The 57,671-nt window shown below is 38.4% G+C and carries 55 protein-coding genes and 1 tRNA gene (2 of these 56 cut by a window edge); 23 read left to right on the top strand and 33 right to left on the bottom strand.

Features of this window, described 5'->3' with window-relative positions; genetic code table 11:
• Positions 1 to 53: the start of an SDR family oxidoreductase gene (locus tag EV200_RS02895; RefSeq protein WP_132529298.1), read on the bottom strand. The gene continues 685 nt to the left of window position 1, outside the view; only the first 53 of its 738 coding nucleotides appear in the window; its start codon is at positions 51 to 53; its stop codon lies beyond the left edge, outside the window.
• Between the two features lie 77 nt (positions 54 to 130).
• Positions 131 to 700 (bottom strand): Crp/Fnr family transcriptional regulator, encoded by a 570-nt coding sequence (locus EV200_RS02890; RefSeq protein WP_132529297.1) that lies wholly within the window; start codon positions 698 to 700, stop codon positions 131 to 133.
• Between the two features lie 173 nt (positions 701 to 873).
• Here EV200_RS02890 and EV200_RS02885 point away from each other — a divergent pair, with 173 nt between their 5' ends.
• Both EV200_RS02885 and EV200_RS02880 read left to right on the top strand, forming a co-directional pair.
• The gene (locus EV200_RS02885; RefSeq protein WP_132529296.1) at positions 874 to 1,476 is read left to right on the top strand and encodes a Crp/Fnr family transcriptional regulator; all 603 of its coding nucleotides are present in this window, start codon (positions 874 to 876) and stop codon (positions 1,474 to 1,476) included.
• A 90-nt stretch (positions 1,477 to 1,566) separates the two neighbouring features.
• Entirely contained in the window at positions 1,567 to 2,373 is an 807-nt protein-coding gene (locus tag EV200_RS02880; RefSeq protein ID WP_132529295.1) for a sterol desaturase family protein, read from the top strand.
• 378 nt (positions 2,374 to 2,751) lie between these two features.
• Here EV200_RS02880 and EV200_RS02875 read toward each other — a convergent pair whose 3' ends face one another.
• From EV200_RS02875 to EV200_RS02865, 3 genes are all read right to left on the bottom strand, one after another.
• Positions 2,752 to 6,288, bottom strand: coding sequence for a chemotaxis protein CheB (locus tag EV200_RS02875; RefSeq protein ID WP_132529294.1), 3,537 nt, complete (start codon positions 6,286 to 6,288; stop codon positions 2,752 to 2,754).
• A gap of 457 nt (positions 6,289 to 6,745) precedes the next feature.
• Positions 6,746 to 7,180, bottom strand: a complete 435-nt coding sequence (locus EV200_RS02870) for a VOC family protein (protein ID WP_132529293.1) — start codon at positions 7,178 to 7,180, stop codon at positions 6,746 to 6,748.
• A 249-nt stretch (positions 7,181 to 7,429) separates the two neighbouring features.
• Complete coding sequence (locus EV200_RS02865) at positions 7,430 to 9,871, bottom strand: glycoside hydrolase family 31 protein (RefSeq protein WP_132529292.1); 2,442 nt, start codon at positions 9,869 to 9,871, stop codon at positions 7,430 to 7,432.
• Between the two features lie 307 nt (positions 9,872 to 10,178).
• Here EV200_RS02865 and EV200_RS02860 point away from each other — a divergent pair, with 307 nt between their 5' ends.
• From EV200_RS02860 to EV200_RS02845, 4 genes are all read left to right on the top strand, one after another.
• Positions 10,179 to 10,979 (top strand): alpha/beta fold hydrolase, encoded by an 801-nt coding sequence (locus tag EV200_RS02860; RefSeq protein ID WP_132529291.1) that lies wholly within the window; start codon positions 10,179 to 10,181, stop codon positions 10,977 to 10,979.
• Positions 10,969 to 12,090: a sensor histidine kinase gene (locus EV200_RS02855; RefSeq protein ID WP_132529290.1), complete on the top strand. Its 1,122-nt coding sequence runs from the start codon at positions 10,969 to 10,971 to the stop codon at positions 12,088 to 12,090. The genes EV200_RS02860 and EV200_RS02855 overlap by 11 nt, the downstream gene beginning before the upstream one ends.
• Positions 12,091 to 12,164: 74 nt before the next feature.
• Complete coding sequence (locus EV200_RS02850) at positions 12,165 to 12,896, top strand: hypothetical protein (RefSeq protein ID WP_132529289.1); 732 nt, start codon at positions 12,165 to 12,167, stop codon at positions 12,894 to 12,896.
• Positions 12,897 to 12,967: 71 nt separating this feature from the next.
• Positions 12,968 to 13,531 carry a YdcF family protein gene (locus EV200_RS02845; RefSeq protein ID WP_132529288.1) on the top strand — a complete coding sequence of 188 codons (564 nt, stop codon included), beginning with the start codon at positions 12,968 to 12,970 and terminating at the stop codon, positions 13,529 to 13,531.
• 176 nt (positions 13,532 to 13,707) lie between these two features.
• On the opposite strand, the gene EV200_RS02840 is transcribed toward EV200_RS02845, so the two are convergent.
• The 7 genes from EV200_RS02840 to EV200_RS02810 form a co-directional block, all read right to left on the bottom strand.
• On the bottom strand, positions 13,708 to 14,919 hold the full coding sequence (locus tag EV200_RS02840; protein ID WP_132529287.1) for a DUF3570 domain-containing protein: 1,212 nt from the start codon (positions 14,917 to 14,919) through the stop codon (positions 13,708 to 13,710).
• A gap of 14 nt (positions 14,920 to 14,933) precedes the next feature.
• Positions 14,934 to 15,164, bottom strand: a complete 231-nt coding sequence (locus EV200_RS02835) for a DUF4266 domain-containing protein (protein WP_132529286.1) — start codon at positions 15,162 to 15,164, stop codon at positions 14,934 to 14,936.
• 1 nt (position 15,165) lies between these two features.
• On the bottom strand, positions 15,166 to 16,098 hold the full coding sequence (locus tag EV200_RS02830) for an FAD:protein FMN transferase (protein ID WP_132529285.1): 933 nt from the start codon (positions 16,096 to 16,098) through the stop codon (positions 15,166 to 15,168).
• Position 16,099: 1 nt separating this feature from the next.
• Positions 16,100 to 16,534, bottom strand: coding sequence for a thioredoxin family protein (locus tag EV200_RS02825; protein WP_132529284.1), 435 nt, complete (start codon positions 16,532 to 16,534; stop codon positions 16,100 to 16,102).
• A 148-nt stretch (positions 16,535 to 16,682) separates the two neighbouring features.
• Positions 16,683 to 17,375, bottom strand: a complete 693-nt coding sequence (locus EV200_RS02820; protein WP_132529283.1) for a VIT1/CCC1 transporter family protein — start codon at positions 17,373 to 17,375, stop codon at positions 16,683 to 16,685.
• 10 nt (positions 17,376 to 17,385) lie between these two features.
• Positions 17,386 to 18,633, bottom strand: a complete 1,248-nt coding sequence (locus EV200_RS02815; RefSeq protein WP_208864492.1) for a sensor histidine kinase — start codon at positions 18,631 to 18,633, stop codon at positions 17,386 to 17,388.
• Entirely contained in the window at positions 18,630 to 19,307 is a 678-nt protein-coding gene (locus EV200_RS02810) for a response regulator transcription factor (protein WP_132529282.1), read from the bottom strand. Before EV200_RS02810 ends, EV200_RS02815 begins: the two co-directional genes overlap by 4 nt.
• 172 nt (positions 19,308 to 19,479) lie before the next feature.
• On the opposite strand from EV200_RS02810, the gene EV200_RS02805 reads away from it, so the two are divergent.
• The 10 genes from EV200_RS02805 (at position 19,480) to EV200_RS02760 (ending at position 31,705) form a co-directional block, all read left to right on the top strand.
• On the top strand, positions 19,480 to 19,860 hold the full coding sequence (locus EV200_RS02805) for a hypothetical protein (protein ID WP_132529281.1): 381 nt from the start codon (positions 19,480 to 19,482) through the stop codon (positions 19,858 to 19,860).
• Between the two features lie 78 nt (positions 19,861 to 19,938).
• Complete coding sequence (locus EV200_RS02800) at positions 19,939 to 24,300, top strand: CusA/CzcA family heavy metal efflux RND transporter (protein ID WP_132529280.1); 4,362 nt, start codon at positions 19,939 to 19,941, stop codon at positions 24,298 to 24,300.
• Between the two features lie 3 nt (positions 24,301 to 24,303).
• Entirely contained in the window at positions 24,304 to 25,449 is a 1,146-nt protein-coding gene (locus tag EV200_RS02795; RefSeq protein WP_132529279.1) for an efflux RND transporter periplasmic adaptor subunit, read from the top strand.
• Between the two features lie 516 nt (positions 25,450 to 25,965).
• Positions 25,966 to 26,607: a Crp/Fnr family transcriptional regulator gene (locus EV200_RS02790; RefSeq protein WP_132529278.1), complete on the top strand. Its 642-nt coding sequence runs from the start codon at positions 25,966 to 25,968 to the stop codon at positions 26,605 to 26,607.
• Positions 26,608 to 26,762: 155 nt separating this feature from the next.
• A complete protein-coding gene (locus tag EV200_RS02785; RefSeq protein ID WP_132529277.1) occupies positions 26,763 to 27,560 on the top strand; it encodes a sulfite exporter TauE/SafE family protein in 798 nt (265 codons plus the stop codon).
• An 83-nt stretch (positions 27,561 to 27,643) separates the two neighbouring features.
• Entirely contained in the window at positions 27,644 to 29,062 is a 1,419-nt protein-coding gene (locus EV200_RS02780; RefSeq protein ID WP_132529276.1) for an MBL fold metallo-hydrolase, read from the top strand.
• Positions 29,063 to 29,177: 115 nt separating this feature from the next.
• A complete protein-coding gene (locus EV200_RS02775) occupies positions 29,178 to 29,735 on the top strand; it encodes a YeeE/YedE family protein (protein WP_132529275.1) in 558 nt (185 codons plus the stop codon).
• A 10-nt stretch (positions 29,736 to 29,745) separates the two neighbouring features.
• On the top strand, positions 29,746 to 30,159 hold the full coding sequence (locus tag EV200_RS02770) for a DUF6691 family protein (protein WP_132529274.1): 414 nt from the start codon (positions 29,746 to 29,748) through the stop codon (positions 30,157 to 30,159).
• Between the two features lie 190 nt (positions 30,160 to 30,349).
• Positions 30,350 to 31,168 carry a helix-turn-helix domain-containing protein gene (locus EV200_RS02765; protein ID WP_132529273.1) on the top strand — a complete coding sequence of 273 codons (819 nt, stop codon included), beginning with the start codon at positions 30,350 to 30,352 and terminating at the stop codon, positions 31,166 to 31,168.
• A gap of 63 nt (positions 31,169 to 31,231) precedes the next feature.
• The gene (locus EV200_RS02760; protein WP_132529272.1) at positions 31,232 to 31,705 is read left to right on the top strand and encodes a DUF6265 family protein; all 474 of its coding nucleotides are present in this window, start codon (positions 31,232 to 31,234) and stop codon (positions 31,703 to 31,705) included.
• 95 nt (positions 31,706 to 31,800) lie between these two features.
• On the opposite strand, the gene EV200_RS02755 is transcribed toward EV200_RS02760, so the two are convergent.
• The 6 genes from EV200_RS02755 to EV200_RS02730 form a co-directional block, all read right to left on the bottom strand.
• Entirely contained in the window at positions 31,801 to 32,415 is a 615-nt protein-coding gene (locus EV200_RS02755; RefSeq protein ID WP_132529271.1) for a DUF2306 domain-containing protein, read from the bottom strand.
• A gap of 123 nt (positions 32,416 to 32,538) precedes the next feature.
• Positions 32,539 to 33,672, bottom strand: coding sequence for a helix-turn-helix domain-containing protein (locus EV200_RS02750; protein ID WP_132529270.1), 1,134 nt, complete (start codon positions 33,670 to 33,672; stop codon positions 32,539 to 32,541).
• Positions 33,673 to 34,411: 739 nt separating this feature from the next.
• On the bottom strand, positions 34,412 to 34,867 hold the full coding sequence (locus EV200_RS02745; RefSeq protein WP_132529269.1) for a hypothetical protein: 456 nt from the start codon (positions 34,865 to 34,867) through the stop codon (positions 34,412 to 34,414).
• Positions 34,868 to 35,289: 422 nt separating this feature from the next.
• Positions 35,290 to 36,036, bottom strand: coding sequence for an SDR family NAD(P)-dependent oxidoreductase (locus tag EV200_RS02740; protein ID WP_132529268.1), 747 nt, complete (start codon positions 36,034 to 36,036; stop codon positions 35,290 to 35,292).
• A gap of 18 nt (positions 36,037 to 36,054) precedes the next feature.
• Positions 36,055 to 36,807, bottom strand: coding sequence for an SDR family NAD(P)-dependent oxidoreductase (locus EV200_RS02735; RefSeq protein ID WP_132529267.1), 753 nt, complete (start codon positions 36,805 to 36,807; stop codon positions 36,055 to 36,057).
• Between the two features lie 14 nt (positions 36,808 to 36,821).
• Positions 36,822 to 37,574, bottom strand: coding sequence for an SDR family NAD(P)-dependent oxidoreductase (locus EV200_RS02730; protein ID WP_132529266.1), 753 nt, complete (start codon positions 37,572 to 37,574; stop codon positions 36,822 to 36,824).
• Positions 37,575 to 37,707: 133 nt separating this feature from the next.
• Here EV200_RS02730 and EV200_RS02725 point away from each other — a divergent pair, with 133 nt between their 5' ends.
• On the top strand, positions 37,708 to 38,070 hold the full coding sequence (locus EV200_RS02725; protein ID WP_229676698.1) for a winged helix-turn-helix transcriptional regulator: 363 nt from the start codon (positions 37,708 to 37,710) through the stop codon (positions 38,068 to 38,070).
• A 15-nt stretch (positions 38,071 to 38,085) separates the two neighbouring features.
• Here the strand turns inward: EV200_RS02725 and EV200_RS02720 are convergent, their stop codons facing one another.
• Positions 38,086 to 38,274, bottom strand: coding sequence for a hypothetical protein (locus EV200_RS02720; protein WP_132529264.1), 189 nt, complete (start codon positions 38,272 to 38,274; stop codon positions 38,086 to 38,088).
• A gap of 352 nt (positions 38,275 to 38,626) precedes the next feature.
• Between EV200_RS02720 and EV200_RS02715 the strand changes: the two genes are divergently transcribed.
• The 4 genes from EV200_RS02715 (at position 38,627) to EV200_RS02700 (ending at position 42,089) form a co-directional block, all read left to right on the top strand.
• Positions 38,627 to 39,715: an adenylate/guanylate cyclase domain-containing protein gene (locus EV200_RS02715; protein ID WP_132529263.1), complete on the top strand. Its 1,089-nt coding sequence runs from the start codon at positions 38,627 to 38,629 to the stop codon at positions 39,713 to 39,715.
• 323 nt (positions 39,716 to 40,038) lie between these two features.
• On the top strand, positions 40,039 to 40,455 hold the full coding sequence (locus EV200_RS02710; protein ID WP_132529262.1) for a DUF1761 domain-containing protein: 417 nt from the start codon (positions 40,039 to 40,041) through the stop codon (positions 40,453 to 40,455).
• Between the two features lie 22 nt (positions 40,456 to 40,477).
• Positions 40,478 to 41,053, top strand: coding sequence for a YdeI/OmpD-associated family protein (locus EV200_RS02705; RefSeq protein ID WP_132529261.1), 576 nt, complete (start codon positions 40,478 to 40,480; stop codon positions 41,051 to 41,053).
• A 52-nt stretch (positions 41,054 to 41,105) separates the two neighbouring features.
• Positions 41,106 to 42,089, top strand: coding sequence for a helix-turn-helix transcriptional regulator (locus tag EV200_RS02700; RefSeq protein ID WP_132529260.1), 984 nt, complete (start codon positions 41,106 to 41,108; stop codon positions 42,087 to 42,089).
• 239 nt (positions 42,090 to 42,328) lie between these two features.
• Here the strand turns inward: EV200_RS02700 and EV200_RS02695 are convergent, their stop codons facing one another.
• Together EV200_RS02695 and EV200_RS02690 are read right to left on the bottom strand one after the other, a co-directional pair.
• Positions 42,329 to 43,729 carry a pyridoxal phosphate-dependent decarboxylase family protein gene (locus EV200_RS02695; RefSeq protein ID WP_132529259.1) on the bottom strand — a complete coding sequence of 467 codons (1,401 nt, stop codon included), beginning with the start codon at positions 43,727 to 43,729 and terminating at the stop codon, positions 42,329 to 42,331.
• A gap of 47 nt (positions 43,730 to 43,776) precedes the next feature.
• Positions 43,777 to 45,201 carry an MFS transporter gene (locus EV200_RS02690; RefSeq protein ID WP_132529258.1) on the bottom strand — a complete coding sequence of 475 codons (1,425 nt, stop codon included), beginning with the start codon at positions 45,199 to 45,201 and terminating at the stop codon, positions 43,777 to 43,779.
• Positions 45,202 to 45,298: 97 nt separating this feature from the next.
• Here EV200_RS02690 and EV200_RS02685 point away from each other — a divergent pair, with 97 nt between their 5' ends.
• Complete coding sequence (locus tag EV200_RS02685) at positions 45,299 to 45,679, top strand: winged helix-turn-helix transcriptional regulator (RefSeq protein ID WP_132529257.1); 381 nt, start codon at positions 45,299 to 45,301, stop codon at positions 45,677 to 45,679.
• Positions 45,680 to 45,998: 319 nt separating this feature from the next.
• On the opposite strand, the gene EV200_RS02680 is transcribed toward EV200_RS02685, so the two are convergent.
• From EV200_RS02680 to EV200_RS02660, 5 genes are all read right to left on the bottom strand, one after another.
• Entirely contained in the window at positions 45,999 to 46,913 is a 915-nt protein-coding gene (locus EV200_RS02680; protein WP_132529256.1) for a helix-turn-helix domain-containing protein, read from the bottom strand.
• 18 nt (positions 46,914 to 46,931) lie between these two features.
• Positions 46,932 to 47,669, bottom strand: coding sequence for an SDR family oxidoreductase (locus tag EV200_RS02675; protein WP_132529255.1), 738 nt, complete (start codon positions 47,667 to 47,669; stop codon positions 46,932 to 46,934).
• 13 nt (positions 47,670 to 47,682) lie between these two features.
• Complete coding sequence (locus EV200_RS02670) at positions 47,683 to 48,660, bottom strand: aldo/keto reductase (RefSeq protein ID WP_132529254.1); 978 nt, start codon at positions 48,658 to 48,660, stop codon at positions 47,683 to 47,685.
• Positions 48,661 to 48,944: 284 nt separating this feature from the next.
• Positions 48,945 to 49,268, bottom strand: a complete 324-nt coding sequence (locus tag EV200_RS02665) for a TfoX/Sxy family protein (RefSeq protein ID WP_132529253.1) — start codon at positions 49,266 to 49,268, stop codon at positions 48,945 to 48,947.
• A 3-nt stretch (positions 49,269 to 49,271) separates the two neighbouring features.
• Entirely contained in the window at positions 49,272 to 49,637 is a 366-nt protein-coding gene (locus EV200_RS02660; protein ID WP_132529252.1) for a VOC family protein, read from the bottom strand.
• A gap of 503 nt (positions 49,638 to 50,140) precedes the next feature.
• On the opposite strand from EV200_RS02660, the gene EV200_RS02655 reads away from it, so the two are divergent.
• Positions 50,141 to 51,100, top strand: a complete 960-nt coding sequence (locus EV200_RS02655) for a Na/Pi cotransporter family protein (protein ID WP_208864491.1) — start codon at positions 50,141 to 50,143, stop codon at positions 51,098 to 51,100.
• Positions 51,101 to 51,230: 130 nt separating this feature from the next.
• On the opposite strand, the gene EV200_RS02650 is transcribed toward EV200_RS02655, so the two are convergent.
• The 7 genes from EV200_RS02650 to EV200_RS02620 all read right to left on the bottom strand — a co-directional run.
• Positions 51,231 to 51,310 (bottom strand) — tRNA-Leu (locus EV200_RS02650).
• A gap of 79 nt (positions 51,311 to 51,389) precedes the next feature.
• Positions 51,390 to 51,695, bottom strand: a complete 306-nt coding sequence (locus EV200_RS02645) for a DUF3817 domain-containing protein (RefSeq protein ID WP_132529251.1) — start codon at positions 51,693 to 51,695, stop codon at positions 51,390 to 51,392.
• Between the two features lie 806 nt (positions 51,696 to 52,501).
• Positions 52,502 to 53,038 carry a Fe-S protein assembly co-chaperone HscB gene (hscB, locus tag EV200_RS02640; protein WP_132529250.1) on the bottom strand — a complete coding sequence of 179 codons (537 nt, stop codon included), beginning with the start codon at positions 53,036 to 53,038 and terminating at the stop codon, positions 52,502 to 52,504.
• A 76-nt stretch (positions 53,039 to 53,114) separates the two neighbouring features.
• Positions 53,115 to 54,503, bottom strand: coding sequence for an RIP metalloprotease RseP (rseP, locus tag EV200_RS02635; protein WP_132529249.1), 1,389 nt, complete (start codon positions 54,501 to 54,503; stop codon positions 53,115 to 53,117).
• 29 nt (positions 54,504 to 54,532) lie between these two features.
• On the bottom strand, positions 54,533 to 55,693 hold the full coding sequence (locus EV200_RS02630) for a 1-deoxy-D-xylulose-5-phosphate reductoisomerase (RefSeq protein ID WP_132529248.1): 1,161 nt from the start codon (positions 55,691 to 55,693) through the stop codon (positions 54,533 to 54,535).
• Between the two features lie 278 nt (positions 55,694 to 55,971).
• Positions 55,972 to 57,471, bottom strand: a complete 1,500-nt coding sequence (locus tag EV200_RS02625; protein WP_132529247.1) for a GH3 auxin-responsive promoter family protein — start codon at positions 57,469 to 57,471, stop codon at positions 55,972 to 55,974.
• Between the two features lie 48 nt (positions 57,472 to 57,519).
• Positions 57,520 to 57,671: the end of a hypothetical protein gene (locus tag EV200_RS02620; protein ID WP_132529246.1), read on the bottom strand. 676 nt of this gene lie beyond the right edge of the window; only the last 152 of its 828 coding nucleotides appear in the window; the start codon falls outside the window, past its right edge; it ends in the stop codon at positions 57,520 to 57,522.

Genomic DNA, 57,671 nt, shown 5'->3' with positions numbered 1-57,671 from the left:
GCAACTTCCAGGCCAATGCTTCTGTTGGCCCCTGTTATAAGTACTGATTTCATTTTCTATTGGTTTTAATTGATGATGTAAAGTTGCATCATCAGATCGGAGAATCATTTGCCATTTGGCAAAAAGCGTTTTACCGGATATTTTTTCTGATTCTGCTCAACGAAGATTGTGTAACACCCAGATAAGAAGCAATATATGAAAGCGGAATCCGGTTAACTACCGTAGGGTAAATTTCCATAAATTTCAGGTAGCGTGTAGTGGCATCTTCCGTTACCAGCGGACTTCTTCGCTCTACTTTTTGCATCAGAGCCCTCGAAATGATTTTATGCACTATAGTTTCAAAGCCAACAATAGTTTGCAACAGTTCCTGCCAGTCTTTTTTAGAGAATACGATTAAGGTACAATCGGTAACCGCTTGCACATAGGCACTTGAACAAATCTCCAGATCAAAACTTTCGAGGTCTACCACCAGATTATTTTCTTCAATGAAATATTTCGTAATCTCTTCACCTTTATTACTGTAATAGCATACCCTCACAATTCCTTCTACTACGAAACCTACCTGCCTGGCAATTTTTCCGGCTTCTGAAAAGTATGCGTTATTAGGAAGCTGCATTTCAACAGCCTTGCTGGATATAAAATCCATCTGCTGCTGATTGAGATTCCCAAACCTCAGCATAAATTCAAATAATTCTTTCATGCAGGTAAGTTAGGCAAAGTAAGCCATGGAGCATTTGCCATTTGGCAAAAAATTATCATTCAAGAAAGCACATTTGCTAACCGCTCAAAATATTTATGAAGGGCAATAATTTTGCAGGCATGCCTGGTTATTTCTAATTTAGCAATTGCTCATGGGCATTTGTTATTTTTAATATGGGAACATCAATTGATACTTTACAGGAATTATTGTTTGATTTAGCGGGTGTGTTACCAGCCGATACAGCACCATTATTTGCCATGACTACTCCGGTATTGCTGGAAACGAATGAAGCCTACATCCGCGAAGAAGAAAACAGCCGACGACTGGCTTTTATTGAACAAGGCGTCATTCGGGCATATACCATTAAGGAAAATGGTGATGAAGCCACACTTCTCCTCCGTTGGGAAGGCCAGTTTATCGCTTCACATGATACCATTATCAACCGCCAACCTTCCCGGTTTATTTACAGGGCACTGGAACCTGTAAAGTTGTTGCAGATAGATTATGATGTTTTGGAAGAGATTCTGAAAACCCACCCGGAATACGAACCACTCCGTAACTTTTTCCTGATGAAAATGCTGGCAGAATCTTTAAAAATGCTGGAATCTTTTGTTACACAATCGCCTGAAGAGCGTTACCGCGAGCTCCTGGCTGAACGGTTTGACCTGGTAAACCGGGTGCCTGATAAATACATTGCTTCCATGCTTGGTATTACGCCTGTATCTTTGAGCCGAATCCGAAAAAGAATGCATACAAAAGGGAAAACATCAACATAAATTATCCTTTGTTAAGCTGCTAAATTATCTTTTGTTAACGCCGCCAAACTCATCTGCTTTATACTTTTGGAGTATAAAAATGATATAGATATGGAAAAGATAATAGAAGCCACCATTAATATTTTTAGTCTTTCGGCTATCCGATATTTTATACTTGCAGGAATTCCTTTTGCAATGTTTTATCTGCTGATGCCTTCAAAACTTGGCAAATTTAAGATTCAGCAAAAGCTTGCCACTAAAAAAGATTTCGCCCGGGAAGTATGGCATTCCATGCAAAGCACACTGATATTTTCAATCATCGCCGTTGGCTTAGCTTTCACACCTTTGCGTCAATACACCAGAATTTATGATCACATTAATGATTTCCCAATTTGGTACATTGGCGTTGCAATCGTACTGAGTTTGATTATCCACGATACTTATTTTTACTGGATGCACCGTTTATTACACCATAAGAAATTGTTCAAATTTACCCATCTGGTTCACCACAAAAGCACCAATCCTTCACCTTGGACATCATATAGTTTTCATATCCTGGAAGCCATTACTGAAGGCTTGGTGTTGGTGCCCATAGTTATCCTACTGCCAATGCACCCTTTAACCATATTGCTCTTTACCGTAACAGGTTTTATAATCAATGTGTATGGACATCTTGGCTATGAAATTATGCCCAAATCGTTCCGCTATACCTGGGCATTTGAGGTGCTGAATACTTCAGTACACCATAACCTGCACCATAGTAAATTTAAAGGAAACTATGGATTGTATTTCAGAATCTGGGACCGGGTGCTGGGCACTGAACATCCTGATTATGTGAAAGAATATGACCGCTTGCAGGATCAGCGCTTTGGCCATACGTCGCAGAAAGAAGAAGATAAAAAGGCTCAGGCAGCATAAAAAATGGCCCCTATCCGCCTAGCGGCACCTTTCCCCTGGAAGGGAAAGGGCGTGTAACAGGGTCTCTCGAAACTAAACCACATCGTGAAATTAATACTCCCCTCCCTTTTTCAAGGAGCGGTGCCCGTAGGGCGGGGTGGTTAAACTTCGTAAGTTGTAAATTAACTTACGAAGTTTCAAAGGCCAGGAGGGTGGTAGAACTTCGTCAGTTTGATCGGGAACCCCTATCCGCCTAGCGGCACCTTTCCCTTGGAAGAGAAAGGGCGTGTAATAGGGTCTCTCGAAACCAAACCACATCGTGAATTTATACACCCCTTCTTTTTTCAAGGAGCGGTGCCCGTAAGGTGATGGTTAAAAACAATGGTCTCTAAACAGTTATTAATTAGAAAGAGGCAAACTGAAGTAAAATGTAGCGCCCTTGCCTACTTCACTATCTACCCAAACCCTTCCATTATGCCGCTGAACGATTTCTGAAGATAAGTAAAGTCCCAAACCAAAGCCAGAAACCGTCTGGTTATGAACACTTTCTATCCGATAAAAACGATCGAACAGTTTTTTCTGGTCTTTTGGATTTATTCCCGTTCCCTCATCTTTTACGCTGATCTGTGCCGAGCCATTTAATTCCTGGCATGCCACTTTTATCGTTCCTCCTTTAGGAGAATATTTTATAGCATTGCTCAAAAAGTTATTAATCACTTGTCCAATTTTATCCCGATCTGCATTAATGGTTAATTCATGACAATATTCTAGCAAAATAACGTGACTGGTAGTGATCATGGCAATTTCTTCCACCACTTCATTTAATAGCAGATCCATCTTAAAATCCTGCAAGTTTAAATAGATTTTGCCAGCCCCAAAACTTGATGCATTTAAAAAGCCATTAATCAGGACATTCATTTTCTTAATCTGGATCAGCGTCTTATTCAGACTATTGATGTTTTGCTCATCCTTTACATTATTTGCCCTGGCCACTAACATCTGTATATGCGCCTGAATTAAGGTAATAGGAGTTCTAAGTTCGTGGCTCACCATCGCAATAAAATCATTCTTTCTAATCTCATCCTGTTTGTGTGTGGTAATCTCAAATAGCACACCTGTAAAATAATTTGGCTTGTCATCCATATCATATGAAAGATCACCAACTCCCCTTACCCACCTCAGTTTACCATCATGAAGGCCAGTTATGGGATATTCCACATCGTATTTTTTGCCGGTTGAAATGTTTGATTCCACGGCATCTTTTACCAGCGTTTGGTATTCCTGATCAATTTGTTTAACAGCTGCATCATAACTCATCAGTTCCGTAGAATGAAAACCAAATAGCTGCTTTAGCCTCGGTGATGGAACAAATTCTCGGGTTTTAAGGTTAATTGACCATGTTCCCATAGCGGCTGAATCAATTGCAATACCCAGCATTTTATTACTGTTATTCAGTTCCAGCTGTATTTTTTTTAATTCAGTAATATCATTAAAAGTAATAATCGCACCAGTACTTTTATTATCCGACTGCTGGATGTAGGGCATCGTCATGATCTGATACCATTTTCCGTTATTGGTTTCAATTTCTTTGGTAATTACACTTCCATCTTCCAGTACTTTTTTAATATCATCAATAATGGTTTCAAATTTAATATTGGTAGAGATATTGCTAAGTGGCCTTCCAATATCTGTTTCCAACAGGTTGATCTGCTTAACCGTACCTGGTGAAAATTTCATTAAACGCAATTCCTTGTCGATGAATAACTGTCCATTGATATTACTCCTGAAATAATTATTTAATTCATCATTAATTTCCAGCAACTCCCTGTTTTTCAACTGGTAATCTGAATTAATGGTATGAAGTTCTTCATTAACAGATTGCATTTCCTCATTGGTACTTTGCATTTCTTCATTTGCAGAAATTAATTCTTCATTGAATGATTGCAGATTCTCATCCGAAGCTTCGAGCTTTTCTTCAGTTGCTTTAAGCCGATCTTTGAGTTCTTTTAATTCATCTTCTAAATTAACAACGTACTGATCTAAATATATTTTTTCATCAAATACAGTATTTAGCGGTACGGGATTATTGGATTTATCTTCCGTAAAGGTGACCAATAGCAGGTTTTCTTCACCTTTTAAGATAAAAGGGCTTACAGACAAATTTACTTTAATAAACTTTTGGCCAAGATTGGTTTCAATTCCATTTATAGTAATTTTTTCATCTGTTTTCAGCACCTTCCTACTTAAGGTATTAAAGGCAATGGCAAGTGCCTTTGGTAACAACTCAGAAAGATTGGAACTGAAATGTTTATGCAGCAGATACTTAGAAGTATCACCATAAGATTTTATCACCTGATGGTTAGCATTAACGCAAACGGCAAGGTAATCCAGGTTTTCGGCCAGGTTTTCATGCATGGCTTCTGCAAAAGTGTGATTTATGGCAGCTGGTGTATTTTCATGTACAGAGGGGGCGGGTTTAGATTTGGCATCTAAATAATCTGGCATAGAAAAAGCATCGAAGGTAACGGCACGTTTAGTTTCCAGATTTCTGTAAATTTTCCATTTCTTATCAATCACCTCCAGGTTTTTGATGATCGGGATTGGGTTTTCACTAGAACCTAAAAACAAGTGGCCATGCTTTTTAAGGCCAAAAAGCATCATAGAAAATATTCTTTTCTGCAAAACCGGCGACATGTAAATCAACAGGTTCCGACAGGTGATGAGGTGCATATTGCAGTAAGGCGGATTTTTCACCAAATCATGTTGGGCAAAGATCAACATCTTACGTATGATAGGATTTACCTTATAATTTTCGCCTTCTCTCTGGAAATACTTTTCAAGCAGTTCAGCCGGTATATCTTTAGAAATATTCTCAGGATAAATGGCTTTGCCAGCATGAGCGAGTGCTGCAGTATCAATATCAGTCGCAAAGATTTTTACCACCGTATTGGATAGCTTATCTTTCAACTGTTCAGCAATGAGTATGGCTATAGAATAAGCTTCCTCACCTGTAGCACATCCGGCTACCCAGATCTTTAATTCCTCACCAGCATTTAAATTTTCAAGGATGTTTGGAAGCACCTTATTTTTAATCACTTCAAACGCATTCTTATCCCTGAAGAAGGAAGTAACACTAATGAGGAATTCTTTGGTCAGCGCTTCAATCTCTTTCGGGTTAGTTTTCAAAAAACTCAGATACTCACCGAGCGTTTTAAAATTACTATGTAAAGCTTTTCTTTTGGTTCGTCTTAATATGGTTGGTAATTTATAATCTGTAAAATCAAGGGGTGAATTTTGCCTGATCAGCTCTATTATTGCCGCAAGGTTCTTATCATCATCTCCCTGATCATGAGGCAAATTATTTTCGTTTTTCACATAATCTTCTATCGTCTCGGGCATTTCCTTTGGTTCCATTACAAAATCAACTAAACCCGTTGCGATGGCATGAAAGGGCATGCTGCCAAATTCAGAAGTTTCCGGATCACGTGCTATTACCATACCACCCGCCTTTTTAATTGCTTTAACACCTTCCGTACCATCCGAACCCAAACCAGATAGGATAACACCAATGGCCTTCTGACCATAATCTACTGCAAGCGAATCAAAGAAAGTATTAATGGTTAAATGAGGACTTCTAACTTTTTTCTTATCGGTTAAGTATAACTTATTGTGCTGTATAGTCATAAACTTATCACTTGGAATCAGATAGACCTGATTACACTGAACACTCATCCCATCTTCAGCTTGTTCAACAATAAGCTTACTATGTTTTGCCAGCAATTCCACCATCCTGCTTTTGAAATCAGGAGATAAATGCTGTACAATAACGTAAGAAACGCCATCTAACGGGGTATGATCAAAAAAAGAATTAATCTCTTCCATACCACCTGCAGAGGCACCAATGGCTATAATATGGTGTGGTTTGACAATTGACATAGATTTATAAAAAAGGAGTAAAATTCCATTAATAGCATAAGGCTATAAAGGAAAGCAAGAAAAGAAGTAAAGCTTAATACTGGAGATCGCCCCCATCCCTTCCAAACTTTACAGAAAATGTATCTTTTTAAATATAGTCATAATAAACCCGGTAATAGATGTTTATATAAAGGTCGGGTATATTTACAAGGACGATATCTAAAAAAGGGTATAAACCTCCTGTTAATAATACTACAGGCAATTAGGTATTTTTACCCCTATCCGCCTATCGGCACCTTTCCCCTTGAAGAGAAAGACTATGAAAAAAAACATTTCTCGAAACTCACCCATATCGTAAAATTATACTCCTCTCCTTTTTTCAAGTAGGTGCCTGAAAGGCGGGGTGGTTAAAAACTAATTTATCAACTAGCTGGTCCCTCATCATGATATAACATACGAATATTTAACCTCATAACCTTTACAAATTCGGATCAAAATCTACCGTCCATTGAACGCCAAATTTATCGGTAAGCATACCAAAGTAAGTGCCCCAGGAACTATCTTCAATCGGCATATCTATTTTCCCATCGGCTGAAAGCCCTGTAAATAAATGGTCAGCTTCTTCTTTACTTTCAGCACTAATGGCAATGTGAAAATTATCTCCGAAAGTAAATTTTCGACCTTCATGTTCCAGCATCGCGTCAGAACCCAGCAGCATATTATTTTTTCCGAGAGGCAAAGCGATATACATGATTTTATCTAGGTATGGTTCAGGTATTGCATATTCCGCAGCTGGTGCCAAATCTTTATAACGAACCAACTTGATAAATTCTCCACCAAGTACTGATTTATAAAAGTTAAATGCTTCTTCGGTATTTCCTGTGAAATGTAAATAAGGATTAAATAGCGCCATAATTTTATTTTTAGGACATTAGAGATGAGATCAGTCTTATCTTCTTCAGTATCAATTATGGTTAGTTAGGAATGGGCAAAACGACTGCTCATTTCAAATATAAGCACAAATCATCAACTTTCACCCGCTGCTTGTTCTCTTACTTAATAGTTATATCACATACCTGGAAGTAAATAAAATAGCCACAGAAATCAAAAATAGATTCCTGCGGCTATTAATCAGAACGGTCACTAAATCAGCCCGATTGTTCTAAAATTTCACTTCTATTTTTTTGCCCGTATAGGTTACATTTTTCTTTGCACCTGATGGCAATAAAATGGCAAATTTTCTATTTTGAAGCATGCCTTTATAACTACCTTTCCGATTGGCAATTGTTAGTTTTTTGGCGGCATCGTTCCAGTTAAATTCAATTTCCGTGTAGGCACCCTTTTCATAATTATAGTTATCCAGCTCATCCTCATACAATATGAAAGAACCATTTGCACCAGGATATACTTTAACCTCAAGGTTATCCCATTTTTGTTGGGTAGCATATTGTACTTTTGGACCCATTGGTATAATTGCACCGGCCTTAATATAAAGTGGAATTATATCAATAGTTGTCTTTTTGATAAGCTCCTGGCCACCTTTCAACTGTTCATTCGTCCAGAAGTCGTACCATAACGTACCAGCCGGAAGATAGACCTTTGATGATTTTTCAGCAGTAAAATCTATCGCAGCTTTCTGATCACTTTCTTTACCTTCTTTTTTATTCCAACCGCTGTTTTCATTCACCTTCACAATCGTTTCTGGCGTGTATTGGGCTTTAACAACTGGTGCCACCAGGATAGACTGACCAAACATGTATTCATTGTTAATATCCCAAACTTTTTTATCGTCTACAAAATCCATAAAAAGGGCACGCATAAAAGTAGATTGCTTTGCCGTAACTGCCCAAGAAGTAGAATAGATATAGGGCAAAAGTGTGTAACGGAGGTTGATAAATTTATCAATGGCATCATAAATCGGCTCACCCTTTTTTCCAAACTGATAAATTTCTCTTGGCACATCTGTTCCGTGCGAGCGCATCATCGGATTAAACGTACCAAACTGAAGCCACCTCACGTACAGTTCCTGATATAATGGATTTTTGCTGCCCGAGCCATCACCCCAGGCTTTATTATATGCGCCAGCGAAAAAACCACCAATATCAGAGTTCCAGTGTGGTATGCCGGTAAGCGAAAAATTTAATCCGGCAGGGATCTGCTTACGGAAGGTATCCCAGCTAGAACCTGTATCTCCAGACCAGGTATTGGCACCGTAACGTTGCTGCCCCGCAAAGGCAGATCTTGTTAAAATAAACACCCTTTTATCTGATGTAGTTTTACGCTGGTGATCATACACACCGCCCACGGCCATAAGTGGGTAAGCATTACGCACTTTACGAAACGAACCGAGATAGGTTTTGGTATCGTAATCAGCTGGTTTAATCTGCAAGTGATCAGGCTCAGTAGAATCCATCCACCATCCATCTATCCCTTTGGCAAGCAGGCCATTATTGGCATATTTCCAATAAATATCACGGGCCTCAGGATTGTAGGCATCATACACCCTCACGCCAGAAGGATAATCCAAATTCGGAGGCCATTTCTCTGAACCCGATTCTGGCCAGGTTTTAATGTTGTAAAGCATGCCTTTTTTATCCAATTCCTGGTACGGCTTGGTTTGCAGACCAAAGGAAGACCAGATGGAAATAATCAGGTGTGCATTTTGTGCATGTACATCATCAGCCATTTTTTTCCCATCAGGAAAATCTACATTCAGGAAGTCCATAGCATTCCACAGATAGTTATTTCCCCAATATTGCCAATCCTGAATAATGCCATCAAGAGGTACATTCAGTTCGCGATACATTTTCACTACATTTAATAATTCCTGCTGGCTTTTATATCGCTCCTTACTTTGCCAAAAACCATATGTCCATAAAGGGAACATTGGCACCTTCCCGGTAAGTGTCCGCATGTCGGCGATAACACCATCGGCATTGCCGCCATACATAAAATAATAATCTACACCATCCCCTACCTGCGATTTAAAGGACGTTTCATCAGCATCATCCTGAAATTCAGTTGGAGAATAATTATCCCAAAACAGGCCATAACCTTTTACCGATTGAAAAAAGGGCACGGCATCTTCTACATTCCCCTGTTCGAGCTTATATTTCTGATTTCTTTGATTCAGGTCTCCACGTTGATGTTGCCCAAGTCCATAAATTGGCTCTTCTTTGTCTAAAGTAAATGCCTGATAAACATGATAACTATCTGCGCCCGTATCATTGAATGAAGTAAACTTTGTTCCCTTATTTTTTTCTTTGAGTAACCCTTTACCTGAAACTGAAGAAAATTCAACATTTCCGGTTACAAGATCCAACCTGACATTTATTTTTTCTGTTTTTAACAGCACCGTGCTGCCCGTTTGTTGTGTGGTGAAAATGGTTTTAGCTGGAGATAAGGTTACCGAAAGGCTTTCCTTTAAAAACGGTTTTCCTTCAGGGAATTTGATCACCCGAACAATGGATGGTGTATAAAATTGCAACTCTACTTCATTACCATTGGCAATGGCTTTTATTCCCAGCTTAGTTTTTTGAAATGGCTGCGCAAATGTATTCAGAGTGGATACAGCAAGCACAAACATTAAACAGATTCGTTTCATAATGGATTTATATTGGCTACGGGTTTTAAATTTCTGTTAAAAGATCGCAATATTGATGCGATATAACAATTTCAACGAGCTAAATTAGATGAAATAAATTGCCATTGTATGCACTGATGTTGAAACAAATGTCTCATATGTTGAAGGGTGAGTGTTTAAATTGCACTAATGTAGGTTTACATAAATTGGCTTTGGATATTCATCCCAATTAAATTGTTGCTGGTGCAATGCCTGAGTTCTACGTCTTAAATCCAGATATATTATAAGCACAATAATCCATATCTTTGCGCAAACATCCCATTTGTTAATGAGTATCATAAAGAGAAATAACGTAACCATTAGAGGAACAGGCGATCAGGTGATGATGTTTGCCCACGGTTTTGGGTGCGATCAGCACATGTGGCGTTACATCGTTCCTGCTTTTGAAGATGATTATAAGGTAGTTATGTTCGACCATGTGGGTGCTGGAAATTCTGATCTTTCTGCCTACAATTATGAAAAGTATGATCATTTGGATGGCTATGCGGCAGACATCGTAGAGATCGCAACAGCGCTCCAACTTCAGGACATTATTTTTGTAGGACACTCCGTAAGCGCTATTATAGGGCTCATGGCTGCAGAAATTGCACCAAAAATATTTAAGAGCCTTATCCTGGTAGCGCCCTCTCCATGTTACATCAATGACGAGGGTTATACGGGCGGATTTAAAAAAGATGAAATAGATGAGTTACTGGAATCTCTTAACAGTAATCATTTAGGTTGGTCTATGGCGATGGGACCAGTGATTATGGGCAATTCAGACCGGAAGGAATTAGCCGAAGAATTATCTAACAGTTTCTGCAAAACAGATCCAGAGATTGCTAAACATTTTGCCCGCACCACATTTTTAACAGATAAACGACACATATTACCTCACGTTAAATTACCATCGTTGATTCTGCAATGCAGCAACGATGTAATTGCTCCGATTGAGGTAGGTGAATACATGCACCAAAATATGCCCAACAGCACACTGGTGATCATGAATGCCACTGGCCACTGCCCAAATCTAAGTGCCCCGGATGAAACCACGGCAGCCATTAAAGCTTTTTTATTAAATGAACAGTAAAACACCATCATCTATCTCACCTTTAGCTGAAGATTTTGAGGATTTTTTCGACAATTCAATATGTGGCTTTATCATTACGGATGCGGCGAGTAATATCCAACGAATTAACAAAACGGCTGCGGAATGGTTGAATGGTTCGCCAGATGAATTTCGGGACAAGCGTTTTTCAGATCTTCTGGCGGTGGGTGGTAAAATTTACTTTGAAACACATCTTTGGCCGCTACTACGCATGCAAGGTCATTTTGATGAAGTTACGGTAGAGTTAGCTGATACTGGCAACGGAAAAATGCCAATATACCTGAATGGTTTAGAACGAAAAACAGATACCGAACAGCCGGTTTTTATGCGGTTTGTACTGTTTCGCGCAACAGATCGTCGCCTGTATGAGCAAAATCTGCAAAAGGCTAAACAGGTGGCAGAAAACGAACTGTCTGGAGAGAAACAAAATGCAGTGATTCGTGAGCAATTTATAGCCGTACTTGGTCATGATTTACGCAATCCGCTTGGAGCAATCATGAGTGCAGCTCAAATGCTGGCCCGTACAGCATTGGCCAAAAATGAAGAAAGACTGGTAAAAGTTCTTCACACCAGTTCTAAAAGGATGCATGAAATGATTGACAACATTATGGATTTTGCACGTGGACGTCTCGGTAGTGGGATTACCATTAATCCGGAAACTGTAAATCTGGGTGATTTGCTGAAAGAAGTAGCCGAAGAACTGAAACTGGCCTGGCCGGAAAGAATCATTGAATTCGACTTTGACATTGAGGTGGGCGTAAATTGTGATCGTGGAAGGATAGCCCAGCTAACTTCTAACCTACTCGCCAACGCACTTACCCATGGTTCAAAAGATGCACCTGTTTTACTAAAGGCAGTCGCGAATGATTCATATTGGGAAATCTCCATTTCCAACCAGGGAAAACCTATTCCAGAACATTCATTTGCAAATTTGTTTCACCCATTTCATAGACAAAATGCACACTCCAGTCAGAATGGATTGGGGCTAGGCCTTTATATTGCTTCTGAAATTGCGAAAGCCCATCACGGGCAAATTACAGTGCTCTCTAATGAACAAATAACCTCATTTACCTTCAAGGTAATAGTGGATTAAATGATGGGGAACCAATCATTCATTAACGCCATCAGCTTAATTGAACGCACAATTAATCCATTAAACTAACTCAAATGCAAAAAGCGCAACTCAACCTTCTTCGTCCTATGGTATTATTTTTTACAGGGTTCACAAGCATGGTTTTGGCATCTTGCCATACCAAAGAAACTGCTAAAAGCACAGAAGTTGGCCCTGCTCATGTTGAAACGCAACAATCACAGCCTACCAAATTCAGTAATTACCTGGCTCTTATCCCTGATGTAAAGCTGCCTTATCGTTTTGCCTTTGATGGCATTAACATGACGGGTGACACCACAAGACTCGATATAGCAAAATTAGATAATCGAAAAGATGAAGGCAAATATTATGAGCCAGATCCTGATGCCTCTTATGCGCAATTACCGGGAGCCTATCAAGGCGGAATTGCATTCGCATTGTTTAAGTTTAAAGTCAACACTGAATTAACAGCCGTTGCTTATACGTTTCAAAAAACTAATCCCAATATCATTTACTATCCATTTGTAGAATTGCTGATTTTTAACAATCAGGGAAATATAAAAGGAAGGCAGGTGATCGCAAGTGGGATGCTGGATGCAGAACATACTGAACGCACTGTTTTCACCATTTCAACGCCAGATCAAATCAATACGATGCATACAGTAAATGAATATGCTGATAGTACACGCACCGGAGCACCTTTGAACGCGCTTCAAGATAAAGTGCTCTATCATATTCAGTCAGATGGTAAAATTGTTGAAACAAAAAAAGATAATTTGAGCATAATGATGGAAAAGCTGGCAAGGTAAAATAGCTGAAAATTGATAATTTAGATGCTGTACTTTAACCAACCGACTAAATCTCATCGTAACTTTCATTAATGAAGACTAAGAAATTATTTCTGATAACGTCTGCCACAATAATTTTATGGTTGATTATACACCTGGTATTTACTGTTTTCGATGGCCTTCATAGCAGTAAAAACAGTGCTGATGTAGCGGTAATATTAGGCAATAAAGTAAACACTGATGGCACATTGTCCGATCGCTTAAACCAGCGCATGAAATGTGGATTAGAATTATATAAATCTGGAAGAGTTAAAAGTTTTATTGTCAGTGGCGGATTTGGAAAGGAAGGATTTTATGAAGGAGATAAAATGAAAGACTTTTTAGTTAGAAATGGGGTTCCAAATGCCCTTATCTATGTTGATAATTACGGAGATAACACATTAGCTACAGTCAAAAATACCTTAAATTTAAAAGATAAAATTCACTTTAATAGTTTGATTGTAGTTTCTCAATATTATCACATAACCAGGACAAAAATGCTGTTCAGGAAATATGGTTTTACAAATTTGTACAGTGAAAGTCCGAAATATTTTGAATGGCGTGATCTGTATTCACTAATCCGCGAATTTGCAGCCTATTACATGGAACTTCTTTAAATAGATTTAAAGGCCTATCCAATAACTGGCCTATTTGGCAAGCAATGCAAGGTTCAATAAAAATTGAAATTTTCTTTCATGATGTAAAGTAACTTACATAGCCTGAATGAGCCTTTTATAAGTGCACGTTCTAAATTTATAATTCAGCATAATTAACTTCAAAATCAATGTCTATCCTATTTAAATTTTAGATTTAAGGAAATAATATTGGATGTTAGTGCCGTTGAACGACTGTAGTGACCATATCTCAATTCTAACATATTTAATCTTTGCCAGCCAAATACGCCTTTTGGCGGCGCAAACCTGATCCCAGCGCCATAAAAATCACTGCTTAATGTAGATAGATCATAATCGCTCGTAAAATATTGCGCCGTAGGTTGATGCTGTCCATAAGGTGCAAAATACTTTGTCCCCACCTGATTATTGTAGCGGTAAAACGGACTAATAGAAAAGAATGAGTTGATCTTCACCGGAACTTCAAGTTCTGTCGTATGTGCCCTGATTCCCCAGTTATCCATATAATATCGGTAAAACGTTCGGATAACAAAGCGATCACCTAAAAAATAGTTCATCCGCAATCCAATTGGAAGCTTGTATCTTTTATCGGGCAATGTTTCTGAACGGAGTGATCCATCTGTGAAATAATTACGCTGGTATTTTGTGGCCAATAAACCTTTTTGAAAAGATGGCTCAATGATTAGCGCTGCCTGAAATTTTTCATTAATGATCTGTGAAAGCGAAAAAGAGGTACTAAAAGAGTTTCTCGGGGCAGTATCATACTGCTCGCCGCCTTTTCCGTCATTTCCTGTTCGCAGCTCTATAGGCAAAATAACTGTCCACTGATCTAAAAAAGCCTGAAGTTTGAAATCAAACTGGGTATTTTTATCTTTTGATAAACGGGTTAAATTGAAGCCCGCCCCTATCGATTGATAATCAAATTCTGTTGAATATGATCCGGTAAAACCAAAGGAGTTGCCGGTTTGCTCATTGGATTGCGTCCAGTTTAGAGATGGGTAGATACGGGTATCTGCCGATGAAGCAGAAGAAATGGTGCTTGGATCAATTTTATCTGATGAAGCTGAAGTATAATGATCTACACCAAGCTCAAAAAGAAAGGTATTTTTCCGGCCTCTTTTATTAAATTTTGAGAGTTGAAGATCTATGGTATTTGCAAAATCGCTCAGCTTCTCAGTACCAATCCCACCAGTTACGGCAGAATTATTACCATCTTGATGGTAATATGCTGATACCAGGTTTATCTCATCAACTTTTAACTTCCGCGACTGATAATTACTGCTATCTATTTTAGCAGGTGTAGGTTTAGTTTGAGCATAGGTGCCTAGTATACCAAAGTACATAAAAAGCACATGAAGATATATTTTTCTCATTTTCTTTCTTCAACTTAATTACAGCCACAACCGCCACCGCTTTTGCCGCCATTAGCGCCGGAAGCACCCTCTCGGTAAAGCTGAAAACTTTGTTCAAACTTCTGTGCTTTTCGAGCTGACAGAATCATATCTGCATCATTTATTTTATTTTTTTGGTAAGACTTTACGCTGCTGCACGCACTCAGCAACCCCGTAAATAAAACCGCAGTGACCATTGACAAGAAAAATGTTCTGGAAAATTTCATATTATATGATGTTAATATTGTCTGAAGTAAATACCTGATCATCATCGTCGATGATAATGCAAGCCACATGTTTAATCTGATTGATTAGTTCGAGTCCAACCTTAACCCCCATCACAATCACGGGCGTAGCCAATGCATCGGCCAGTTCGGCGCTAGGGCAAATGATACTCACACTTTTTACCCCAGTTACTGGTAAACCTGTTTTGGGATCTATCGTATGTGAATAACGTTTACCATTAATAGTTACATTTTTTTCATAACTACCTGAAGTGGCAATGGCCATATCACTGATTTTAAGGGAAGAAAATGGCCTGTTGGTTTGTTCAGGATCAGCAATACCTACTGTCCATGGCTGTCCGTTAGCTTGAGTACCCCAGGTAATTAAATCTCCTGCCGCATTAACTATTCCACTTTTAATACCTTTTTGCTGCAATACCTGTTTGGCCTTATCTGCAGCATAGCCTTTTCCGATTCCACCGAAACCAATGCGCATACCTTTGTTTTTTAGAAATACAGTAGTATTTGCCTTATCTAAAATCACATTGCGATAATTGATCAATCTTACTGCTTTTAAGGCTGTTTCCTGATCTGGTAATTCAGTCATGTGAGGATCAAAATTCCAAAGGCGTTTATCAATTGAACCATAGGAGATATCAAATGCACCATCCGTAATTTCCGAAATCCGGTTAGCCCTTTCAATCAATCCGATTATTTCATTACTCACTTTTACAGACTGCAAACCTGCAAATTCATTAATCTGATAGGTTTGGCTCGTATTGCTGAAGGTAGTAAGCAAATCTTCTATCCGCTTCACTTCTGCTATAGCCGCATCAATCGCTATATTCCCCTCCTGCTCGCTTTCGGCAATCACGGTAAATTCAAAGCGATTACCCATTAACTTAAGTTGTCGGTGAACAGAGACAGGTGTTGGCATTTTAATGCTTATTTTTTTGTTTTTCAATTTCAGCAACAAAGGCTTCTGGCTGCTCATTTGGGAAACCATCCCAGCTTTTCAACACCTTGCCATTTTCATCTACCAGTACCGTGTATGGGAATTTACCATCCTTGTTGTAGGCTTCGGCCAATGATTCGTTCAGCTTAACTTGTTCTTTTGGAAGCTGATTTTTCTTTTGTCTGGGGAAATCAGCCCTAACCAAGATCAGGTTATCCGCAGCATATTGCTCAAAAGGTGCTGATTCTAAAATCTCTCTGCGCAAACGGATACATGGACCACACCAATCAGAACCTGAAAAATTAATGAGAATTTGTTTATGTTTTGCTTTCGCCTGTTCCTGCGCTTCTTTAAAATTCCCAATCCACAATGCTGGCAGGGTGAAAAATCCAAAAAGGGCAATAAAAAGTAATTTCATATTTTATTGATCAAATTAAAATCGTGAACTTGATTATCAGTTGCGAACTGAAGTATATACCAAAACTAAGTGTAAAGTCTGTAGACATTCTGAAGTCTGTATGTGTATTCGTTAAATGGTTAAATTTTTTCTCTGCATTAAATGAAAACTAAGTGATGAGTCTGGCAATGAGGAATGCTGCTCCGGCGGCAACCAAGCCAATTGCTGTAACTTTTAAAGCACCTTTTATTGGGGGCTGGCCTGTTACTTTACTTTTAAAATAGCCGAATATAAAGAGACAGAAGGTCGTAAGCACAGCTGAAAGGATAAGTCCATTTTGTGGTTTGGAGGTAAAGAAATAAGCCGATAAAGGCAGCATGCCGCCAACGCAATAGGAAAAGCCTATGGTTAGCGCACTATTTCTGGCCCTGTTGATATCAGGTTTTTCCAATCCCAGTTCAAACTTCATCATAAAATCAACCCAGTTTTTTTTATCCTTACTCAACTGTGCTACAATTAAATCCTGTGCGACAGCATCCAATCCGTAACCTGCAAAAATTTCTTTCACTTCATCCTTTTCCTTTTCAGGCACTTTTTCCACTTCTAGATATTCCCTGCTGAGTTCGCTTTCGTAATGCTCCTGTTCCGTTTTACCAGCCAGGTATCCGCCAAGTCCCATAGCAATACAACCTGCAATGATTTCGGCTATGCCTGCCGTAATGATAATGGAATTGCTACTTACAGCAGCGCTCAAACCCGCAGCAAGTGCAAAAGGAACGGTAAGCCCATCACTCATTCCAATTACTATATCAGATATGAATGCTGAGCTTTTGAGGTGTTTTTCTTCATGGAATGAACCCATAGCATATATTTTAAAAAGTTACAGTGAAAATATGCAGATCGCGATGGTAAGCATATTCCAACAGGTAGTTTTGCCGGTTACAAATCTGTTTAAGAATGGCCAAGCCTAAACCTGTCCCTTCAGAAGCATTATCTTTATAAAAACGTTCAAATATGCGCTCAGGATTAAGGGCAGCAGTATGACCGGTATTGGCAAAGGTAATTTTGCCTTCTTCGAGTTTAATCTCAATTTTACCACCTTCATAATTGTGCCTGATCACGTTACTGAACAAATTATTTATGAGTATCTCCAACAATTGTCGGCTTGCAGAAAGCGTAACATCCATCAGCGTTAAATCAACTGTGATCTTTCTTTCACTAATCAACTCCTGAAAATAAATAATTTTGTCTTCCACCATTAATTTCAGGTTTACCTGTTCCTGGTCCTGCAACAAATTGTTATCAATCTTAACCAGTAACAGTAATGATTGGTTAAGTTTAGTTAGCCGGGATGTAGCCTTATACAGTTCAATTAAAGTTTCGCCATCTTCTTTACCTAAAGTATTAGATTGCAACATATTATCCAGCTTTGAATTAATTACCGCAAGTGGGGTCATCATTTCATGAGAAGCATTTTCAGTAAAAAGTTTAATTTCAGTGTAATCAGATTTTACTTTAGCCGAAAGTTCCTGCAATACCTGATCGAGTTGTTTAAATTCTTCAAATGGCATATCTACAGGCTCATAAGGGTGATCCCGGTTAATATTAAATGTGGTAATATTATTTAGAAGCTGTTGAAATGGCGACCAGATTTTCCTTAGTAAAATTCTATTTACCAGTAAAACCAAAGCAAAAAGGAGCATCACTGGAATCAGAATGATCAGGCAAATATTTTTAATTTGCTCCTCCCGTTCAAACTTTGAAGCAATCACCAGTACCTTGTAGGGATGTCCATTAAGTAAAAGCTCAGTTTTAAGGTATCTTGCTGTTTCCTTCCGATGTTTTATCGGATTATAAAATAGTGTATCAGCGTAGGTGGTAGAAGCCTGAATTTTTGCAATTTTATGATATTGGACAACCAAATCTTCAAATTCATGAGGTTCATAGAAATTTCCTTTAACAGAGTATTCTTTAACCTCCATTATTTCTTCAACAAGGTCATGATCAATTTGCCTGTCAAGATAATAAACCAGCATCCGGTAAAAAAGAAATCCGATTAAAAGCAGACCAAAAACGCTTATAAAAATCAGGATCTGATTGTATCTGGTAAACATTTTCATAAGGCAGAGAATTTATAACCAATGCCATATACCGATTGAAAATAATCCTTGCTTCCTGCATCGGTTAATTTTTTCTTGATATTTTTGATATGTGTATAAATGAAATCAAAGCTGTCGGCCATATCCGCATCATCTCCCCAGATATGTTCCACCGCAGCAGATTTAGTGATCACTTTGCCTTTATTGGAAATAAAATAAAGCAACAGATCAAATTCTTTTTTAGTCATGTAAACAACTTTGCTATTAATTAATACCTCTTTGGCATCAAGGTCAATCCGAATTTCATTGAATTCAATGTGCCGTTCTCCGTTTGCACTTTTGCGGCGAACAACAGCAACAATTCTTGCATTAAGTTCAGATAAATGAAAGGGCTTGATCAGGTAATCATCTGCACCGAGACTTAAACCTTCTATTTTATCATCAATGGAATTTCTTGCTGAAATGATAATGACCCCTTCTTTCCTATTCATCTTTTTGAGGTAGCTCAATAGCTGAAGACCTTCCCCATCAGGAAGATTAAGATCCAGCAAAATACAATCGTATTCATAAGTACCCAGCCTTTCGAGCGCCTTAGCATAGGTGGAGGCTATACTGCACAAGTTGCCTTCAGACATCAGGTATTGGGCAATGCTACGCTGCAGCCCTAATTCATCTTCGATAATGAGGATCTTCATGTTAGGCAAATATGGTATAAGATACTGAAGACATTTTGAAGTTTAATGAAAATAGAAAGATTTCAGCTTCCACATGCTGGCATGTGTTATGCCACATCCTCTTAAGATTTAGATTCAGGCTAAATTATGATTTAAGTTTTGTTTAGTCTTCTGTATGTTTATATTTGCCAATGTGAACAAGCTAATCGTAATCTTACTGTTCCCCATCATAATTTTTAACGCTTCCATCTGTGAAGTGATGAAAACACCTCAGCTTGTTTTTCACTACCTGCAACACCATGAGATAGATTCAAAAATCACTTTTCTAACTTTTCTGGAAATGCATTATTTAGGGAATGATCTCAATGATAATGATGAAGACGAGGATATGAAGCTGCCGTTCAAGAAAATTGACGGTCACCATGCAATCTCCATTGCAGTTCCAAGTGAGATCATAGTTTTATTAAATTTTATTTCAACACCTATTTCTGATTCCATACAGTCAGAATATACTTTCTTACATACCAATCCGAGTCCCGGTTCACTTTTCCGACCACCCATGTTAATGGTTTAATACCATATACCCTTATCTCGTCTGTCTGCATTTTCTATGCCTTACAGACTATTTTTCAGATCCTTTTAATTTATTATTATGTTGAATAACATTATCGGCTTTTCCGTAAGGAACAAGCTGATCATTGCCTTATTCGTATGCTCACTTATTGGCTGGGGTACGTATGAGGTAACTAAACTGCCTATTGATGCCCTGCCAGATATCACCGATAACCAGGTTCAGGTTATTACAGTTTCCCCATCACTTGGCGCTCCGGATATTGAGCGATTAATTACCTTCCCAATAGAACAATCCTGCAGCAGTATTTCAGGATTAAAGCAAATCAGAAGCTTTTCAAGATTTGGCTTATCGTTGGTGACGATCGTTTTCAATGAAGAAACAGATGTTTATTGGGCACGACAGCAAATTGCTGAGCGCTTACAGCAAGTACAACAAGAAATACCTCAGGGAATTGGTACACCACAAATGGCTCCCGTATCCACAGGTTTAGGTGAAATTTACCAGTATGTAGTTCGCCCAAAGAAAGGTTACGAAGGGAAATATGATGCGCAGGCATTGAGAACCATTCAGGATTGGATTGTACGCAGACAATTATTGGGTACTCCTGGCGTAGCTGAAGTTTCTAGTTTTGGCGGTCGGTTGAAGCAATATGAAGTAGCAGTAAAGCAAGATCAGCTAAAGGCATTTGGGCTTACCATAGCCGATGTATTTGATGCACTGGAAAAAAACAATGGCAATACCGGTGGTGCTTACATAGAAAAAGGACCTACGGTATTGTATATCCGAAGTGAAGGATTAACCACAAGCTTAGCAGATATTGAGAAGATTGTAGTTAAAACCTTGCCCAACGGGATGCCCGTGCTCATGGGGCAAATCGCTAAAGTCCAGTTTGGGTCAGCCATTAGATATGGTGCTATGACATACAATGCCCAGGGTGAAGTTGCCGGAGCAGTGGTGATGATGTTAAAAGGCGAAAACTCCTCCGTTGTGGTGAAGCGGGTTAAAGATAAGGTAGTTGAAATTCAGAAAATGCTGCCAGAAGGCGTAGTTGTTGAACCCTTTCTAGACAGGACTAAAATGGTGGATAATGCCATTAGTACTGTAGAAACAAATCTGTTAGAAGGTGCACTGATTGTTATTTTTGTACTTGTTTTCTTTCTCGGAAACTTACGTGCTGGTCTCATCGTTTCATCGGTAATTCCCCTCTCCATGCTTTTCGCCATCATTTTAATGAATACCTTTGGTGTAGGCGGTAACCTGATGTCGTTGGGTGCCATTGATTTTGGTTTGATCGTAGATGGTTCAGTTATCGTTGTAGAAGCTATACTTCACCGATTTTCGCATAGCAAACATTTCAGGGCTATTGGCACCATAAACCAAAACCAAATGGATGCTGAAGTCGAAAAATCGACAGGTTCCATGATCAAATCAGCGGTATTTAGTCAAATCATCATTCTTATTGTTTACCTCCCGATTCTTTCTCTCGAAGGTATTGAGGGTAAAATGTTTAAACCAATGGCCTGGACTATAGCCTTTGCCATATTAGGCGCATTCATCCTTTCGGTTACCTATGTGCCTATGATGTCTGCACTTTGCCTCAATAAAACCATCAGCCATAAAAAAAACCTGACAGATAAATTAATGATCTGGATAGAGCGAAGATACCAGCCTGCATTAAGCCGGATACTTGGTTATCCAAAAATGATTTTGATGGTAACGGTATCACTATTTGTCATAGCTGTCTTCACCATGGGCACATTAGGTGGCGAATTTATTCCTCAACTGGAAGAAGGTGACTTTGCCGTAGAAACACGGTTACTAACCGGAAGTAATTTACAAACCACTATCGAAACTACCCAGCAAGCCGCTAAAATTTTACTTGAAAAATTCCCTGAAGTTGAAAAAATCGTAACAAAAATTGGTAGTGCAGAAGTTCCGACAGATCCTATGCCGTTTGAGGCCGGAGATATGATGGTAATTCTGAAACCTAAAAAACAATGGACTTCTGCAAGCTCCTTTCCTGAATTGAGTGCCAAAATGACCAAGGCTGTCGAAGTGATTCCCGGAATTACCGTTGGATTCCAGTTTCCCGTACAAATGCGTTTTAATGAGCTGATGACGGGTGCTAGACAGGATATTGTGTGTAAAATATTTGGAGAAGATCTCGATTCACTGGCCATGTACTCCAAACGTTTAGGAAGCATTATTGGAAATGTAAAAGGAGCCATCAATATATACGAAGAACAGGTTACCGGAATGCCTCAGGTTGTAATTAAATACAACAGAGATGGTATGGCACAATACGGCATTAATGTTGAAGATGTTAACCGCGTAGTAAATACGGCATTTGCTGGCCAGGTTGCCGGGCAGGTGTACGAAGGTGAAAAACGTTTCGACATGGTGGTGAGGTTAGATGAAAGCGCCAGGAAAAACATCAAGGATGTAGAGAATTTAATGATACTGGCCAAATCAGGAAATCAAATCCCGCTCAGTTTAGTTGCCAGTGTGGTAGAAGAAGAAGGGATCAATCAGATACAACGTGAAAATACTCGCAGACGAATTATAGTAGGCTTTAACGTAAAGGATAGAGATGTTCAGTCAATTGTAGAAGAGCTCCAACTTAAAGCGGATAAGGAACTCAAGCTGGCCAAAGGCTACACCATCACCTATGGCGGATCATTTGAAAACATGACAGCTGCAAAATCAAGATTGGCCATTGTGGTTCCTATTGCTTTATTATTAATCTTTTTGCTCCTCTATTTTGCTTTCAACTCAGTGAAGCAAGGGCTATTGATTTATACGGCCATTCCATTATCTGCCATTGGAGGAATATTTGCCCTGTGGATCAGAGACCTTCCTTTTAGTATTTCAGCTGGAGTAGGCTTTATTGCACTGTTTGGCGTAGCAGTACTTAATGGAATATTACTGGTGACAGAATTTAACCGATTGAAAAAAGAAGGATGGACCGATGTTAAACGTATCGTAATCCATGCTACAAAGTCAAAACTGCGGGCGGTGTTAATGACTGCGCTTGTTCCCTCACTTGGATTTATCCCTATGGCAATTAGTACCGGTGCGGGTGGTGCTGTGCAAAAACCATTGGCTACAGTAGTAATTGGTGGCTTACTGGTTTCAACCCTTCTTACCTTATTTGTATTACCTATGCTTTATATTTTATTTGAAAAGGGATTTGGTTATTTTAATAAAACCAGAAAATCAGCAGCCTTAATCGCGATCCTAATCTTGATTAGTTTTTCCGTAAACGCACAGCAGCCAATAAGTTTAAAGGCAGCACTGGATACAGCTGTAGAAAAAAACTTGTCGTTGCAAATTTTAAGAACAGAAAAGCAATACTATCAACAGCTGACCAAAAATAGTTTTGATGTGCCCAAAGCATCTGTGAGTTTTGATTATGGAAAGTTTAATAGCCTGGCCAATGACAATAAGTTCTCCATTTCTCAGGGATTGGATTTTCCAACCGTCTACACCAATCAGCGCAAAGTAAATCAGGGTAACCTCTATGTCAGTGAACAGCGTACCAATCTGCGACAGATTGATCTTCAAACTGAAGTTAAAATAAGCTACTATCAACTGCTATTGCTCAGGGAAAAGAAAAACTTGTTGGTTTGGGCAGATAGCATCTATTCTGCATTTCTAAAAAAATCCACTCAAAGATTTAAATCAGGTGATGTTGATGCCCTGGAATTGCGAACAGCTGAAAATCAGAAACAGCAAATTACCAACCAACTTGAGCTGTTAAAATCAGATTATAAGCAAGAGGTTAACCAATTTAACTTTTTATTAAACAGCAAGAAGATGGAACCGATGGCCGATAGCAGTATTTATCAACTGAAATCGAATCTGTTGAGCCCAACTCCCCGTAATCCTATGCAGAAACTTGCAGAAGCAGAAGTTAACCTTGCCAAACAACAAAGGCTATTGGAGAAAAGTAAACTACTTCCTTCTTTATTATTTGGTTATAACAATTCCAGTATTGTGGGCTGGCAGAGCAATAGCATCGGCACCGAACAATACTTCGACTCCAGTAAACGGTTTTCTTCTATAAACGTTGGTTTAGGAATACCTATTTTCTCTGGTGCCTATAAATCGAAAATTAAAGCCTCAGGTATTGAAGTTCATAGAAAAGAGCAGGAGCTTGATTTAATTTCTAAAACAATTGTGCTCAATTTGGAGAATGCTCAAATGCGCTATCTGGAACTGAGTCGATTAATTGCGTCTTACCAAAAGGTTTCTTTAAGCAATTCGGCAGACATTGTTAAAACTGCTTCAGAAAAACTATATGCCGGAGAAATCGCCTATCTGGATTGGGTTATATTAATTAATCAATCCATACAACTTCGAAGTGAATATTATGAAAAAGTACAGCAGCTAAATCAGGTTGCCTTTGAAATAGAAAGAATTACAGCAACAGAAAAATAAGAGATGATAAGATATAAAACAATTATAGCAGCCGTGCTGGTTTCCACACTAATGGCATGCGGAACTACTGATAAAAAAACAGAAGCCAAAGCAAATACTCAATCCCCCCAAATGCCTGAAGATGAAGTACAGCTCACGGCCGAACAGGTAAAGAATGCAGGTATTCAAACAGGCAACTTCCAATTAAAGGCTATGCACCATATAATCAAGGTGAATGGCCTTGTAGATGTTCCACCTGAAAATGCTTTTTCAGTAAGTGTACCAATGGGCGGTTATATAAAATCCATGAAGATTATACCGGGTATGATGGTTAAAAAAGGCAGTTTGTTAGCTACTGTAGAAGATCAGCAATATATCCAGCTGCAACAGGATTACCTTACCGCAAAAAATAAACTTCGTTTTGCGAGTGCGGATTATCAGCGACAAAAGGGTTTAAACCAAACCAAGGCCAGTAGTGATAAAGTATATCAGCTAGCTGAAAGTGAATATAACAACGAAAAGGTATTGGTTAATGCACTGGCTGAAAAACTTCGCCTAATTGGGATCAATCCTACTGCTTTAAATGAATCTAATATCACCAGAAACATTAGCATAAAAGCGCCCGTATCAGGCGTGGTTATCAAAGTTAATGTCAATGCGGGGAAATATGTGAGCAATACAGATGTGCTTTTTGAAATGATAAGTCAAGGCGGGCTCCATGCTAACCTTACCGTTTTAGAAAAAGACGCTGCCAACCTTAAAGTAGGCCAAAAAATCGTTTGTACATCAAGCACGAATCCGGAGAAAAATTATATTGCAAAAATTCATTTAATCACACCCAGCATTGATAATGACCGCACCACTTCTGTTCATTGCGATTTGGAGAATGCAGATCGTAAGTTATTGCCAGGAGCCTTTCTCAGCGCATCTATATCTGTATCTAATGCCAATATGGAGGCCATTAATGATGATGCGATAGTAAAGTGGAATAGTAAATATTACGTTTTTTCAGATTTAGGCAATCACAAATATAAGATGACCGAGGTAGAACCTGGAGAAAGTGTAGATGGTTTTACTGCTATTAACACTAAAGCCAAGCTTAATAAAGTGATCATTAAGAATGCGTATGCGGTGCTGATGAAAATGAAAAACAGTGGAGAGGAAGATTAGTCTTAGATACGCCATTCCGGAAAAAACTTCCGGAATAACGCATATACGCTGGTCGGGATTTCTAATCCCGACCAATCTTACTAAGGATTTTTAATCCTTTAAATCAAACTTTGCATGTTTTGTAGGTTATAAACGTCAATCTATACCATCATTAAAACTTAGTAAATAAATAATTATGAATTAGAAATCCATAGATATACCAGTCCGGAAAAAACTTCTGGACTATCGCATAAACGCTGGTCGGGATCTCCAATCCCGACCAATCTTCCTAAGGATTTTTAATCCTTAAATTAAACTTTATGCTATTTGTAGGTTTTCAGCGCAAGTCTATACCGTCATTAAAACTTAGTAAATAAATAATCATAGATTAAAAATCCATAGATACACCAGTCCGGAAAAAAATTCCGGACTAACGCATAATCTATACGTTGGTCAAAGAATGTCTATCCATGAATACGAACAGAAATTTTGATAGGGTACTTTAGTATAACTATCTTTAAAATCCAAAAGAGCAAAATGAAAGATACCATCGTAGCGGAATATATTGACAGACTATTCCCACAATTTGAACCTGCACTAAAAACCATCCTTATCGAAAATGCCATGCTCAGAGATTTTCAGGACGGAGATATGTTAATGCAAACCGGGCAGAATATGCGTTCAACGGTGCTTATTGTAGAGGGTATGGTAAAACTATACAGGGAGGGTGATGATGGCCAGGAATTTTTTATGTATTATCTCCAGCCAGGAAATGCATGTGCACTTTCGATGATCTGTGCAACCAAGCAAGAAACCAGTGAGGTCATGGCAAAAGCAATTGAGCAGACCAAAGTACTCATGATCCCGATTGCTTTAATGGATAGCCTGATGCGTGATTACAAAACCTGGTACTACTTTGTAATGGAAACCTACCGCATGCGTTTCGAGGAACTACTTTTCGTCATTGATAATATCGCTTTTAAGGCCATGGATGAGAGACTCGCATTTTACCTGAGAAAGCAGGCTACCGATCTAAACACAAAAGAACTACAACTTACCCACAGCGAGATTGCCGCTGATCTGAATACATCAAGAGAGGTGATCTCCAGGTTGCTTAAAAAGATGGAGCAAGCTGGAGGAATCGTCATGCACCGGAATTATATCGAATATCGATTGTGAAAAATCACAAACTTTCAAATCAGCACACCAGACACCTTTAAATTAAATATTAGGTAAGTATTAAGGGAGATAATTCTTCAAAAAAAAATGAGTGTGACAAAAGTCACCGACATCAGCACATCATAATCCGAATTTTGTTAAAAAAATAACAAAAAATGGAAATCCTTGCTTATGTAGCCTCTGCCCTAATCGGTGTCTCCCTTGGTCTGATCGGTGGTGGTGGATCTATCCTTACCATGCCCGTACTGGTTTACCTTTTTGGCGTTAGCCCTTTGCTGGCTACCTCCTACTCGCTATTTATTGTGGGCTTCACCAGTCTTGCGGGAACAGTAGGCAATTTTAAACGTGGCCTGGTAAACCTCAAAACCGCTCTCTTATTTGGCAGTGCATCTATCTCTACCGTTTTTTTTACCCGAAAGCTTATCATACCACTCATCCCTAAGACTATAATCAGAATTGGAAGTTTTGAACTCACAGAAAACATGTTGATGATGGTACTCTTTGCCGTATTAATGGTGGCAGCCGCAGTAGCTATGATAAGGGGTACAAAGGATGAAGATCCTGCCAGGACAGAAAAACCAAAATTAAACGTTAAAAAACTATTGTTTTATGGCATTTCTATTGGCCTGGCCACTGGATTCTTGGGTGCCGGGGGTGGTTTTCTGCTTATTCCAACACTAGTGATACTGGTAGGCTTGCCCATGAAGGAAGCAGTGGGTACATCACTTTTTATTATTGCCCTAAATTCCCTTATTGGCTTTACCGGCGACCTTGGTCACTTTTTAATCGATTGGCTTTTTCTGGTGAAGATTACTTCGGTAGCCATAGCCGGAATCATAGTCGGAGGAATGATGAGCAAGAGAATAGACGGTGCAAAGCTCAAAAAAGGTTTTGGATGGTTTGTACTCTTAATGGGTTGCTACATCATCTTAAAGGAAGTGGTTCTTAAATAATTACCCCATCAAATAGCTGTGTGACAAAAGTCACCAAACTAAAAAACATAAAGCATTAATTTTGAAATATTAACCTGATCATCATGATTATAGAACAGATTTATACCGGATGTTTGGCACAGGGTGCCTACTATATCGAGAACAATGGAGAGGCCGCTATTATAGATCCGCTTCGTGAGGTAAAGCCCTATTTGGAGCGTGCTAAAAAGAGTGGCGCAAAAATTAAATATGTACTTGAAACACACTTCCATGCAGATTTTGTATCAGGCCATCTTGATCTTGCAAAAGAAAGCGGAGCCAGGATTGTATATGGTCCCAATGCGAAACCCGATTTCGATTTTTACGCGGCAAAGGACGAGGAAATTTTACAGCTTGGAAGCATAAAAATTAAAGTCCTTCATACACCAGGGCACACGATGGAAAGCACCTGTTTTTTGCTTAGCAACGAACAAGGTAAAGAAATAGCGCTTTTCTCGGGCGATACCCTTTTTATAGGCGATGTTGGCCGACCTGATTTGGCACAGAAACTTGTTAAAGACCTCACCAGCGAGATGCTGGCAGGATATCTATTTGATTCTTTGCGAAATAAAATCATGCCCCTGAGCGACGACATTATCATTTATCCCGCTCATGGAGCAGGTAGCGCATGTGGAAAAAATATGAGCAAGGAAACCACAGACCTTTTAGGCAACCAGAAAAAGACCAACTATGCATTGCGGGCTGATATGTCTAAAGATGAATTTATTAAGGAGGTTACCGATGGATTGCTTCCCCCACCCGCTTATTTCCCAGAAAATGTAATGATGAACATTCATGGTTACGACAGTTTTGAGAAGGTGATGGAACGAGGCATGCACGCTTTAAGCCCAGAGGCTTTTGAGCAAATGGCAAATGAAACCGGAGCAGTAATTTTAGATACCAGAGATCCCCAGGTTTTTGTAAAAGGCTTTATTCCAAATGCAATCAATATTGGTATAGATGGAAATTTTGCACCTTGGGTAGGAACACTTATACCCGATATTAAGCGGCCCATTTTACTCATAACAGATGAGGAAAGAAACGAGGAAGTAGTGACCAGATTATCCAGAGTGGGCTTTGATGGCGCAATAGGTTATTTAGCTGGAGGTTTTACTTCCTGGAAAAACGCTGACAAAGAAACGGACGAAATAAAATCCATTTCTGCAGAAAAATTGGCAGAAATGATGCAAACGACAGAAGTAACAATTTTGGATGTTAGAAAAGCAAATGAGTTTTTAAGCGAGCATGTTGAAGAAGCGATCAACCTTCCTTTGGACTATATTAACGAAAACGTTGAAGGGATTGACAAGAATAAAACTTACTTTGTTCATTGTGCCAGTGGTTACCGATCTGTAATTTTCAACTCCATCATGAGAGCAAGAGGATATCATAACCTGATTGATGTGGAAGGTGGTTTTAAAGCCATTAAAGAAAATAGCCACATCCCTACCACTACTTTTGTATGTCCGAGTACCCTAAAATAAATTAGCGCAACACGTTAGGCACAGTTAAAAACTAAACCTGCTTATCTTTAATAAAAAATATTAATTATAAATTCTTACACAAAAGTACCTTCGTTAACATTTCATTAAAAACATTATGATTGATTTCATTAAACAACCATGGCCTTGGTATTTCTCGGGAACAATGATCGTAATGATCATGTTGATATTGCTCTTTTTTGGCAAGTCTTTTGGTTTCTCTGCTAACCTTCGCACCATGTGCAGTATGGCAGGAGCAGGAAAAAAGGTAAAATTCTTCGACTTTGAGTGGAAAGACCAAGTCTGGAACCTAATGTTCTTAGCAGGTTCTATTTTAGGCGGGTTTATCGCAACACATTACCTAAGTGAAACAACTCCAATGAAGCTTTCCGAAGCAACAATAGCTGATTTGAAACAATTGGGTGTAAAATTTGATGGTGGCTTAAATCCAACTGACCTCTTCTCACTTGAGGCCATGAAAGACTTAAAAACGCTCTGCATCCTACTTGCCGGAGGACTCCTTGTAGGCTTTGGCTCCCGTTATGCAGGTGGATGTACATCAGGCCATGCCATATCAGGTCTCTCCAACCTGCAGCTACCTTCACTGGTTGCGGTAATTGGTTTTTTTGTAGGAGGCCTCATCATGACTTTCCTGATCATGCCATTCATCTTTTAAACCCATAACAATGAAATTCATTAAATATATTTTAGCCGGAACACTTTTCGGCATCATCATGACTAAATCTGAAGCTGTTTCTTGGTACAGAATACAAGAAATGTTCCGTTTTCAGTCTTTCCATATGTATGGAATTATCGGCACTGCAGTTATACTTGGCGTAATCGCTGTATCCCTTATTAAAAAATTTAAGGTCAATGATCTATATGGAAATCCGATCGTCTTTCATGATAAAGACAAAGCGTACCGCAAATACCTGATTGGGGGAATTATTTTTGGTTTAGGCTGGGCGCTAACTGGTGCTTGTCCGGGACCTATGTTTGTTAATCTGGGCAGTGGATACGCCGGGATGGCCGTGGTTATTTTGGGCGCACTCTTAGGAACATTTTTATACGGTGTAATAAAAAACAAGCTGCCACATTAAAATAGAACATTTTCAGATGACTAAGTTTTATGTAATGATAGACCACAAGTACTTGAGGTATTTTATATCAATTGGTCAGAAATAAAAATTAACAGATGAAACCTGAAGTTTATAGGTAAAAGTCAATAAAGGATAGCTAATTTTATTTTTAAAAACCAATTATCTATCTTAAGATTTCAAAACGAGTGAAATGGACTTTACCAGAATTCTGCCACATCCTGATTTAGATGAATTTATCGAATGTTACTGGATGATGTACAGTGATGATGAAGTACCAATAATAGAAAAGATTATTCCCGATGGTTTTACTGAAATAATTTTCAATTACAGAGACGTTTATAAATCCAAAATTAGTGGAGACTGGAATTTACAATCTCCAAACTTACTCGCAGGGCAACTCAAAACTTTTTTTTATCTTCAAAATACAGGTACTACCGGTTCTGTAGCCGTTAAATTTAAACCTGCAGCTTTAACCCAGTTATTTGGTTTCCATATGGATCAGTATGTGGATAAAATTGTCGATCTGGATTCCTTCCAAAATTCAGAACTTAAACAATTAAAAGAAAAAATACTGTCATGTGTAAATATTGGTAGCAATATACAGGAGCACCTGATTAAGAAAATTCTAGACGAATATTTAGTTTCACTTATTCAGAATGCTTCATCAAACCCCTTAAAAGGGACACTAGAACTTATATTTAGTTCCAATGGCTTAGTTACTGTAACAGAAATGACAGCAATGGCCAGCATTGGCGAACGACAGTTGGAACGCTTGTTTAAAAAATATATCGGCCTTCCTCCAAAATACTATGCCCGGATTATCCGGTTCAACTATATTTTTGAATTAATTAAATCAAAAAAAAATAGCTGGACAGAAATTGTATATCAATCTGGGTATTACGATCAATCTCATTTTATTCAAAATTTTAAAGCTTTTACAGGCGAAGACCCTTCATCCTACTTTTTTGAGGAAAAGAACATGGCAAACTTCTTTTTAAATAAATTGTAACCAAAGTCGGATTTTTACAATACCATAAAGGAAGACAAACTTATTTTTGATAAAAAAAACAAAATGAGCACTAAAAAACTACTCCTTCTTATTCCCTTGCTTTTATGCATACATACCAGCAATGCACAGGAAAGCAACAAACAGAAATTTAAAAAATTGGAATGGCTAACAGGAAAGTGGATCCGAACTAACTCTGATGCAGGACATTCCGGTTATGAAACCTGGAATAAAATTTCCGATTTGAAACTCAGCGGTAAAGGGGTAACACTTAAAGGAAATGAAGTAATTTTTATAGAGGAACTGGAATTCATTGTAAAAGGAGTTGATATTTTTTATGTGGTGAAATTAACAGGGGATAAAAAGCCCGTATACTTTAAGCTAACCGCAATAGATAATAATGGCTTTACATGTGAAAACCCAGCGCACGATTTTCCAAAAAAGATAACCTATAAACGCAGCGGTAATCATGTTAAAGCAGTGATCTCAGGTAATAGGGAGAGCATTGATTATATTTTTATAAGAGAAGGGTCTAAGTAAGAATATCCTTGTCAGCAGATAGGCTACGAATTTATGATTTCTTAATCTTTGAGGGGGTGCTTTTAAACCTTTACAGCAATCTTCAAAATCTCCTCTTACTTACTTTTTCGGGTTAATTTATTTGTGATTAAATAGGCAACGAGCAGATTTGGGATCCACGACAACCAAGCCACAATAATATAAGCCGTGTTGTAGTTGCCAATGATTAAAATCAAAATAGGCAGCCAGATTCTTAGTGTTACAGCGGCAAAACAAGCCGCATAACTGTAAGTCATCAATACCTGATGTTTAACAATCTGTTGATTCCAAATGGTTAAGTAGGCCATTAAGGTGGTAAAAAACCAGATAATACCCAAGCAGCTAAATCCGAGGGATGACCAGAAACCTCCATCTGCAAATAGTGCAATATAAGAGCCAGAAAAGGAACTGAATAAAGCCGAAACCACATAAATCTTCCCGATGCATCGGTGTATTTTGACATTTCTCAACCGAAGTTTGGTGCTAAATTGAAGCCAACCCACCAATAATGAAACCCCTCCTAAAACAATATGTATATAAAATGCAATATACCAGACGACATGACTTAAAAGCCATTCTGGTTTAGCATTCAGTATGCCAACCTTTCCATTGATTAAGAAATACTTAAGTGGATATAAGCCAATAGTAATAGAGAAAAAGCCAAATAATACCCAAAAGATCTTTTTTTTCATGTCAGCACACCTTGTTAAATGAATGAGCTTTGCAGATACAGCATGCCCAAATATTATTTCAACAAAAATGTAAACTATGAAGATAAAAATGGTTCCACTTTGTAAGGTGGCACCTATTATAGCCTAGATTGTGGCTTGGAGATGGATCTTCTGCTGCTTTAAATAAGCAGTCGGCGACAATCCAGTCTTCTTTTTGAAATTTCTATTAAAGGAAGTTTTAGAATTGAAGCCAACTTCATATGCCAGGGCTAATAGGGTAAATTTTTGATTTTCTGGCTGCATCAAAATGCACTTAAACTCTTCAACTCTAAGTTCATTGATATAATCATAGAAGTTTTTATTCTCTAATGTATTAATGACCTGAGATAAAGCATTTGGATGGATCTTCAATTGTTCTGCAAGCTCATTCAAGCCCAGATCTGGATCTTTAAACAACTTTTCTTGCTGCATTAGTTGCGTAACCTGAAAATGTATTTCTGACGAGAACCTATCCCCTATCACCGATTTTTCATATTTTACCTTGGCAGATCTTAAAGGTATATCTTCACTGGCACCTAATAACCCCATATCCAAATGGTTAGCAGGCAAAGGAATAACCTTGTTGGTAAACATCCCCACTTGTTTAATGCCAAAATAGCCGATAAACAAGATATACAGATCTACCAATGTAAAAGTAAAAATATCATTGCCAAACAGAATAGATAACCAGATCATACACATCCCGATCATCAGATTTCTTAACCAATTCAGATTGATCTCCAGATGAGAAACTAAGTTTGAAATATTTTTGCGATGTTCTCCGATCAGAGCAATCGACATGATGATATAGATGATACCAGAAGGCAAAATTGCAAAATGGATGATTTTTAAAAGGCCTAAATAACCAACACCATTATTTTCATAAATAAATATTTTTTCAGCTACTGATAACCAAAAGAATTTTGACAAAGCAATATAAACTAATGCTGGAGGAAGAAAATGAAAAGAAAAGTATGATTTACGGATCTTCTTTCCAGTTAACAAAGTGGTATACCAAAAGAAAAATGGGCCATGGAGCAGTGGCATGGCGATTTCAAGACCTAAGAAGTACGGAAATTCCAGAAATTTATTTGATGCAAGTAAATAATAACAAAATAGGTGTAAAGAAATCAGAAAGAGCCAAAAAGCCAATACCAGATCTGCACTGGATTTACCTCGTTTGGTAAAAAGCAGCACAGAAAGAAATAAAGAAATGACAATTCCTATAATATGTAGCATGGTTTATACTAAAGTACAGGTTAAATATAAAATAAAACGGTTAGATTTTGAATTAGCATTAACCAGTTCTATCTGAAGCCAAAAACTTGAAATGATCAGGGCTTTAGCATACTTGCAGAAAACCAAGGTTTTTTTATTATCGCATTATAAACTATCCGAATAATTGTATCGTGAAAAAATAAGCAGGCATACTTTAAATAATTAGAAAACTTTGTAGCACTTATTCAGCAAATAATCCAAGATTTAAATTGAAAGTTTTATAAATCGTTTATCGAGTTCAATAAAGATTGGATTAAGGTTTATCTCTCCCATACATTTTATAAAAAATAAGAAGAGTAACAATACATCCTGTTACCATATACAGATAGGATTGAGCTATCGTCGCCACGATTTCATCTTTCGTACTATATGAACTCCATGAAGATACCCTGTCTTTAAACAGATTGAAATTATTTATAAATGCGATTAACAGAAAGACTACTGAAATAATCAATAAGAATAGGGTTTTACTTATTTTCGCTTTATCCAGGATCAGTAAAACAAAAGGAATAATCAGTAAAGAAAACAGGGAGAAGAAGAACGTATCTTTCAAATAAGAGCAGTCCAGGCAACTTGAAGCTGGCTGGTACATAAAAATCCGCATCGAAAAATAAGTAGTTGCAAAAACCAGTAAAAAAAACACAATGCTAAATATCGCGATCCTGATGTAATACATACTAAATGAAGCAGTTAAATTCATCTAATCAACCTCCACGCTTAAAATATTGTTATGGACATCCTGGATTTTAATGCCATTAATTTCAGCAGTAGAGACACGGCAAATAGTAATTCTTTCGTGGTTAGACCCGTCAATTACCGTTTCTTTTAAATTCGAAAAGTTATAGATTTTATAATCTTTTTTCCCATATCTAAATGATAAGGTATCCCTAAGTTTCAAGTTTAATTTAAGTAAAAAACTCACGCTACCGACTCCAGTTTCTCTTCTCTGGGGTATTATTTTTTTATTTTTAAAATAAAAGGAGATGTCATCTACCTTTACATTATCTGAATTAACCTCTAACCAAAATCCTTTTTTTGAGGCTACATATATCCCACAAAGGCCATCGGTCCAGTCCGTGCTGTCTTCTCTACAGGAAATTAGCAGTGATAATGATATCCCAATTACCAGTATAATTTTTATATTTAACTTTATCATATCTACACCTGTAATTACTCAAATATAATGAATTTAGGTTCGAAATGGTTTGGTTTTATAGCCGGGGCACCAATAAAATTAGCGCCCTAAGTCTGTACATGAGGTAAATAATGTATTTAGATATTATTAGTTCCGGATGTAAGTTTATAATTACCCACTGGTTGGTGTTCTTACCTCAGTTGTTCGGAAGATTAATAGTAGTTTATATTATACAGCTATGAGGGGAACTCCCCTCCTAATTTAGGAGGGGGCAGGGGGTGGTTAACCTTTCAATAGCAGTTTTCAATTGACAAATTATAATCTTCCGAACACTTATGGTGTTCTCACCAATCAGCACAATAAACTATCCAGAACATTTAAGAGATAAAGAATAACCTTTCTAAAATGTACCATGAAAAATACATTTCAGAAAGGTTAAGCAATTACAATAAACCACCGGACACAGTAATTCTTTCACCAGTAACCCAGCCAGCATCATCAGAAGCCAGAAAAACTGCAACTTTAGCAATATCTATCGGCAAGCCAATGCGGCCCAAAGGTGTCTGATCAAGAAAATATTTTTCCATAGCACTTCCTGGTCTGCCATCCGCAGTAGAACCTTCTGATTCTGTCATACCCGGAGCAATGGTATTCACCCTTATATTTTTAGGCCCAAGTTCTTTAGCCAGTGTTTTTGCTATACTGTCAACACCTGCCTTAACGGCGCAGTAAATTAATGTACCGGGAATAGGGTTCAAGCTAATGGTAGAACTTAAGTTTATAATGCTTCCACCACCTTCACCAAACATCGCTACCGCTTCTTTCGCACAAAAGATATGCGCCATAAGGCCTGTGGTTATCTGTAACTGGAAAGTCTCTTCACTCACATCCGCTAACATTTCATACTTCCATACACTTGCATTGTTAACTAATATATCCAATCTGCCAAAAGCATTATTCACCTCCTTAAAAAGTCTCTTTATATCCGCAATTTTTGAAATATCTGCCTGCACGGCAATAGCGGTTCCACCATTTCGGGTGATCTCCTCGACAACACTATCTGCTGATTCTTTACTTGATGAATAATTGACCACTACCTTAGCACCTTCTCTTGCGTATTCTTTAGCAATTCCAGCACCGATACCCTTTGATGATCCAGTAATCACTGCTACTTTATCTATAAGTTTCATATTAATATTTAATTTATTTTATAATTGTCCACCAGAAACCTGGATTCTTTCGCCCGTTACCCATGCCGCATCATCAGACGCCAGAAAAACCGCTACTTTGGCAATATCTTCAGGTTGCGCAATACGCCCCAGCGGAGTGATTGAAATATTTTGTTTTTCGAATGCGCTGCCTATGATCCCTTTTTCATGTGAACCTTCTGTTTCGGTCATACCCGGAGCAATCGTGTTGATTCTTATATTTCTAGGCCCCAGTTCTTTTGACAGCACTTTAGTGATGTTATCAATCGCAGCTTTTGTTGCAGAAAACACAAGTGTTCCCGGTAAAGGATTAATACTTGTCGTAGCGCTGATGTTGATGATACTTCCGCCATCTGTCGCCATTAAAGCCGCAGCCTTTTGTGTAGCCAGTATGGTTCCTATCAAATTAGTGTTGATCTGGGCTTGCAAATTTTCTGGAGTGATGGTTTCAAGGACTTCGAATTCCAGTATACCTGTATTATTGACAAGGATATCTAACCTTCCAAATGCATCGATGGTAGTTTCAAAAAGCTGTGTGATATCTGATGGTTCAGCAATATCAGCCTTAACTGCAATTGCTTTTCCACCATGTTCAATTATTTCATCAACTAGCTCACCAGCTTTAAGATGATTTGACAGATAGTTAATCACAACCTTAGCACCCTGATTAGCAAATGCCTTTGCAATTCCTGCGCCAATACCTTGCGACGATCCCGTAATCACCGCCACTTTGTCTTTCAGTAATAAATTCATCTCGCTAATCGATTTTAGATTTGTCCACCGGCTACTTGTATTCTTTCACCTGTCACCCATCCAGCATCATCAGATGCTAAGAAAACAGCAACTTTGGCAATGTCGTCAGGCTGTCCAATCCTACCCAGGGGAACCTGTTTAACCAATTGCGCTTCCCACTCGCCACCCATAAATCCCTGCTCATGAGCGCCTTCTGTTTCAGTGATACCAGGTGATATCGTATTCACCCTTATCTTTTTCGTCCCCAGCTCTTTCGCAAGCACTTTGGTTACATTGTCTACAGCCGCTTTTGTTGCCGCATAAATGAGTGTGCCGGGCATAGGATTGATACTTACAGTAGAACTGATATTGATAATGTTACCACCATCTGTCCCCATTACCTCAGCAGCTTTTTGTGCACAAAGGATAGTGCCGATTAGATTCGTATTGATATTGGCCTGTAAAACCTCAATGGTAAGTGCTTCCAGCATCACCACATCATAAATACCTGCGTTGTTGACCAGGATGTCCACTTTATCAAAGGCCGCTATGGCTTGCTCGAATAGCCTTTCAACATCTGCAGGTTTTGAAACATCCGCCTGCACAGCAATGGCTTTGCCACCAAGCCCAATAATATGATTTACAACTTTTTCAGCGCTGGAGCTGTCTTTAGCATAATTCACCACTACTTTCGCTCCTGCTGATGCATATGCCTTGGCGATACCTGCGCCAATTCCTTTTGATGCCCCGGTTACCACGGCAACTTTGTCTTTTAATTTCAATGTCATGTGATCAAACTTTAGTTAGTCACAAATGTATATTGTATGTATCTTTGTAGAAAGTACCTACTTTTTAGTAGCTTAGCTACTAAAAAGTAGGTAAACTGATTACCAATGCTTTAATATTATTATAATGGCAAAAATGACGAGGAAATGTTCTGATTCACCAACCTGTTCAGTTGATTATGCATTTAGAAGAATCGGTGGGAAATATAAAGGCAGGATTTTATGGTCTTTAAATGAACATAAAATTATACGTTTTGGAGAGTTAGGAAGAATTTTAGCAGATGTAACCACTAAAATGCTAACACAAACGCTCAGAGAATTGGAAAAAGATGATTTAATTATCAGAAAAGTTTATCATCAGGTGCCACCTATGGTAGAATATTCATTGTCAGAAACTGGTTTCGAACTTATTCCATTCATCACTTATTTAAAGGAATGGGGAGATAAGAAAATTGAAAAGGAGAAAAATAAAAATACAGAGACCTCACTCCTGGCCTAGCTGCATATAATAGATTTATGCTGTTTTAATACCGCGTACTGGAATTCCAAAGTTAATAACCAACATTATTTCCAGATTTGGACAAACAAGCCTCGTGATGGGTTCACCGTCAGAAGCAACAAACGTGTGATAAAAGCTATTGATGATCTCTTCCAAAAGAGCTTCTACCAAAAATAACGCTTCGTTTATATCTGTTTGTTCCATTCCTTCTTCGTTTTCTTACAATGCAGGCCTTCGTTGGCAAGCTATGTTTGCCTTATCAAATTTAATGAAACCATGATTAACTACCAATCAATCACTACACACTTAAATGCTATACTGCCTCAATGCATTGGAGGCACTGATGTTTAATTGGAATGCAGACGCTCTAAAATTCAATAATAGCGATACATTACCGATGCCTCTCCTGACAAATTCAGGAAATGGCCAATATCTTAAGGGATATTGGCCAACTGACAAATATTTTCGTAGATTTCAGTAATTTAAACCTGCCAGCTTACCTTTTACTTATAATGAATTAGGAAAGGTCTTTTAGCTGAGTTTAAATAAATTCGCTATGCTGTCACCAAAAACCAAAAGAAATATAGGACGCGTCATTCCTTTCGGAGTATTGTGGTTTATTTTTAGCCTTGTTTATTGCATATTGGAAAAAGGTATTCTGGGCAATCTGAACGCTTATCCAGCTACTGGTGTTCCCTATAACTTTGTAAGAAGTATAATCGCAATCCCTGCTGCTGGAATGTTCATGGGAATACTTACCGGGATTCTGGAGATTGGTTATTTCAGCAAGTGGTTTATCAAAAAGAGCTTCACCAGAAAAATCCTGTCTAAATCATTCATTTATCTCGTCATCGTAATCGTCTTTCTTATTGTCATTACACTAATTAATGCACTTTACACACAGAAAGGATATACGTTTAAAACCCTTTCATCACCAGCATTAGCCTTTTTAACTGACTCCTCAATGATCGGCACGATGCTCTATATGGCCGCAATAATTGTGATGACCCAATTCTATTCAGAATTTAACGATAGTTTGGGTCAAGGCACTTTGCGTAACTTTTTTTTAGGAACATACCATCATCCCGTGCAGGAAGAGAGGATATTTATGTTTCTCGATATGAAGTCATCAACCACGATAGCCGAAAAATTAGGCCATGTCATGTACTTCGAAATGTTAAGAGAATATTTCTTCGACCTCTCCAGCGCCGTTATTGACTATGCTGGCACGATTTATCAGTATGCAGGAGATGAAATGATCATAAGCTGGAAGCTGAAAGATGGGTTAAAAAACAATAATTTCATCGAGTGCTTCTTTGCTATGAAACGAGTTTTAGAGAAGGAAACTAAAAAGTACAACAGCAAATACGGTTGTTTACCAGGCTTTAAAGCAGGATTGCATTACGGTATGGTAACTACCGGCGAAATCGGATCACTTAAAAAAGAAATCATTTTTACGGGCGATGTACTCAATACTTCAGCAAGGATCCAGGGACTTTGTAATCATTTCAATGCTGATCTACTTTTATCTGAAGACTTGGCGAAAATAATTCAGTTTCCCAACAACTACACCATAACCTCAGTTGGAGATAACCTCTTAAAAGGTAGAAGCAAATCAACGGAGCTATTTTCCATTACCCGATGAATTTAATAGACAAATAATCACTATACCTGACTTTAATTTTAAAGGCAATAGATTTGTTATTGAAAATCTGAAACGAATTTTATAACCCCATCAATAAATTCACAAATTCAGCATTTAATTTCCATTAAAAACACTTGAATTTCAAATTATAGATATCATAACAGCCAATTATTTCGAATTCCCTTCCATGTATTAAAAGATTTAGCATGCTATAAAAAATAATAGCCTGAAAAAAATAATATGTTAGGTGTGCCAAACAGTTGTCAGACCCGCTTATTTTCTTTGTGTCAAATCATTCAATCATTAAAATTAAATTACAGATTATGTTCGACGTATTGACAACAATTAACTGGTTCAGTGTTCTGTTAGCTTTCTTAGGCTACGTTATTTTAGGCACAGTATGGTACCTGTTCCTTTTTCCAAAATCATACCGCATTTCCCTTGGAAGGGATCCGCATGTTAATGCCAGTGAGGCACCGATATACATTATTGGTCCAACTATTTGTGCATTGATAGTCACTTTAAGTTGCACAGTGCTGATGTATGCCCTGAATATAAGTTCTTACGGAGAGGCTATCCAGTTTACACTGATCGTTGGTATTGGCTTCCTGTTCACGAATACGGTTAATATCGGAATCAATCCAAATATTCCAAAACCGTTTCTCTACGGGATGATCACAGGGATGTACCATCTTGTGGGAATGGTCATTGTCAATACGATCCTGTTTGCCATGAAATAATTGTAAAAAAAAGAAATTAGAGATGGAGCAGGAAACATTTTATCCTGAAAACAAGAGTCAATGGAGGGCGTGGTTAAAAGAAAACCATGCCCTTAAAAAGTCTATCTGGGTTATTTTTTATAAAAAGAAAACAGGCCGCCCAACTATTAATTGGAGCGAGGCGGTTGATGAAGCACTGTGTTTTGGTTGGATTGACAGTATTGGCAAACCAATTGACGACGAAAAGTTCATGCAGTACTTTTGTCAACGGAAGCCAAACAGTACCTGGTCAAAAATAAACAAGGATAAGGTCAATGTTTTGCTCGAAGCCAATTTAATTACAGATGCAGGGAAATATTGCATCGACATAGCGAAACAAAACGGAAGTTGGACGATCTTGGATGAAGTGGAGGCATTGATTATACCCAAAGACCTGGAATTAGCTTTTGCTGAACAGCCCGAGGCAGCAATTTTCTTTTCTAATTTGAGCCGTACAGTTAAAAAGGGAATCCTCCAATGGCTCGTGCTCGCAAAACGGCCTGCAACAAGAGCCAGTCGTATTAAAGATGTAATCCAATTCTGCCTAGAAAAAAATATACCAAAACAGTTCCGCCCCTGATATTCTTAAATTTAGCCAAATTTACCAACAATACATTCAACTTAACATTTACATGGAGATCAGTAAACGCTTCGACCGCATTTTGCAATTGTTCTTTATCCTGCAATCGAAATCATGGGTCACGATCGACGAATTGGAAGAACGATTTTCAATAAGCAGGCGAACCATTTTCCGCGATCTCAAATCACTGGAAGAAGCTGGTGTGCCTGTTGGATATAAACCTGGCCGAGGTTATTCCTTGATAGAAGGCTATCGTATACCACCTTCGCGCTTTACTCATGAAGAAGTGCTCAGTCTGTTGGTGGCTGAAAAGATCATGCAGCAACATGAAACGCAATATATCAAACTTCATTACGAATCGGCGCTTATCAAAATAAAAAGTTCCTTTCAGGTGCAGCAGAAAAATACCTTGGTCGAGTTTGAAAATAAATTGCACATCAGTCCAAAATCAAGTTCATCGGAATACTTGCCTAACGTAATTAATATCCTTTTAAGCAGTACTGTGAATAGGATCATAGCAGTTGTATCCTACATAAAAGGTAGCGATACATTGCCAAGTTCCAGGTGTGTTGAACCTGTAGGGCTGTTTTATGAAAGCGGTTTCTGGTATGTACTTGCATTTTGCCAACTGAGGAAGGACTATAGGAATTTCAGACTTGACAGGATCAAAAAGGTTTCCCTATCTCAAGAGTCATTCAGCATGGTACATCCACCTTTGGATGAGATCAGGAATATTGATTCTTCAAAGAACAATACTCGCATTGTTATCAAAGTAGACCGCGAATTTGCACATTACCTTTTTTGGGAGCGGCAGAACTTTGGTTACCTATCAGAGGAAAGCAGTGAAAGTGAAGTAACCATGTATTTTGACTGTGCAGAACATCCAACATCTTTTGTACGCTGGTTTATGAAATTCGTTGACCATGGAGAAATCTTAGAACCAGCCCACTTGCAGGATGAAGTTGCTGCAATATTGTTGGCTGGTTTAAGCAAAATGAAAGGTTTCAACGAAGCTCAACCATCAGATAAGCAGTAAAAATGCTATCGGCATAAATACAGACTTTGGAGATAGATCATACCGCTTTTGATGAAGCGAGGTGCACAACGTGTTTTTTTACATTAGACCTCATCGCTTAATAAGAACTGTTAGGAATGAATCAATTGATAGAACTAAAGCAGCATAAATGATATTAGCAAACCAAAACGGATTGATGATTGGATGGAAACTCAACCGTTTCAAGCCTGCAAAAATAACATCCGTAAGAGTGCCGTGATTTAGGTTTTGATAAGTTTGCTCATTTCAGCTGTTACCAGCTCGATATCGGCTACGGTTGTTCGCCAGTTTACAAATGCCGCCCTAATTCCTTTTTTATTGTTATACAGCGTTGGTGTCATAAATACCTTTCCTGTACCGTTTAAATTAGTTAAAAAAGCTGCCACTTTCTCTTGGTTTTCATCACCAGACAAGGTAAAACAAACCGTATTCAGCCGGACTAGTGCTAACAATTCAAATGCCTGATTATTTTCTATAAATCGCCCAAAATAATTTGCCATTTCAATTGAATTTTCTACAATTTCCTGATAACCCTTTTTACCATAAGCTCTTAATGAAAACCATACCGGTAATGCCCTTAGCCTTCTTGAATTTTCGGGGAGAAAGTTCATATAACTAAAATTTTCCATTGGATCTCCTAAATAAGGAGCATTAGAATTTTGAAACGTTTCTAACTGCAAAATTTTATACTGTTCCTTAACTAAAAAAATGGCACTGTCATATGGCACATTTAACCATTTGTGACAGTCGATAGCTATACTATCAGCATTTTCCCAGCCAGACATTAGCTGTTTATGTTTTGAAGAACAAGTAGCAAATGCACCAAATGCACCATCAATATGCCACCAAAAATTATACTTTTTCTTAAGTTTTGATATGGCATGGAAGTCATCAAAATCAACAGTATTCACCGTTCCACCACTGGTGATTAGAATAAATGGTTGTCCATTTAGCGCTTTAATCCTTAAGTCCAAATTTTCAATATCTATACTTTCCCTGTTTCCTTCCATAACTTTTACTTTGTCCAAATTATTACTACCAATTCCTAACATGGCCAAAGATTTTAAAGTAGAGGAGTGCGGTGTTGCTGTTAAAATATTTATTCTTTCAGTAAGTCCGTCCTTGGCAAAGTCTTTACCCAATTGCTTTCCCAGCCATTGTCTGGCAACGGCAAGGCAAGTAAAGTTAGACATGGTTGCACCGGTTACAAAACCGCCAATAAAATCTCTCGGTAGATCAAAAAGGTCTAAAAGCAATTTGATAGTTTCCATTTCTATAACCGCAGAAAGATCACCCTGCCCTTGTGTAGCCTGGGTATTCTGATCATAAATGGTAGTTAGCCAATCGCCGGCAATAGCTGCGGGCGTTGCTCCACCTATAACAAAACCCCAATATCTAGGCCCTGCCGATGCAACGAGCAGCTTTTCAAATCTATTGTTAAAAGCCTCTAAAGTTGTCAAACCTCCTAAACCAATTTCATTGAGGGTTCCATCTGATGGGAAACTTGCTGTTACTGAAGTTGGCCTATCCGATATCTTTTCTAAAAAACCAAGGCCCTGAAGTTTTACCGCTTCAAGTAAACTATCAAGATGAGTTAAGTCGTTTTTTAATTGTTCGTTCATATCTATTAGTGGTATCGTATGATTACTTTCTATATTATCCGTCACTATTATAATTGATTTTTTGGAAACCATTTCAAAATACCAAGAACTATCGTCAAAAAAATGATATTCATAAAACTTGCCGCCCTGTAAGCTTCAATAAATGCGCCTGGAGAAATCCTTTCTTGCAACACATAAAAGAAAAGCCCTCCTACAAGTGCTACCCCAAGTGCTATTGCAGTCTGTTGCACGGTAGAATATATTCCTGATGCACTGCCAGCATGCTTAATATCTATATTTTTTAGCGACAGTGTAAGCAAAGAAGGTAGTACACTCCCACATCCTAAACCATAAAGCGCTAGCAACATGAATTGCAGTACTCCTATTTTTCCGCTATTGAAAGCAAACAGATGTCCGATTAATGAAAAAATCATGATCATTAAGCCCAGGCTGATAACGCCCTCTCCATAAAATTTAATCAACCTGGCCGATAAGAATGAACCGATAACATAACCTATGCCCTGAAATACAAATAGAATACCTACACTTACAGACGACACGCTTAATCCGTTTTGCAAAAAGAAACCTGTGATTAAAAAGTAAGAGTCTTGAGCAATAAAGTAAAATAGCGACAGTACAACACCCAATTTAAAAGTGATATTCTTAAAGAGGTCAAAATTCACCAGGGAATCAAATCCTTTATCCTTTACAGCCCGTTGTTGAAACCATAAAAGCTTCCATATCGGAAAGGACAATCCTAACATCATTATACTCCACAGCGGCCATCCCATTTCACGGCCTCTGATCAGCGGAAATATCAGGGAGAGTAAAAAGATGGTCAGCAAGAACAGACCAACGTAATCAAACCGTTCTGATTTTAGCTTATCTACTTTAGGAATATATAGTATGGTAAGAAAAGTTACCAAAATGGTTATAGGAACATTGATTAGAAAAATCAGCCTCCAGCCACCTTCATCACCAAACAAGCTAACACTGACTGACCATGCTGGTAGTAATCCTCCAAGTAATTGCCCCAAAACAGAAGCTATTCCAGCTATGCTTCCATATATTCCCAATGCCCAAGACCGCTCCTTTTCTGTCGTAAACAGCTGTTGCAGCAACGCCAGCCCTTGGGGCACCATCAATGCGCCACAGGCTCCTTGTAATGCTCTTATGATAATCAGCTGGAAGGGTGTTTCCACCAATCCACATAAAAGAGAACTAATACCAAAGCCAATCAAACCTACCAGCAATATTTTTTTTCTTCCCAGCCGATCCCCTAATTTACTGGCAGAGATCATCAATGCGGCATAAGCCATCAGATAGGCCGCAACAACCAGCTGCAAGTCGCCACCCGTTGCTTTGATCCCCCGCTCTATACTAGGCAGCGCCACGTTGACGATAAAGATATCAAGTACAGACAGAAATACAGTAGCGGAAAGGATGAGTAAAACGATTATCTTTTTAAAATCGCCAATTGTAAAAAATGTCATATATATTATTTAAAAAAAGCTTTTTTTATCTTAATTTGAAGCCAAAGGTGGCTTTATAACAACTCGTTGTCAAGTAGGAATAAATATGATACTTAGTATGAAAAAACAAACTAATGGTGAATACCAGGTAAATTCAAATTTGGAAATTGATGGCCAGGACAAAAATAACTGTCCCGTGACCAACACACTTCGCATACTCAGAGGAAAGTATAAACTACCGATCTTAGAACTCGTCAAAAATAATGAGGTTGGTCGCTTTGGAGAACTCCGTCGCAAACTCGATAATGTGGCTCAGGCAACATTGACAATGCAACTCCGGGAACTTGAACGTGACGGTATTATTTCCCGCACCGCATTTGCAGAATCACCTCCCAGGGTGGAATACGCACTAACTCAATTAGGCTTTAGTTTGCTACCTGTCATCGAAGTATTAAAAGCATGGAATAACCAATATTGCCTGGCGTGGCCCAAACTGTAATTGCCCCACTCCTTACCATTATTGGTGTAAAGGCGGTAATGAATAATTTATACAAATTAAACCAGTAACTTGGTTCGACATTTGTACGTCCAGATCTCCCCCGCCGGAGATTGAACCAAAATTATCTTTTCCGTGCGATAGCGGCATGTTACAAAATCGGTAAAAACCAACCCGCTCTAAGTGTATTAGAGAAGGATTGTACCACGGACGTACTAAGATCGAATCAGTAAAGAAGATCTGATTAAAATTGCTATTATACCACTAAATCATGCAGAATGTTAGTGGCAAGCAGCTTTTATTCATTTGCTTTCTGCCGTCTTTAATTAAACGAATGTCTGAACTCCAAAGGCGAAACATTGGTCTTTGTTTTGAAAAGTTTGCTAAACGATTGTGAATGCTCAAAGCCCAGTTCATAAGCAATTTCCGAAACGGATAGATTTGTAGTTGATAATTTTTCTTTAGCTTTTTCTATGATGGCATTCTGAATGTATTGTTGTGTGTTGAGCCCTGTTAATGAACTCAACATGTCACTCAAATAGCGTTGCGAGAGCTTTAACGCTGTACTGATATATTTCACGGATGGCAAACCGTTTTTCAGGCTGTTTTCTCCCTCAAAATAACTGGTTAAAAGTTCATCCAAAGCAGTGATGATGTCGTGGTTGATGGCTTTCCTCGTCAAAAATTGCCTGTTGTAAAACCGATTGCTATAATTCAATAACAATTCTATTTGCGACACCAACACATCCTGGCTGAAACTGTCAATGTTGTTATCCAATTCATTGGTTATTGTAGCAAATAAATTGGCTATAATTTCTTTTTCTTTTGCCGATAGAAATAAGGCCTCTGAAACACCGTAGGAGAAAAATCCATACTGATTGATTGTTTTTCCTAATGGATAATTTCGGATAAAGTCCGGATGGAAATACAAAGCAATCCCTTCATAGCTTTCTGTGTCTTCCGGTGAAAAAACGATTTGTCTAGGCTTCAAAAATGCCAATCCGCCTTCTTCAAAATCATAATACCCTTGTCCGTATTTTATTTGCCCTGTAAAGGTTGGCTTAAAGGAAATTTTGTAAAAATCGAGACTTACTTTTTGCCCTTTTGGAAACATTTCAATCGAAACATTATTATAATCAACTAATGCAATCAATGGGTGCAATGGCGAAGGAAATCCCAGGATACGCACCAATTGCGATATACTTTTTAGGTGAGTGATGTTAGATTGTTGCTGCATTTTCGTTTACGAACTTAATCAATTTTGTTTTGACGGGCGAATCACAATATCGCCAATTTCAACATCCTCGGGTTGGCTTACTGCATAAATCACCGCATTGGCAATGGCTATCGGATTAATGGCAATCTGTTCCATTCCTTGTTTAATAGCTGTTTTCATTTCTTCGTTTTTGATGTTGTCCGCAAAATCTGTTTTCACAAATCCTGGCGAAATGCCTGTAATGCGTATTTTTCCGTCTGACTCTTGGCGAAATGCCTCTGCAATCGTGCGAATGGCATTTTTAGTTCCTGCGTAAACGCCCTGCATGGGCGCAATCTTTATTCCTGAAGTGGAAATGATATTGACGATATGTCCCGATTGTTGTTTTTTGAAAATGGGAATTGCAGCCGCCATCCCATACAAAACCCCTTTGAGGTTAATATCGATCATTTCCTCCCAACCGTCAATATCCAGTTCGTCAATGCGGCTTAACTGACTGACACCTGCGTTGTTTACAATCACATCTAATTTTCCGTATAGCTCAACAGTTATATTAACCAAACGAACTAAATCGGCTTTATTCTTTACATCAATTTGAGCACAGGTGGCTTCACCACCTGTGCTTTTAATTTCTTTAACAATTTGTTCCAATGGTTCTGTGCGCCTCGCACCCAAAACAACCTTTGCACCATTTTTTGCTAATTCTATGGCGATGGCTTTGCCCATTCCGCTGCTTGCACCTGTAATAGCAACTACTTTTCCTTTGATATTTTGCATTGCTGTTAGCTTTTTATTTGTCTATTTGTTTTTCTAAAAATTCAGGATAGCGGTTACCCACAAGGGTAATTCCATTTACGGTTGTATCAATTTTTGCAAGTTCATCGGCTGTTAATACAATAGTTGTACTGCCAATATTTTCTTCCAAACGATGCAATTTTGTAGTCCCGGGGATGGATACGATCCAAGGCTTTTGCGCTAAGAGCCAAGCCAATGCCAGTTGTCCGGTCGTTACATTTTTTTGTTGAGCAATTTCGGAAAGTGCTTCCACTAAAACCAGATTGGCCTTTATGTTTTCTTCGCTGAAACGAGGAATGACATTCCTGCGGTCCACATCCGCTAATTTTGAATTTATTGTACCTGTGAGGAAGCCTTTTCCTAAAGGACTGAAGGGAACGAAACCAATTCCTAACGCTTCTAAAGTGGGTATGATTTCATCTTCTGGCTCACGCCAAAACAAAGAGTATTCGCTTTGTAATGCGGATACAGGTAGAATTGAATGTGCTTTCCGAATGGTTGTAGCACTGGCTTCCGATAAGCCGAAATATTTCACTTTGCCCTCTTGTATCAGGTCTTTTACTGTTCCCGCAACATCTTCTATCGGAACATTAGGGTCAACCCTGTGCTGATAAAGCAGATCAATGTAATCTGTTTTCAATCTTTTTAAAGAAGCTTCAGTTACAGCTCTGATGGTTTCGGGTCTGCTGTCTAAACCTACTGCTGGTCTGGCATCTTTACAACCAAATTTTGTGGCGATCACCACATCTTTTCTATAAGGCTGTAATGCTTCACCCACAATTTCTTCATTGGTATAAGGTCCGTAAGCTTCTGCGGTATCAAAAAATGTAATCCCTCTTTCAACTGCGTTACGTAGCAGTGTGATGGACTCCTTTTTATCAAGACCTTTGCCATCCAAAAAGTTTAACCCCATACAACCAAAGCCCAATGCGGAAACTTCCAATCCACTATTTCCTAATTTCCTCTTTTGCATAATTCTTTATTTAATTATTTCTAAAACTGAATAATTTCAAGTACAAAATTCCAGATTGTCGTTCTATAAAAAGTAGCCCGATTGGTAATTGTTGTAGTCAGATTTTATATTTGTGTGGGCTTGACTGCTTATTTTGTCATGTCAATTGGGTGTTGTGCTACTATTGCAACTAACCTAGATATAGGTTTGAAATCAGCCTGTTTGTTAATGATTAAAAGTTTCATAGAAGCACTTCCCCCTATTGCGGTAATAACAGGTTAGCTGCAGCCCATTTCATTTCAGGTTTATTTTTTCTTTTTGGTTTTGGTAGTGGGTAATTCTTTGAGTGAAATTCTAATGAGTTCACTTAACCAATCACTGTTTTCTATTTTTTCTTCTATCAAGAAACTTGGTTTTGCTCCTTCGTATGGTGGTGCTTCAATAACATTACCTATAAATTCTCTTCCCGAAATGGTTGGTTTGATAAACAATTTGTTGTCGCATATCAGTCCGAATAATTTTCCGTCAGCGTAAATGCCATATTCACCAAACATTTTTTTAGCTGTTATTTCTCCGGCATTTCTGATTTGTTCCATAACAAAGTCCACAAAATTTTGATCTGAAGCCATTGGTTAGTCTTTTAATTGAAAGTGAGGATTGTAAATTAAGCCAATAACATTTCCAAATGGGTCTTTAACAGTTGCAGTCATTATATCTCCGCCAACATTGTATGGCTTTTCATTTTCGGTTGCTCCTAATTCAATAAGTCGGTCAAAAGTCTCTTGAATATTTTCTACACCCCAATATGAAACTACATTTTCAATTTTATTCAAAGTTGGATTTTCTTCTGGTTGAAGTCCTAATTCGTATCCTTGAATGTTGAAGCCAACATAATAAGGTTCGTTGAAATAAGGGTTTGTTTCAAACGCCTTTGAGTACCATTCTGTCGCTTTTTGAATGTCTCCAACTTTATAAATTGTTGTTCTAAGTCCTAACATATTTTTTTCTTTGTCTTTTTTGTCACTTTGTTAGTGCACGTTTGGGTTTGGATTTGGCTAATAGGTCTGATAATGTTAAGTCTTTCCAATAAATCAAACCTAAAATAATCATGTAAAATGAAATAGAGAAACTTTTTAATAGGCGAACTAAAAGATTTTAGATGGCTTAAAGTGCACATTTTATTATAAATATCAAATTATCAAGAAACGGTAGTTTTCTAAGAGCATTCTGAACTTCTTATCATTAGTATTGCAAAACTAGAAGCGTGATTTTATAATAGTGCTTATACTAGCATATAGGTATAACAATAGAATAGTGGAAGAAACATATTGAAATGCAATGGTTCGACCTTAATAAGTCTGGATCTCCTTTGCAGGAGATCCATGATGAGATGAAATCTTTACACAACCTTAATACACAGCGCCAAACTCCGAAACTTACAGATTGTTAATGTCTTAGCTTGATGTGTCAATTGTTGATAGACAGGATAACTATAAATTTTATGTGGGAAATTATACTGATGGTATTGGGCGGGCTTGGCCTGTTCCTTTTCGCCATCAACAACCTGTCTGATACGCTTAAAGAATTGCTTGGCGATAAGGCCAAAAAATGGATGGGCTTCTTTACCAAAAACGTATTCACCGCCATACTTACCGGCATTGTGATCACAACCATTCTTGATTCTTCATCTGCTGTTATCATCATGACCATTGTGCTGGTCAATGCAGGCGCATTGACTTTCAGGCAGTCTATGGGGATTGTAATGGGCGCTAACATAGGCACAACCTTTTCCAGTCAGCTTATCGCGCTGGATATCGGGCAGTATTCACCCATACCGATTTTTCTGGGACTGGTGTTCAGCCTATTCTCAAAAAGCGAGAAAGTTTCTAAAACAGGAAAAGTGGTACTTTACTTCGGCATCCTGTTCTTTGGCCTGTATACGATGGAACGTGCCGTTGAACCCTTAAAAGACGATCCCGCTTTTTTAACCTGGATGGAAAAATTGGACAATCCATTAAGGGGAACCGCTATCGGCGCACTGATTACCTTGGTCATCCAGTCTTCATCAGCTACCGTAGGCATGGTCATTACCCTTGCAAAAAAAGGACTAATCAATCTTGGCGGTGGTATCGCCGTGATGATCGGTGCGGAACTGGGCACCTGTTCAGATACCCTCCTGGCAACCATCCGTTCGGACAGGCAGGCAGTAAAGACCGGTATCTTTCATTTGCTTTTCAATATCATTTCCATTGCCATAGGCCTGTTGATCTTTCCGCTCTTCACCGGATTTATAGAACAGATTTCGGGAAATGCAAGCATTGAGCAAAAGATAGCCAATACCCATATGATCTTCAACACCACAGGCGTATTGCTCTTTATCCCGCTTGTTCCATTACTGGAAAAGCTTTTAAATCGTTTGCTCCCTACAAAAGAAAAAAAGCATGAGGTTGCTCCTGCTTAATATCTGCTCATCAGAAGGAGATGACTGATTGCCGTCTGGTTGGTGTTCTCACCAATCAGAACAAACCTATCTAAATAATTGTATAGCGAAAATAAAAAAGGCCTTTAACAAAGCTAAAGACCTTTTATTGTACCCGGAGCCGGAGTCGAACCGGCACGGTTTCCCACAGGTGTTTGAGACCAGCGCGTCTACCAATTCCGCCATCCGGGCATGTATTGGACGGGATGCAAATGTAGATAACGAAAGCTTAAATCACAAAATTATTTTGAAATAATTCGTAATTCGTTTACTATATGTCATTTGCAGATTCAGCACGTTCATCTTTTAACTTTCTATCCACGATAAAGGGTGCAAAAGGCAGTAGTGAAGCCAGGAAGATCAGCACTGCTTTTCCGAATTTCCATTTTTGTTCCTGCCAGGCCATGATCAAAGTAGCCGCATACATCACAAACAATAATCCATGTGCCCATCCCGTATATTTCACATATAATGGCAGGTGAGCCCAGTACTTTAAGGGCATGGCTACGAATAACAAAAGCAAATAGGAAATCCCCTCTGCCACAGCAACTTTTCGAAAAACGGATAATGAACTCATGAATCTGATTTTTTTTCGAAAATAGTGTAAAACAGATGCTTCAACGAATACTAAAAAATGATTTGACAATTGAGTGTTGTTATAGAACAGCCCAAAAGAGAAAATTTATAGTGTCAATACGATAGCTTGAAAGAGTGGAATTACTTTTTTTCGCCCTTTCCCTTTCAGGGGAAAGGTGCCGATAGACAGATAGGGGTTAATTTACTCAAAGGTCGTCTTCTCGACTGGAGCGCCTGCCTTTTTCAGGCAGCGGCGAAATAGAGAGATTTTTGAACTCAGGATTGATCAATCTAATTTACGAAGCTCAAAGATTCCTCCACTGCGGTGGTAATGATGACATTTTCGAACCGAACCACCCCGCCCGATGGGCACCCCTCCTTAAAAAAGGAGGGGAGTTTGGTTTTACGATATGGGTCAGCTTCGATAAATATTTTCCAAAGCCTTTCCCTTTCTGGGGAAAGGTGCCGATAGGCGGATAGGGGTTAACTAATAGCGATAACCAGTTTAAATAGTATTTTAAGGCTTATCATTAATCGAACGCTCTGCTTTATAGAAAGTAATTTAATTATTCTCCCTATATTTAAGGTAGTGTTAAATTGCTGACTCAAGAAATTGATTTCTTTACCCCGCCTCCACCCCGCATTTACTCCACCTCTAATCCGCCTTCTAGCCACACTTACCTTACACATAACTATAGTATGCTTGTTGATTTAAGCGATGATAACTGATTAAGATCCTCTATCCAGTGATAAGTTAACCCCTAACATTAAATGAATTTAGAAATATGATTTCGTACCCCCACTTGATCACTTTGATAAGCGTTCACGGATTCTGGCGGTGTATTTTTGACGATAAAAAATATCTTTTATAGCAGGTAAGAACTTTTCTGAATCATCCGGACTACGATCAAATGTCTCAACCAAATGATTTAATTCATCCTCCAGCTGTTTTTCAATAAGATCAATATCTTTTCTAACCTCAGCCAATTTCGCCGCATCAGGTTCGAATTCCAAATCCATCAAAGCCTCATTCACATCCATCATTTCCATCAGGAAAGATTGCGGCAACTGGTAACCCTCATCCGTCTCTACAATCCCCTTCAGCTCAAGCACATATTTTAATCGCTTTTTAGCATGACTAAGTGTTTGATAAGCTTTATTATTCAAGGTAGATAATTCCAGTACCTCCTGCTGCTTTTCATCGCCCTCGTTAGCGAAAAAGTCAGGATGATACTGCTTACTCAAAGCATAGAACTTCGCTTTTACAGCATTTTGATCAGGGTTAAATTGAACCGGCAATTCGTAAAATTCGAAATAATTAGGTTGCTGTATAGTTTCGCTCATGATAGGGTATAAATAAAAAAGCCGCAGCTGTTCAGATTATAATCTATCCAGCTGCGGCAATAATATAAATTTGGTTTTACTTCCCGAAAGATTTTAAGATATCATTACCAAAAGCAAACACCATCAGGCAAATTAAGATAACAAAACCTACAATTTGAGCTTTCTCCAATACTTTTTCACTTACAGGCTTGCGTTGCACCATCTCGATTAATAAGAACACCACATGGCCACCATCTAAACCCGGGATGGGCAATAAATTCATAAAAGCCAAAGCCATAGAAATTAAACCTGTTAAAGTCCAGAATTTTACCCAATCGAAAGTACTTCCATAAACTTTTGCAATACCAATCGGACTGCTGATATTCCTCGCACTCAATTTACCAGTGATCATTTTACCGATTCCTTTTGCATTATCTACAAAAGTACTCCAAGCCATGCCTGCCCCTACCGGAAGCGATTCTGCAAAACCGAAATCTACATGTGCAGTTTCGGGTGCTTTTAAATTTGGTGCAATCCCGATGGTGCCATCAGCACCCACTTTTAAATTAAAGTTAACTGGTTTCCCCTGGCGTAATGCCTGAACAGAAATTGCTTTATTTTTATTGGATGAAACCTCATCTTTAAACTGATCGAAAAAAGTAACGGCTTTCCCATTTACCGCCAGGATGCTGTCACCAGGTTTAATACCTGCAGCATAAGCCGGATAAACAGGTTTTACATATTTCCTGCCGAAAATACGATCCAGGAAAGATTGCTGATCAGCTTTTTCATCCGGTGCCAATACGGTAGCTACACTGGCCATGCGGTAACGCGGACTAATAAAATTCTCTTTATCGTTTTTAGATAACTTATTTAAAATCGTATCCGGAACAGAAACATAAAGGGTTTGGCTACCTCTTAAAATCGTGAGTTGCGCACCATCAAACAATACCTTGCTCGAAATCGCATCCTCGAAACGAATTAATTTATTGCCGTTAATCGCTAAAATGCGATCTCCGTTTCTTAAGCCGATTTCCTTACCCAGTGTGCCAACTGAAATACCATCATTTAATTTTCCATTTACCGTATAGTTTTGGCCAACATTAAAAGTGAGCATCCAGAAAATAAAAACACCCACGATAACATTCACGATAATCCCGCCAAGCATCACAATTAAACGTTGCCATGCCGGTTTAGATCTAAATTCCCAGGGTTGAGCAGGAAGAGCCATTTGCTCCGTATCCATACTTTCATCAATCATTCCGGCAATTTTAACATAACCGCCAAGTGGTAGCCAGCCCACACCATATTCAACACCACCTTTTTTAAAGCTGAAGAGTTTAAAACCCCAGGCATCAAAAAACAAATAAAACTTCTCTACTTTAATACCAAATGCCCTGGCTGCCAAAAAATGTCCTAATTCGTGTAATATTACCAATAAAGACAATCCGAGCAGCAGCTGCCCCGCCATAATCAATCCATTCATATGCTATACTAATATTTTTATTTTAGATGTTAAATGCTACTTTTTGTTACTAATTCGCCGGCTAAGATACGGCTATGTTTGTCAGTTTCTAAATAATCAGTCAATTGTGGTTTTTCTATAAAGCTGATTTCTTCCATACATTGCTCAATTACATCACTCATTTCCAGGAAACCAATCTTATCATTTAAAAATGACTCCACCACAATTTCATTGGCAGCATTTAAGATACAAGGCATATTCCCTCCCTTTCTTAAAGCTTTAAAAGCTAAATCCAGATTTCTGAACGTTTCCCTATCCGCTTGCTGAAAACTAAAATTAGGATAGTCCAGAAAGTTAAAACGTTTAAAATTGTTTTTTAGCCTATCGGGATAATTTATAGCATACTGAATGGGCAATTTCATATCCGGAACACCCATTTGTGCTTTCATAGAACCATCCGTAAACTGCACAATAGAGTGAATAATAGATTGAGGATGAACGATCACATCAACCTGATCCACGTCGAGATCAAACAACCATTTGGCTTCAATCACTTCCAGCCCCTTATTCATCAAAGTAGCAGAATCAATGGTGATTTTTGCTCCCATCACCCAGTTAGGGTGTTTTAAAGCCTGCTCTTTTTTAATGGTAGATAAAAAATCTTTACCCTTTCCCAGAAAAGGACCGCCGGATGCCGTAAGGTAAATTTTTTCGATTTCATTTTGCGCCTCGCCGACCAGGCACTGAAAAATGGCCGAATGCTCCGAATCAACCGGAAGAATTTTCACCTGATATTCGGCTGCCAATGCAGTGATGTATTCACCCGCAACCACTAAAGTTTCCTTATTCGCCAAGGCAATACTTTTCCCAGCTTTAATGGCTGCTATAGTTGGCTTTAATCCAACGGAACCCATTAAGGCGGTAAGTACGATATCACTTTGTAGGTAGCTCGCTACTTCCGATAAAGACTCCTCTCCCGCCAAAACTTTTATGTTTAAAGAAGACAATGCATCTTTAACAGTTTGATACTGGCTTTCATCGCAAATCACCACCACTTCCGGCCTGAATTCTTTCGCCTGTTGGATCAGTAATGCTGAATTTTTTAATGCAGATAATACAGAAACCTTAAAAATCGATGGGTTGTCCCGCACCACTTCAAGTGCCTGCGTACCGATGCTTCCTGTAGAACCTAATATGGTTATGTATTTCAAATTTTAATTCTTTTTTGTCCAATTCTTATAGACATCATTTATCATAATATTGCATTCCACCCAGCTAGGCCTAAGCAATGTTTCTTCGTTTAGCTTTAATCCGGCCTAACAAATTTTTGGGAACGCACAATTTAAGCCCATGCAGAAACTTTAATACAAAAATTTTCAGCCGGTGTTTTTTGTTTCTTTTTGACATCAAAAAGAAAAAAGCCCGTCCGGCGAGAACGAAAGCTCAAATGAGATTGCCGCGTCGTACCTCCTCGCAATGACGATGGAAATTAAACAATATATTTCTCTAACCCATCCGCCAACTTCCTGTCATTACTCAATCTCGGCACTTTATTCTGCCCACCCAATTTTCCTTCACTTTTCATATAATTTACAAAAGCATCCTTTTGCAACATACGTATAATTAAGGGTTGAAGGATGTTCCCCTCAATTAAATCAAAATAGTAAATATTTTTCTTTTGCAAAGCCTCATCTACCTTTTTACTAAAAGTAGCCATATCTTTAGGAGCAGCAGAAAACTCTACAAACCACTCATGATAAGGCAGTTCGCCGCCTTCAGGATTTACCTGAGGTGCCACCGTAAATTCTGTAATTTCTACCTGCTCAGCATTTGCAATGCTCAATAAAGCCTGCTCCACCTCCTCACCAATCACATGTTCACCAAAGGCCGATATAAAATGCTTAATCCGCCCGGTAACCACAATTTTATATGGATTTTTGGAAACAAATTTTACCGTATCACCGATGCTATAACCCCATAAACCTGCATTAGTATTCAAAACTAAAGCATAGTTCACATCCAATTCTATTTCTCCTAGTGATAGCCGAGTTGGATGCTCATTATAATATTCATCTGCCGGAATAAATTCATAAAATATCCCTGCATCCGCCAGCAATAATAAGCCTTTATCATGTTGAGAATCCTGATAGGCAATAAATCCTTCTGATGCCGGATAAGTTTCAATGGAATCTATTTTACGGCCAATACTCTGCTCAATCTTTGCACGGTAAGGCTCAAAATTTACCCCCCCATAAATAAATAAACTAAAGTTTTTAAAAATCTCGCCTATTTTTTTACCGTTTGCTTTTTCAGTAAGCTTATCAAAATACATTTGCACCCAGGGTGGAATCCCGGAAATCAGTGTCATGTCCTCATGAAGGGTTTCCTCAACAATCGCATCCACCTTCTCTTCCCAATCTTCAATAATATTCGTTTCATATGAAGGTAATCGATTCTTTTGCAAATAGGCTGGAACATGATGCGCTACTATCCCAGATAAACGGCCTACGTTAATTCCATTTTTCACATTCAAAACAGGACTTCCCTGCAAGAAAATCATTTTTCCATTTACAAAATCGGCTTTGCCTATTTGATGGATATAGGTAAGTATGGCATTGCGGGCAGCTTTAATGTGCTCCGGCATTGATTCTTTAGAAAGCGGAATGTATTTTACGCCAGATGTGGTACCAGATGTTTTAGCGAAATAAAGCGGTTTGTCTTTCCACAGTACATCTGCCTCACCACTTACCACACGATCTACGTATGGTTTTAATCCTTCATAATCCTGAACCGGAACATTCTTCTTAAAATCACTGTAATTGGTAATTTCAGCAAAACGATGATCTTTACCAAAGGCTGTATTTTTCGCCTGATCAATAAGTTTTCGAAGAATTTTATCTTGGGTAGCAACGGCATTCTTCTTCCATTTGTTGATCTGCCATACTGCAAATGCCGCAAATGGTTTACTTAATGCTGCTTTTAATCCCATAATTAATGATTGATTTTTGGATGATTAAATGATTAAATGTTTTTTCCGTTAAACGATGTTATGCAAAATATCTGGATGTTCGTCGCCTTTATATTCTCCTGCAATTTTACGATAAGCTACCGTTAAAGCTACGCTCGACAAGGGAACGATAATAAATGAACTCAGAATATTTACGATAAAAGCAACAAACGGCCAGTGCA

The organism is Pedobacter psychrotolerans (assembly GCF_004340665.1).
Lineage (GTDB): Bacteria > Bacteroidota > Bacteroidia > Sphingobacteriales > Sphingobacteriaceae > Pedobacter > Pedobacter psychrotolerans.
The sequence above is the reverse complement of the archived record's forward strand: the minus strand, read 5'-3'. Positions and strand labels throughout refer to the sequence as shown.

Excerpts from the sequence above, each read along its gene's own strand:
- EV200_RS02785 (WP_132529277.1), top strand. The coding sequence starts at position 26,763 with ATGGAAATCCTTGCTTATGTAGCCTCTGCCCTAATCGGTGTCTCCCTT.
- EV200_RS02625 (WP_132529247.1), bottom strand. The coding sequence starts at position 57,471 with ATGGGATTAAAAGCAGCATTAAGTAAACCATTTGCGGCATTTGCAGTA.
- EV200_RS02655 (WP_208864491.1), top strand. The coding sequence starts at position 50,141 with ATGTGGGAAATTATACTGATGGTATTGGGCGGGCTTGGCCTGTTCCTT.
- hscB (WP_132529250.1), bottom strand. The coding sequence starts at position 53,038 with ATGAGCGAAACTATACAGCAACCTAATTATTTCGAATTTTACGAATTG.
- EV200_RS02860 (WP_132529291.1), top strand. The coding sequence starts at position 10,179 with ATGAGTATCATAAAGAGAAATAACGTAACCATTAGAGGAACAGGCGAT.
- EV200_RS02780 (WP_132529276.1), top strand. The coding sequence starts at position 27,644 with ATGATTATAGAACAGATTTATACCGGATGTTTGGCACAGGGTGCCTAC.
- EV200_RS02705 (WP_132529261.1), top strand. The coding sequence starts at position 40,478 with ATGGAGCAGGAAACATTTTATCCTGAAAACAAGAGTCAATGGAGGGCG.
- EV200_RS02685 (WP_132529257.1), top strand. The coding sequence starts at position 45,299 with ATGAAAAAACAAACTAATGGTGAATACCAGGTAAATTCAAATTTGGAA.
- EV200_RS02815 (WP_208864492.1), bottom strand. The coding sequence starts at position 18,633 with ATGAAAATGTTTACCAGATACAATCAGATCCTGATTTTTATAAGCGTT.
- EV200_RS02730 (WP_132529266.1), bottom strand. The coding sequence starts at position 37,574 with ATGACATTGAAATTAAAAGACAAAGTTGCCGTGGTAACCGGGGCATCA.
- EV200_RS02675 (WP_132529255.1), bottom strand. The coding sequence starts at position 47,669 with ATGCAAAATATCAAAGGAAAAGTAGTTGCTATTACAGGTGCAAGCAGC.
- EV200_RS02660 (WP_132529252.1), bottom strand. The coding sequence starts at position 49,637 with ATGTTAGGACTTAGAACAACAATTTATAAAGTTGGAGACATTCAAAAA.
- EV200_RS02740 (WP_132529268.1), bottom strand. The coding sequence starts at position 36,036 with ATGAAACTTATAGATAAAGTAGCAGTGATTACTGGATCATCAAAGGGT.
- EV200_RS02695 (WP_132529259.1), bottom strand. The coding sequence starts at position 43,729 with ATGAACGAACAATTAAAAAACGACTTAACTCATCTTGATAGTTTACTT.
- EV200_RS02885 (WP_132529296.1), top strand. The coding sequence starts at position 874 with ATGGGAACATCAATTGATACTTTACAGGAATTATTGTTTGATTTAGCG.
- EV200_RS02845 (WP_132529288.1), top strand. The coding sequence starts at position 12,968 with ATGAAGACTAAGAAATTATTTCTGATAACGTCTGCCACAATAATTTTA.
- EV200_RS02690 (WP_132529258.1), bottom strand. The coding sequence starts at position 45,201 with ATGACATTTTTTACAATTGGCGATTTTAAAAAGATAATCGTTTTACTC.
- EV200_RS02665 (WP_132529253.1), bottom strand. The coding sequence starts at position 49,268 with ATGGCTTCAGATCAAAATTTTGTGGACTTTGTTATGGAACAAATCAGA.
- EV200_RS02755 (WP_132529271.1), bottom strand. The coding sequence starts at position 32,415 with ATGAAAAAAAAGATCTTTTGGGTATTATTTGGCTTTTTCTCTATTACT.
- rseP (WP_132529249.1), bottom strand. The coding sequence starts at position 54,503 with ATGAATGGATTGATTATGGCGGGGCAGCTGCTGCTCGGATTGTCTTTA.
- EV200_RS02825 (WP_132529284.1), bottom strand. The coding sequence starts at position 16,534 with ATGAAATTACTTTTTATTGCCCTTTTTGGATTTTTCACCCTGCCAGCA.
- EV200_RS02775 (WP_132529275.1), top strand. The coding sequence starts at position 29,178 with ATGATTGATTTCATTAAACAACCATGGCCTTGGTATTTCTCGGGAACA.
- EV200_RS02770 (WP_132529274.1), top strand. The coding sequence starts at position 29,746 with ATGAAATTCATTAAATATATTTTAGCCGGAACACTTTTCGGCATCATC.
- EV200_RS02870 (WP_132529293.1), bottom strand. The coding sequence starts at position 7,180 with ATGGCGCTATTTAATCCTTATTTACATTTCACAGGAAATACCGAAGAA.
- EV200_RS02875 (WP_132529294.1), bottom strand. The coding sequence starts at position 6,288 with ATGTCAATTGTCAAACCACACCATATTATAGCCATTGGTGCCTCTGCA.
- EV200_RS02760 (WP_132529272.1), top strand. The coding sequence starts at position 31,232 with ATGAGCACTAAAAAACTACTCCTTCTTATTCCCTTGCTTTTATGCATA.
- EV200_RS02830 (WP_132529285.1), bottom strand. The coding sequence starts at position 16,098 with ATGCCAACACCTGTCTCTGTTCACCGACAACTTAAGTTAATGGGTAAT.
- EV200_RS02865 (WP_132529292.1), bottom strand. The coding sequence starts at position 9,871 with ATGAAACGAATCTGTTTAATGTTTGTGCTTGCTGTATCCACTCTGAAT.
- EV200_RS02750 (WP_132529270.1), bottom strand. The coding sequence starts at position 33,672 with ATGCTACATATTATAGGAATTGTCATTTCTTTATTTCTTTCTGTGCTG.
- EV200_RS02710 (WP_132529262.1), top strand. The coding sequence starts at position 40,039 with ATGTTCGACGTATTGACAACAATTAACTGGTTCAGTGTTCTGTTAGCT.
- EV200_RS02765 (WP_132529273.1), top strand. The coding sequence starts at position 30,350 with ATGGACTTTACCAGAATTCTGCCACATCCTGATTTAGATGAATTTATC.
- EV200_RS02810 (WP_132529282.1), bottom strand. The coding sequence starts at position 19,307 with ATGAAGATCCTCATTATCGAAGATGAATTAGGGCTGCAGCGTAGCATT.
- EV200_RS02850 (WP_132529289.1), top strand. The coding sequence starts at position 12,165 with ATGCAAAAAGCGCAACTCAACCTTCTTCGTCCTATGGTATTATTTTTT.
- EV200_RS02745 (WP_132529269.1), bottom strand. The coding sequence starts at position 34,867 with ATGATAAAGTTAAATATAAAAATTATACTGGTAATTGGGATATCATTA.
- EV200_RS02735 (WP_132529267.1), bottom strand. The coding sequence starts at position 36,807 with ATGAATTTATTACTGAAAGACAAAGTGGCGGTGATTACGGGATCGTCG.
- EV200_RS02720 (WP_132529264.1), bottom strand. The coding sequence starts at position 38,274 with ATGGAACAAACAGATATAAACGAAGCGTTATTTTTGGTAGAAGCTCTT.
- EV200_RS02790 (WP_132529278.1), top strand. The coding sequence starts at position 25,966 with ATGAAAGATACCATCGTAGCGGAATATATTGACAGACTATTCCCACAA.
- EV200_RS02680 (WP_132529256.1), bottom strand. The coding sequence starts at position 46,913 with ATGCAGCAACAATCTAACATCACTCACCTAAAAAGTATATCGCAATTG.
- EV200_RS02795 (WP_132529279.1), top strand. The coding sequence starts at position 24,304 with ATGATAAGATATAAAACAATTATAGCAGCCGTGCTGGTTTCCACACTA.
- EV200_RS02835 (WP_132529286.1), bottom strand. The coding sequence starts at position 15,164 with ATGAAATTTTCCAGAACATTTTTCTTGTCAATGGTCACTGCGGTTTTA.
- EV200_RS02880 (WP_132529295.1), top strand. The coding sequence starts at position 1,567 with ATGGAAAAGATAATAGAAGCCACCATTAATATTTTTAGTCTTTCGGCT.
- EV200_RS02645 (WP_132529251.1), bottom strand. The coding sequence starts at position 51,695 with ATGAGTTCATTATCCGTTTTTCGAAAAGTTGCTGTGGCAGAGGGGATT.
- EV200_RS02840 (WP_132529287.1), bottom strand. The coding sequence starts at position 14,919 with ATGAGAAAAATATATCTTCATGTGCTTTTTATGTACTTTGGTATACTA.
- EV200_RS02855 (WP_132529290.1), top strand. The coding sequence starts at position 10,969 with ATGAACAGTAAAACACCATCATCTATCTCACCTTTAGCTGAAGATTTT.
- EV200_RS02715 (WP_132529263.1), top strand. The coding sequence starts at position 38,627 with ATGCTGTCACCAAAAACCAAAAGAAATATAGGACGCGTCATTCCTTTC.
- EV200_RS02700 (WP_132529260.1), top strand. The coding sequence starts at position 41,106 with ATGGAGATCAGTAAACGCTTCGACCGCATTTTGCAATTGTTCTTTATC.
- EV200_RS02820 (WP_132529283.1), bottom strand. The coding sequence starts at position 17,375 with ATGGGTTCATTCCATGAAGAAAAACACCTCAAAAGCTCAGCATTCATA.
- EV200_RS02890 (WP_132529297.1), bottom strand. The coding sequence starts at position 700 with ATGAAAGAATTATTTGAATTTATGCTGAGGTTTGGGAATCTCAATCAG.
- EV200_RS02800 (WP_132529280.1), top strand. The coding sequence starts at position 19,939 with ATGTTGAATAACATTATCGGCTTTTCCGTAAGGAACAAGCTGATCATT.
- EV200_RS02725 (WP_229676698.1), top strand. The coding sequence starts at position 37,708 with ATGACGAGGAAATGTTCTGATTCACCAACCTGTTCAGTTGATTATGCA.
- EV200_RS02670 (WP_132529254.1), bottom strand. The coding sequence starts at position 48,660 with ATGCAAAAGAGGAAATTAGGAAATAGTGGATTGGAAGTTTCCGCATTG.